The 57,671-nt window shown below is 60.5% G+C and carries 44 protein-coding genes and 1 pseudogene (1 of these 45 running past the window's edge); 22 read left to right on the top strand and 23 right to left on the bottom strand.

Going from position 1 to position 57,671, the window contains the following annotated elements; all coding sequences use genetic code 11:
• The 5 genes from M3P21_RS17235 to M3P21_RS17215 form a co-directional block, all read left to right on the top strand.
• Positions 1-496: the 3' end of a hypothetical protein gene (locus M3P21_RS17235; protein WP_249711897.1), read on the top strand. The gene continues 584 nt to the left of window position 1, outside the view; 496 of the gene's 1,080 nt are visible here — the last part of the coding sequence; its start codon lies off the left edge, out of view; its stop codon occupies positions 494-496.
• The gene (locus M3P21_RS17230) at positions 490-1,644 is read left to right on the top strand and encodes an NAD(P)/FAD-dependent oxidoreductase (RefSeq protein ID WP_249711895.1); all 1,155 of its coding nucleotides are present in this window, start codon (positions 490-492) and stop codon (positions 1,642-1,644) included. Before M3P21_RS17235 ends, M3P21_RS17230 begins: the two co-directional genes overlap by 7 nt.
• A 1-nt stretch (position 1,645) precedes the next feature.
• Positions 1,646-2,038: a GtrA family protein gene (locus tag M3P21_RS17225; protein WP_249711894.1), complete on the top strand. Its 393-nt coding sequence runs from the start codon at positions 1,646-1,648 to the stop codon at positions 2,036-2,038.
• Between the two features lie 242 nt (positions 2,039-2,280).
• Entirely contained in the window at positions 2,281-3,294 is a 1,014-nt protein-coding gene (locus M3P21_RS17220) for an NAD-dependent epimerase/dehydratase family protein (protein WP_249711892.1), read from the top strand.
• A gap of 218 nt (positions 3,295-3,512) precedes the next feature.
• On the top strand, positions 3,513-4,979 hold the full coding sequence (locus M3P21_RS17215; RefSeq protein ID WP_249711891.1) for a hypothetical protein: 1,467 nt from the start codon (positions 3,513-3,515) through the stop codon (positions 4,977-4,979).
• A gap of 86 nt (positions 4,980-5,065) precedes the next feature.
• Here M3P21_RS17215 and M3P21_RS17210 read toward each other — a convergent pair whose 3' ends face one another.
• Entirely contained in the window at positions 5,066-5,914 is an 849-nt protein-coding gene (locus tag M3P21_RS17210; protein ID WP_249711889.1) for a TylF/MycF/NovP-related O-methyltransferase, read from the bottom strand.
• A 267-nt stretch (positions 5,915-6,181) separates the two neighbouring features.
• Between M3P21_RS17210 and M3P21_RS17205 the strand changes: the two genes are divergently transcribed.
• Positions 6,182-6,922, top strand: coding sequence for an acyltransferase (locus M3P21_RS17205; RefSeq protein ID WP_249711888.1), 741 nt, complete (start codon positions 6,182-6,184; stop codon positions 6,920-6,922).
• Positions 6,915-7,952: a lysylphosphatidylglycerol synthase transmembrane domain-containing protein gene (locus M3P21_RS17200; RefSeq protein ID WP_249711886.1), complete on the top strand. Its 1,038-nt coding sequence runs from the start codon at positions 6,915-6,917 to the stop codon at positions 7,950-7,952. Before M3P21_RS17205 ends, M3P21_RS17200 begins: the two co-directional genes overlap by 8 nt.
• 52 nt (positions 7,953-8,004) lie before the next feature.
• On the opposite strand, the gene M3P21_RS17195 is transcribed toward M3P21_RS17200, so the two are convergent.
• The 4 genes from M3P21_RS17195 to M3P21_RS17180 all read right to left on the bottom strand — a co-directional run bounded on the left by M3P21_RS17195 (position 8,005) and on the right by M3P21_RS17180 (position 13,034).
• Positions 8,005-9,663, bottom strand: a complete 1,659-nt coding sequence (locus tag M3P21_RS17195) for a hypothetical protein (protein WP_249711884.1) — start codon at positions 9,661-9,663, stop codon at positions 8,005-8,007.
• Positions 9,664-9,691: 28 nt separating this feature from the next.
• A complete protein-coding gene (locus tag M3P21_RS17190) occupies positions 9,692-10,591 on the bottom strand; it encodes a D-alanine--D-alanine ligase (RefSeq protein ID WP_283781025.1) in 900 nt (299 codons plus the stop codon).
• 120 nt (positions 10,592-10,711) lie between these two features.
• Positions 10,712-11,881 carry a GSCFA domain-containing protein gene (locus M3P21_RS17185; RefSeq protein WP_249711880.1) on the bottom strand — a complete coding sequence of 390 codons (1,170 nt, stop codon included), beginning with the start codon at positions 11,879-11,881 and terminating at the stop codon, positions 10,712-10,714.
• 124 nt (positions 11,882-12,005) lie between these two features.
• Complete coding sequence (locus M3P21_RS17180) at positions 12,006-13,034, bottom strand: replication initiator protein A (protein WP_249711878.1); 1,029 nt, start codon at positions 13,032-13,034, stop codon at positions 12,006-12,008.
• A gap of 425 nt (positions 13,035-13,459) precedes the next feature.
• Here M3P21_RS17180 and M3P21_RS17175 point away from each other — a divergent pair, with 425 nt between their 5' ends.
• The 3 genes from M3P21_RS17175 (at position 13,460) to M3P21_RS17165 (ending at position 17,181) form a co-directional block, all read left to right on the top strand.
• The gene (locus M3P21_RS17175; RefSeq protein WP_249711876.1) at positions 13,460-14,848 is read left to right on the top strand and encodes an AAA family ATPase; all 1,389 of its coding nucleotides are present in this window, start codon (positions 13,460-13,462) and stop codon (positions 14,846-14,848) included.
• A gap of 25 nt (positions 14,849-14,873) precedes the next feature.
• Positions 14,874-15,932, top strand: coding sequence for a ParB/RepB/Spo0J family partition protein (locus M3P21_RS17170; protein WP_249711874.1), 1,059 nt, complete (start codon positions 14,874-14,876; stop codon positions 15,930-15,932).
• Between the two features lie 199 nt (positions 15,933-16,131).
• Positions 16,132-17,181, top strand: coding sequence for a glycosyltransferase (locus M3P21_RS17165; protein ID WP_249711872.1), 1,050 nt, complete (start codon positions 16,132-16,134; stop codon positions 17,179-17,181).
• Here the strand turns inward: M3P21_RS17165 and M3P21_RS17160 are convergent.
• Entirely contained in the window at positions 17,111-17,932 is an 822-nt protein-coding gene (locus M3P21_RS17160; RefSeq protein WP_249711870.1) for an ABC transporter permease, read from the bottom strand. The genes M3P21_RS17165 and M3P21_RS17160 overlap by 71 nt on opposite strands.
• A 91-nt stretch (positions 17,933-18,023) precedes the next feature.
• On the opposite strand from M3P21_RS17160, the gene M3P21_RS17155 reads away from it, so the two are divergent.
• From M3P21_RS17155 to M3P21_RS17130, 6 genes are all read left to right on the top strand, one after another.
• On the top strand, positions 18,024-19,349 hold the full coding sequence (locus M3P21_RS17155; protein ID WP_249711868.1) for a KpsE/RkpR family capsule polysaccharide export protein: 1,326 nt from the start codon (positions 18,024-18,026) through the stop codon (positions 19,347-19,349).
• 23 nt (positions 19,350-19,372) lie between these two features.
• Positions 19,373-20,026: an ABC transporter ATP-binding protein gene (locus tag M3P21_RS17150; RefSeq protein WP_249711867.1), complete on the top strand. Its 654-nt coding sequence runs from the start codon at positions 19,373-19,375 to the stop codon at positions 20,024-20,026.
• 294 nt (positions 20,027-20,320) lie between these two features.
• On the top strand, positions 20,321-22,438 hold the full coding sequence (locus M3P21_RS17145; protein WP_249711865.1) for a hypothetical protein: 2,118 nt from the start codon (positions 20,321-20,323) through the stop codon (positions 22,436-22,438).
• Entirely contained in the window at positions 22,438-24,018 is a 1,581-nt protein-coding gene (locus tag M3P21_RS17140) for a glycosyltransferase family 4 protein (protein ID WP_249711863.1), read from the top strand. Before M3P21_RS17145 ends, M3P21_RS17140 begins: the two co-directional genes overlap by 1 nt.
• A 59-nt stretch (positions 24,019-24,077) precedes the next feature.
• Positions 24,078-24,956, top strand: a complete 879-nt coding sequence (locus M3P21_RS17135) for a sulfotransferase domain-containing protein (RefSeq protein WP_249711861.1) — start codon at positions 24,078-24,080, stop codon at positions 24,954-24,956.
• A gap of 32 nt (positions 24,957-24,988) precedes the next feature.
• Positions 24,989-25,858 carry a hypothetical protein gene (locus tag M3P21_RS17130; RefSeq protein WP_249711859.1) on the top strand — a complete coding sequence of 290 codons (870 nt, stop codon included), beginning with the start codon at positions 24,989-24,991 and terminating at the stop codon, positions 25,856-25,858.
• A 181-nt stretch (positions 25,859-26,039) separates the two neighbouring features.
• On the opposite strand, the gene M3P21_RS17125 is transcribed toward M3P21_RS17130, so the two are convergent.
• The 4 genes and pseudogenes from M3P21_RS17125 to M3P21_RS22685 all read right to left on the bottom strand — a co-directional run.
• Positions 26,040-26,480 carry a hypothetical protein gene (locus M3P21_RS17125; protein ID WP_249711858.1) on the bottom strand — a complete coding sequence of 147 codons (441 nt, stop codon included), beginning with the start codon at positions 26,478-26,480 and terminating at the stop codon, positions 26,040-26,042.
• On the bottom strand, positions 26,477-26,806 hold the full coding sequence (locus M3P21_RS17120; RefSeq protein WP_249711856.1) for a hypothetical protein: 330 nt from the start codon (positions 26,804-26,806) through the stop codon (positions 26,477-26,479). Before M3P21_RS17120 ends, M3P21_RS17125 begins: the two co-directional genes overlap by 4 nt.
• A 12-nt stretch (positions 26,807-26,818) precedes the next feature.
• Positions 26,819-27,898: a pyocin knob domain-containing protein gene (locus M3P21_RS17115; protein WP_249711929.1), complete on the bottom strand. Its 1,080-nt coding sequence runs from the start codon at positions 27,896-27,898 to the stop codon at positions 26,819-26,821.
• 33 nt (positions 27,899-27,931) lie between these two features.
• A pseudogene (locus M3P21_RS22685) lies at positions 27,932-28,084 on the bottom strand (DUF2793 domain-containing protein); the annotation flags it as partial.
• Here M3P21_RS22685 and M3P21_RS17105 point away from each other — a divergent pair.
• From M3P21_RS17105 to M3P21_RS17095, 3 genes are read left to right on the top strand one after another with little or no spacing between them, the layout of a single operon-like run.
• The gene (locus M3P21_RS17105; RefSeq protein ID WP_249711854.1) at positions 28,078-28,464 is read left to right on the top strand and encodes a hypothetical protein; all 387 of its coding nucleotides are present in this window, start codon (positions 28,078-28,080) and stop codon (positions 28,462-28,464) included. The pseudogene M3P21_RS22685 and the gene M3P21_RS17105 sit on opposite strands and share 7 nt — an antisense overlap.
• On the top strand, positions 28,461-30,197 hold the full coding sequence (locus M3P21_RS17100) for a calcium-binding protein (protein WP_249711853.1): 1,737 nt from the start codon (positions 28,461-28,463) through the stop codon (positions 30,195-30,197). The genes M3P21_RS17105 and M3P21_RS17100 overlap by 4 nt, the downstream gene beginning before the upstream one ends.
• A 1-nt stretch (position 30,198) precedes the next feature.
• The gene (locus M3P21_RS17095; protein ID WP_249711850.1) at positions 30,199-30,693 is read left to right on the top strand and encodes a calcium-binding protein; all 495 of its coding nucleotides are present in this window, start codon (positions 30,199-30,201) and stop codon (positions 30,691-30,693) included.
• Between the two features lie 89 nt (positions 30,694-30,782).
• On the opposite strand, the gene M3P21_RS17090 is transcribed toward M3P21_RS17095, so the two are convergent.
• The 7 genes from M3P21_RS17090 to M3P21_RS17060 all read right to left on the bottom strand — a co-directional run bounded on the left by M3P21_RS17090 (position 30,783) and on the right by M3P21_RS17060 (position 39,931).
• Positions 30,783-32,243 (bottom strand): mannose-1-phosphate guanylyltransferase/mannose-6-phosphate isomerase, encoded by a 1,461-nt coding sequence (locus tag M3P21_RS17090; RefSeq protein ID WP_249711849.1) that lies wholly within the window; start codon positions 32,241-32,243, stop codon positions 30,783-30,785.
• 31 nt (positions 32,244-32,274) lie between these two features.
• Positions 32,275-33,243: a GDP-L-fucose synthase gene (gene fcl / locus M3P21_RS17085; RefSeq protein ID WP_249711847.1), complete on the bottom strand. Its 969-nt coding sequence runs from the start codon at positions 33,241-33,243 to the stop codon at positions 32,275-32,277.
• A gap of 4 nt (positions 33,244-33,247) precedes the next feature.
• Positions 33,248-34,369, bottom strand: coding sequence for a GDP-mannose 4,6-dehydratase (gene gmd / locus M3P21_RS17080; RefSeq protein WP_249711845.1), 1,122 nt, complete (start codon positions 34,367-34,369; stop codon positions 33,248-33,250).
• A gap of 116 nt (positions 34,370-34,485) precedes the next feature.
• Positions 34,486-35,631 carry a UDP-galactopyranose mutase gene (gene glf, locus M3P21_RS17075; RefSeq protein ID WP_249711844.1) on the bottom strand — a complete coding sequence of 382 codons (1,146 nt, stop codon included), beginning with the start codon at positions 35,629-35,631 and terminating at the stop codon, positions 34,486-34,488.
• A gap of 258 nt (positions 35,632-35,889) precedes the next feature.
• The gene (locus tag M3P21_RS17070) at positions 35,890-37,077 is read right to left on the bottom strand and encodes a CAP domain-containing protein (protein WP_249711842.1); all 1,188 of its coding nucleotides are present in this window, start codon (positions 37,075-37,077) and stop codon (positions 35,890-35,892) included.
• Positions 37,078-37,288: 211 nt separating this feature from the next.
• The gene (locus M3P21_RS17065; protein ID WP_249711926.1) at positions 37,289-38,455 is read right to left on the bottom strand and encodes a nucleotide sugar dehydrogenase; all 1,167 of its coding nucleotides are present in this window, start codon (positions 38,453-38,455) and stop codon (positions 37,289-37,291) included.
• Positions 38,456-38,602: 147 nt separating this feature from the next.
• A complete protein-coding gene (locus tag M3P21_RS17060; RefSeq protein ID WP_249711840.1) occupies positions 38,603-39,931 on the bottom strand; it encodes a capsule assembly Wzi family protein in 1,329 nt (442 codons plus the stop codon).
• A gap of 440 nt (positions 39,932-40,371) precedes the next feature.
• On the opposite strand from M3P21_RS17060, the gene M3P21_RS17055 reads away from it, so the two are divergent.
• Positions 40,372-41,337, top strand: a complete 966-nt coding sequence (locus M3P21_RS17055; RefSeq protein ID WP_249711838.1) for a helix-turn-helix transcriptional regulator — start codon at positions 40,372-40,374, stop codon at positions 41,335-41,337.
• A gap of 11 nt (positions 41,338-41,348) precedes the next feature.
• Here M3P21_RS17055 and M3P21_RS17050 read toward each other — a convergent pair whose 3' ends face one another.
• Positions 41,349-43,994: a Mur ligase family protein gene (locus M3P21_RS17050; protein WP_249711837.1), complete on the bottom strand. Its 2,646-nt coding sequence runs from the start codon at positions 43,992-43,994 to the stop codon at positions 41,349-41,351.
• 618 nt (positions 43,995-44,612) lie between these two features.
• Between M3P21_RS17050 and M3P21_RS17045 the strand changes: the two genes are divergently transcribed.
• Together M3P21_RS17045 and M3P21_RS17040 are read left to right on the top strand one after the other, a co-directional pair.
• Complete coding sequence (locus M3P21_RS17045) at positions 44,613-47,207, top strand: SdrD B-like domain-containing protein (protein WP_249711835.1); 2,595 nt, start codon at positions 44,613-44,615, stop codon at positions 47,205-47,207.
• Positions 47,208-47,348: 141 nt separating this feature from the next.
• Positions 47,349-47,543 carry a hypothetical protein gene (locus tag M3P21_RS17040; protein ID WP_249711833.1) on the top strand — a complete coding sequence of 65 codons (195 nt, stop codon included), beginning with the start codon at positions 47,349-47,351 and terminating at the stop codon, positions 47,541-47,543.
• 57 nt (positions 47,544-47,600) lie between these two features.
• Here M3P21_RS17040 and xrtE read toward each other — a convergent pair whose 3' ends face one another.
• From xrtE to M3P21_RS17015, 5 genes are all read right to left on the bottom strand, one after another.
• Positions 47,601-49,235, bottom strand: a complete 1,635-nt coding sequence (gene xrtE / locus M3P21_RS17035; protein ID WP_283781024.1) for an exosortase E/protease, VPEID-CTERM system — start codon at positions 49,233-49,235, stop codon at positions 47,601-47,603.
• A 427-nt stretch (positions 49,236-49,662) separates the two neighbouring features.
• On the bottom strand, positions 49,663-51,843 hold the full coding sequence (locus M3P21_RS17030) for a calcium-binding protein (protein ID WP_249711831.1): 2,181 nt from the start codon (positions 51,841-51,843) through the stop codon (positions 49,663-49,665).
• Positions 51,844-52,226: 383 nt separating this feature from the next.
• Positions 52,227-53,537, bottom strand: coding sequence for an HlyD family type I secretion periplasmic adaptor subunit (locus M3P21_RS17025; RefSeq protein ID WP_249711829.1), 1,311 nt, complete (start codon positions 53,535-53,537; stop codon positions 52,227-52,229).
• Positions 53,534-55,273, bottom strand: a complete 1,740-nt coding sequence (locus tag M3P21_RS17020) for a type I secretion system permease/ATPase (protein WP_249711827.1) — start codon at positions 55,271-55,273, stop codon at positions 53,534-53,536. Before M3P21_RS17020 ends, M3P21_RS17025 begins: the two co-directional genes overlap by 4 nt.
• Positions 55,274-55,581: 308 nt before the next feature.
• Positions 55,582-57,456, bottom strand: coding sequence for a polysaccharide biosynthesis protein (locus M3P21_RS17015; RefSeq protein ID WP_249711824.1), 1,875 nt, complete (start codon positions 57,454-57,456; stop codon positions 55,582-55,584).
• Positions 57,457-57,671 lie beyond the last annotated feature (215 nt).

The raw sequence follows: 57,671 nt of genomic DNA, 5'->3' as shown, positions 1-57,671 counted from the left end.
CGCTCAGCAGCGTGATGTTCGGCAGATGGGGCGGCGGGCCGGCCTGATCTACCGGCTTCTGGTCAATATTGCCCCCAAGCTGTTGCCGGTGATCGCGGCAATTTCGCTCATCGTCGCCCTGTTCGGGTTAACCTATCTCATCTATGCCGTTTTCATCCTGCTGACGCTCGAGAACATCGCCGCAGGCTGGTTCTCGACTGCGGTCGCACAAAGTATCATTGCCTTCTTCCTCGGTGTTGTGCTGCTCGGCATTGTCATGGCATTGCAAAAGCTTCTCGACCTGCTGGAACCCGACATCGACACAACCGTGGTCGAAGAGATCAATAATGTCGATCTCTTCGACCAGGTCCTGCACGATCTGAATGTCGAGATCGAGCACGATGCGGCGACGCCAATCGACGCGCCGCTGGCGGAGGACGCTGATGATTACGACAGTCTGCCGGAGCAACCGGAACTCGAAACCCACCGCAAAGCGAAAGGGGCCGCACGGTGGTAGCGCGTGACATCGACGCCAGTTTCGTCGTGATCGGGGGCGGTTTCTATGGGTGCTGCCTTGCTCTGTTTTTGCGCTCGATCAGCGAAGATGTCGTTTTGATCGAAAGCGAAACCGAACTTCTTACGCGCTCGTCCCGGGTCAATCAGGCCAGGGTTCATTCGGGATATCACTATCCCAGAAGCTTCGTGACGGCAGCGAAATCGGCATTCCTGCAGCGCCGCTTCGTGACCGATTTTCCCAATGCGATCATCGACGATTTCGACATGCTCTATGCCGTCTCCCGCCGAAGATCGAAGGTGTCGGGGCAGCGCTTTCTACGGATGTTTCAGGACATGGGCGCGCCAATCCGCGAGGCGCGCCGCGAGCGGGCCGCGCTGTTTGAGCCCGACATGGTCGAGGCCGTGTTCGAATGCCGCGAATTTGCCTTCGATTACCGGCAGCTGCGCGACCTGCTGTCCAGCCGACTGCGGCAATTCAATGTGGATGTCCGGCTTGGGCAGACGGTGACGGAAATCCGGCAGGATCCAGCGCGCGATGTTGCCGAAGCGCAGCTTTCGGACGGTTCCACGATACGGGCAAAGTGGGTTTTCAATATAACCTATGCCCAGATCAATGGGCTCCTGAAGCAAAGCGGCCTGCCCCTGGCGCCGCTAAAGCACGAATTTGCCGAGATCGCCCTGGTCAAACCACCCGAAGCCTTTGACGGGCTCGCTGTGACGGTCATGGACGGGCCGTTCTTTTCGCTGATGCCCTATCCGGCGGAGAATCTCTATTCGCTGACCCATGTGCGGTATACGCCGCATACGAGCTGGACCGACGAGACCACCGAGGAAAGCGCCTATCAGGTGGGCGCGCGCCTGCCGCAGGACAGCCGGTACCTTCACATGGTTCTCGATGCTGCCCGTTACATGCCCAGCATAGCCGAGGCACAGTGGCAGCGTTCGATTTTCGACGTGAAATCGGTACTCATCAAGAACGAGCACGACGATGGCCGCCCGATCCTGTTCCACCGCTCACACCCCGACTCCCGGGTGATTTCAGTGCTCGGTGGCAAGCTCGACAACATCTACGATCTCTATGATTGCCTGAAGCGCATGGGCGGCATCTGGCGCAACGCCCATGACAGATACGTCTGGAAGGCAGCCTGACATGAGCGACAGGAGTTGGGGAGAACTCGCCAGGTTCGCTACGGTGGTTTGTCTTGGCTTTGCGGTGGATATCGGCGTGTCGCTGTGGCTGGCGGTGGGGTTTGACCTGCCTCTGGTGCTGGCCGCAGCAGTTGGATTTCTCACGGCGGCCTGCTTCAACTACGTGCTGCACGAGTTGTGGTCCTTCCATAGCAAGACCTCCAGACTGTCGTTGCGACGCCTCGGAATGTATCTGCTGTCGACGGGATTTGCCCTGGCCGTACGGCTTGTGCTCGTCGGAGTGGCAAGCCTGTTTCTGTCATCGGAGTTGCACGCGCTGGCCGTCGGCGCGGCGGTGTCACTGCTGGTGAATTACATCCTGAGCAGGCGGATCGTCTTCAGACGGGCAGATTGAGGCAAGAGCCCGGCTCTCCTCCGCATGCGGGCTGATATCGCAGCCCAAGTTTGCCAAAGCTTGTCAGATGTATCACGCCGCGAGAAGCAAAAACGGCTTTCCATGTGAACTTGAATGCCGACCGGAAAGCAGCCTACCTATTGGACCGATAACGCTCCGGAAAACCCGGGGGTGGTTCAAACCGCAGAACATGGCTAGTAGAAAACGGACCATACCTGAGGGTACCAGGAGAGCAAACCCAGATGAAACGTGTCCTGATCACCGGCAGCGCCGGGTTCATCGGTTATTACCTTGCCGAATTGCTTCTGTCCGAGGGGTTTGTTGTCCACGGCTATGACGGCATGACGGACTATTACGATGTCGCTTTGAAACGCCGCCGCCATGCCATGCTGTTGCAGAAACCGAATTTCGCGGCAACCGAGGGCATGCTGGAAGACCAGGAACTGCTAGACCGGGTCGCCGACGCGTTCCAGCCCGAGATCGTGGTTCACCTCGCAGCGCAGGCCGGGGTGCGCTACAGCCTGGAAAATCCGCGCTCCTATATCGACTCGAACGTGATCGGCACGTTCAATGTGATGGAGGCCGCCCGCCGGCTGGGCGTGCAGCATCTGTTGATGGCCTCGACCTCGTCGGTCTATGGCGCCAACGAGGACATGCCCTTCAGCGAGACCGAAAAGGCCGACACCCAGCTGACCATCTATGCCGCCACCAAGAAGGCCAACGAGGCGATGGCGCATTCCTATGCGCATCTGTGGGACCTTCCGACGACGATGTTCCGGTTTTTCACGGTCTATGGCCCGTGGGGAAGGCCCGACCTTGCGCTGTTCAAATTTGTCGATGCCATCCTCGATGACCGCCCGATCGATATTTACAACCACGGCGACATGTATCGCGACTTCACCTATGTGACCGATCTCGTGCGCGCCATCCGCCTGCTGGTGGATGCGGTTCCCGAGCGGCCGCAGACAGCCGAAGACATCCCTCCCGGCGACAGCCTGTCGCCGGTGGCCCCGTTCCGGGTCGTCAATATCGGAAACTCGACCAAGGTGCGGCTGCTGGATTTCGTCGAGGCCATCGAAGAGAGCCTGTCGAAGAAGGCGATCCGCAACTACATGCCGATGCAGATGGGCGATGTCCCGGCGACCTGGGCCGATGCGTCGCTGCTGCAGACGCTGACCGGCTATCAACCGCAGACCGACATTCGCGACGGCATCGACCTGTTCGTTGCCTGGTTCAGAGAGTATTACAGAAAGTAAGCCCAATGTCGGGCAACACCCAACCGATTATGGGCAGCGGACCGGAATGTGTCAGCTTGCCGCTGGTGATCGCACCCGGCGGGAAACGCCCGGTCATCGGCGCAAAGTTAGGTACATCTATGCGAAGATAGAGGGATATCCGCGAGAAACATCTCGCATCTGGCTGCAAATATGCCATTAATGTATCAAGCTTTTTTTGTCTTTGCCGCGAGTTTCTAGTGTCAGGCCGATTTCGTAACTTTGCACCTCTCGCCGCGATTGTGTTTTTTGCCCTGCTACAATGTATACCAGCGGCGCTGAACGGATTTCCCTTCGTCTTTTTCGACACCCACGGCTACTACGATGCGGGAGAAGCGGTTACCGGCGTGGTGGTGAAATCCGAACGCGCCGACCCTTTGAGCAACGACGCTCCGAGCAACATTTCGGTCACCACGACCGAGGCCGGCGACCCACCCGACGAAAATGCCGGCAACGACGGGGGCAAGAAGTTAATCCAGATGTCCCGTTCACCCTATTACGGGGTGATCTTGTTCAATCTCTGGCAAGTCAGCCCGTTTCTGATCGTTTTATTCCAATCCCTCATCATAGCCCTGGTGGTCTGGCTGGTGTGTCGCGAGGTCTGTCCGAAACGACCTGTTTCAGCCTTTCTGGCAGCAGGAGTTGTGTGTGCCGCACTTACTCCGCTGCCTTACTTCACAAGCTACAGCATGCCCGATGTGTTTTCAGGCCTGATCCCTCTCATCATATTTTTGCTTTGCTACCGCACTGGCACACTGTCACGAAGCGCGTTTGTTTTCCTGTGGGGCCTTCTTGTGGCCGTCATACTGTTCCACAGCAGTCATATTCTGGTCTCTCTTGGCTTGATCCTATTCGTTACCCTGTTGGCGGTTTCGCGCAAATACCGGCCTCGCATTTCCGGATGGATCGGCGTTACATCTGCCTTCGCAACCGGAATTCTTGGGGTCTTTCTGTTCGCCTTCGTCGCCTATACCGTTTTCGGAAGCTGGCCGGTCAACCCTCCGTTCCTGACGGCGCGCGGGATCGAGGATGGGCCCGTGGCGCGGATGATCGAGCAGGGGTGCGATCCGGACGAATTTGCGATCTGCGCCGCGCGGCCGCTCCCCAATACCGATTCAACGCTGTTTCTCTGGCAGGGAGACAGTTTTTACCAGCAAGCAGACCCAGAGATGAAAACCCGGCTCGCCCGGGAAGACGCCGCCGTCTTCCTGACCGCCGCCGGAAAATGGCCCGGCCTTCAGTTCACCGCCTCCGCCAGAAATTTTCTGACCCAGATCCGCAAGTTCGGCCTGTTCGAATTCAAGACGGCCAAACGGGTGTTCCGGGAAGCCGCACCATCGTTCATGACGCAAAGCGAACTCGCGGCTTATGGCGACTCCCGGGCCGTGAGCGGGCGCTACCCGTTCGAGGCGCTTTCGATTGTCGTGTATCTCTCCGCCTTGGCCGGATTGGCGATGGTCCTGTATCTGGTATCACGCGCAGACACAGACCGGTCGCTGCGCATTCTCGTCGTTCTGGTGCTCGTGACCATGGTGGGCAACGCGCTCGTCACCGGTGTGCTGTCCGATCCGCATCACCGGTATCAGGCCCGGATCATATGGCTGTTGCCATTGCTTGCGACATTGCTGGTTTTTCGCACCGGCGCGACCGGTCGCAAACCCGGATAAAGGCGGACCCCATTTCCCGAAACGTTTCGGTGTGCTCCACCCGGGCGGCAGGGTCCATGCACGGCGCCGACCGATCTGGCCGGAGATCAGGGAAAAGGTGAATCGTCGGCACGGAACCGGATGCCGTCGGTCCGGGTCTTCCTGAGCACATGCTTGGTCTTGGCGTCCATGTTGATCATGCGATAGAGCCGGTTGGAATCCCACGACAGCGCCGTATCGGGCACCAGTTCCACATTCTCACCGAACTTGCCGCTGTTGATCTCGTGCACGGCGCGCATCTCGCCGGTGAAGCGCGAACTGTAATTGTAGTAGATGTCGTCGAAATAGATCACGCAGCCGGTGGGGATATAGGGCAGCAGCCGCTCGAAAATCGATTTGGTGCTGGAATAGAGATCGCAATCGATCCAGATCAACGCCGGTTTGTATTCTTCCAGCGTGTCCAGAAACTCCTGCGTCAGCGTGTCCTCGAACAGCCCCTTGTGCAGTTCGAAATTGTCGTATCTTTCGGCGCAATGGGCCTGCAGTTCTTCCTGGCGGCCCTTGTATGTCCCCTCTTCCCAGCTGTCGCCCGCCACCAGGCTGCTGTCGACATCGTCATCGATCTCGGGCAGGCCTTCGAACGTGTCGAAGCCGTGGAACCGGAACCGGTCGGACACGCCCAGATATTCAGCGGCATACAGCTTCTTGGTGAAGGCATAGCCATCGGCGACGCCGAACTCGATGACCGAGAACTTGCCCTCGAACTGGTTCGAGAATTCTTTCATCACGTCATAGATGTGATCGATCCGGTAAAAACCCGACGTGTAGGTGCGGAAGAACTTCCGCGGGCCATAGATCAGCTTGAGATAAATGGTGGTCTTCAGCCGCAGGCCGGGAATCAGACGGCCTACGATCGAGAGTATCTTCTGAAACCCGCCACCCTTTAATTTGTCCATACTCTTTCCCCCCGGACCTGATTGTCCGAAATACCTAAACAATGACTAAAAAGGCACCTCCCTTTGGTGCCCGCCCGGAAGCGCCGGGTCGAGGCCGACTATAGGGTCGCGGCATCTGCGCTGTCCAGCGATCCGCGCGGGGGTTTCGCGCCACTCTCCCCCCTGCCCCGCCGCCCAACGGTGCGCAACGGCGATATCATTTCCCGATGGCTGTGCTAGACAGGGCGAGCCGCTGCGCGCGGCAGGTATTCGACAACAGGAATTTTCATGGGCCGGCATATCGACGGACAGCATCTGACCCAATCCCGGGACGGCGCCTTGAAAAGCTACATGGCCCGGATCGTTGGCGGCGCGCGCCTGCGGGATCTGGTAAAATACGAGTTGATCACCATGTTGCTGAGCAATTTCCCCGGTGCCGCCGGATTGCTGCTACGGCAGAAGATCTACCCCGCCCTGCTGGGGCAATACGGCAAGGGCGCGGCGATCTCGCGCGGTGTCACTCTGCGCTGCCCGCGACGCCTGTCGATCGGGGCAGGCACGTTGATCGACGAAGCCGTGTCTTTCGATATCAAAAGCGTGGATGCCACGGTCACACTGGGCGCGCACAACCAGATCATCCAAGGCGCGCGGTTCGAAACCGGCTATGACGGGCATGTCACGCTGGGCGACAATTGCTTCGTGGGCGCCTATACCATCCTGAACGGTCAGGGCGGGCTGACGATCGGCGACAATGCCCTGATCGGCGGGCATTGCCATATCGTGGCGGGCAACCACAAATTCGGCGACCTCACGCGACCGATGAATGCCCAGGGTTTCGAGAGCCAGGGCATCGTGATCGAGGATGACGTCTGGCTGGGCGGTGGCGTGACGGTTCTGGACGGGGTACGGATCGGGCGTGGCAGCATTATCTCGGCAGGCGCCGTGGTGACCCGAGACGTGGCCCCCCTGAGCATCATGGGCGGGGTGCCCGCCAAGCTGTTCCGCAAACGGGTGCAAGAAGATGAGTGACACGCCCCCCCCAGAGGTGGCCAAACCTGCCAAGAGCCGCAGACGTGCGGTGATTTCACTGGCCATCAAGGCGATGATCAGCGCCGGGCTGCTGGGTTGGCTGCTTTATACCCAGATCGACAATATGGACGAGATCTGGAGCGCGATCGGGCGCGCCGATCCCTGGCTGCTGATCCTGTCCTTCTCGCTCAACGTGGCGGGCTACCTGCTGTGTTCCTGGCGTTGGCAGATCCTGCTGGCCGCGCAGGGCTTTGCCGTGCCGCTGATCGAGCTGCTGCGCGCCTATTCGATCGGGGTGTTCTTCAACGCCTTCCTGCCCGGTCTGATGAGCGGCGATTTCATGCGCGCCTATGACATTTCCGACCGGGTCAGATCGTATACACGCTCCTTCCTGATCCTCTTCGTTGAGCGGCTGACGGGCATGTTCGGCCTGCTGGTGCTGGCCGGTCTGGCGCTGCCCCTTGTGGGTAGAGAAATCGTCGGCAAAACCGGCATCCACTGGATTCTGGCGGCGGTTGCGGCGCTGCTGGTGCTGGCCGGGCTGGCGCTGATGCTGATGCGACGTCAGAGCAGCGAAGCCCGGATCTGGCGCCTGCCCGGCTTTTCCAAGCTGCGCGCAATCGCCGCCAATATCTCGGAAACCGCGCGGGTCTTCGGCACCCGCATGGATGCGGTCTATCGCTGCATGGCCATCTCGATCGTGTTCCAGGCCAATGTGGTGCTGCACTACTACCTGATCGGTCTGTCGCTGGGGATCGAGCTGCCGATCATCATCTATTTCGGGATCATCCCGGTCTCGCTTTTTGTGATGATGATCCCGGCTTCGGTGAACGGCATCGGCATCCGCGAGCAGATCTTCGTCTATCTGTTCGGTGCCTTTGGGGTTGGCGCCGCCGAGGCCATTTCGCTGGCCTGGATCGCGCTGTCGATGGTGCTGCTGCAGGCCGCCGCCGGTGGGGTTTTGTTCGCGCTGCGCAAGCGTCACCACCCCCCGGCAGAGGCCTGGCCCGAGGCCCGTGAAGGGGGCTGACGCCCGGAACGCAGGCTTTAACGGCACAGGCTGCCGCAGTGGTGTTATCAGATCAGGCGCGGCGAGCGGCCATCGCAAGCCTGAGTATATTCCTGGGCCGTTCCACACCAACCGCCCCGAAAGTGCTGAAGCGGCGGAGCTGAACCGGGGGTGCCGGTTCTCCGACACGTTCGGCATAGGACTCGGAATACTGGTTTATCAGGTTGTACCTGTGGACAATCCCGCCGTCCTCTTCCCATCCCTTGACCTGCTTGACCTGCCCTGCGGTCGCGATCCCGCAGGTGCGTGCGTCGGCCCGCATCAGAAGATGGTGAAAGGTGGACAGGTTGGCGCGATGAGACGTGTCGAACCCGGCAAATAATTGAATCAGACGACGGCTGTTGAACGGCGAGGTATAAAAGGCATGCGAAAACCCGGTGAACATCTCGGTCAGTTCCGGCCCGTTGATGGCCTCCATCAGCAGCAGGTCGACAATTCTGGCGCGCGCGGCGGTCGGAAAACCCGCCTGCAGATCCAGGGTGGCGCGGGCGACCGCCTGCCTGGTGTCCTCCGGCGCGGCGCCACATCTGAGCAAGGTCGCGACCCGGCCGACCAGAAACTCCGGCGTCCAGGCTTTCGGGTCGCGCTCCCGGACAAAGAGCGCCTTGAGGATCGGGATCTGCTGGCCCCGCATGACGATCCCGTTGTCGCGAATCTTGGCCCAGCTCCCCAGTTGCGTTTCAATGGGGGGGATACCGGTTTTGCCGCTGGCAACCGAAAAGGAAATGGTGTCCTTGTCCAGTTGTTCGGCGGTTGAGAACCGTCTGGGGCGCGCGGTCTGATGTATTTCCAGACCCAACCCATCCAGACCGCATACGGAGGATGCGACCATCGCATCATACCACCCAATCCTGTTGTGAACGGCCGCGAATATCTGCGCGAACCTTCCGCGGGTCTCCAGATCCGAGATCGCATAGATGGCCCGGCTGTCATACCCTCCGCTCAGGCTCAGGACCACGGGATGGTCCATGGTCATGCGTCTGGTGACGGCACGCACAGAGTCGATGATCTCATCGAGCGCTTGCGCATAATTTTCGGCGGGATGTTCAAACAGATCACCCTCGCGGGGCCAGAACCGGTCCCCCTGCCACGCGGTCAGGTCGAACCGGTAGGAGGGGTTGATGCGGGCAACCGCGGCATCTTCGGTGAAAGACAACCCGCAGACACAATGGCGGGTATCGGTGTCGGCATCGACGAACAGCGGTGATTTTTCGACCGGACGATCCAGACACAGGTTCAAAGACGACGCGATCCGCCCAAGGTCCGCGTTCTCCACCGCCCCGATGACACCGCTGGCATCCTGATAGAGGCCGGGGCCACCGCCGAGATCCGCGAGAATGCCAAACCGGCCGACCGTATGGACGATCAGGTCCTCGAACCGGTCCCGCGCATCTTCGGCCTGCGCATCTATGAGCTGCGCCACAGCCTGCGCAAAGGGAACCCCGGCATGGGTGACGGCCTGTCCGAAGACATAGCCGATGCTCCGTCCCTGCATGTCCACCAGCGTGTGACAGGGCAGATCCTGCCCGGTCTGCAGAACAAACCCACCCATTTGAACCGCTGAGAACCCCGGCAGGGCCAGGTCGGTTCTGGCGAGGACGTATTGATAGCGAAACAGCCGATTGAACGGCAGGTCATGCGTCGTGCACAGACGGACAGCTTCGGTTGCCATCAGAATAATTTCCTTCTCTCTGCCGAGGTCAGCGGTTCAGTGACGCATCCTGAATGAGCCAGTCGCATAGCTGCGGAAAGCTGTAGCCCCTATAGGCGGCCTGTTCTCCGGCATTCGAATTTCGCCGCAAACCAGGCAAGGTATTGAGTTCGAGGATGCAGACACCGTCTACGCCCTTGCTCTCGTCCCAGCGAAAATCCGTCCGGCTCAACCCGCGGCACCCCAAAACCCGGTGCGCCTGTTCGGCCAGATCAAGCAGGCGGTGCTCGATCTCAGGCGGAACCGGGGCTGGCAGAATGTGATTGCTGTCCAGGTGATGGTACTTCTGGTCATAGTCATACAATCCGTCGATATCGAATTGATGGACCGCAAGCGCCTTGTCGCCCATCACGCCAACGGTCAGTTCGCGTCCGGGAATATATTCTTCGACCAGCCACACATCGCGCGATGTCCCGCTCAGATCCGGGGTCGGCCCCGTCAGGTCATCGACCATGAACAAGCCGCCAAGGCTGGACCCGTCATCGTTGGGTTTGACGATATAAGGCGCGTCCATGGCGTGGCTTTTCTGAATCTCGTCTTTCTGCATCAACCCGCCCTTGGGGACCGGCAAGCCCGCATCGCGAAAGATCGCCTTGCTCATTTCCTTGTTCATGGCGGTCGCTGACGCGGCAACGCCGGAATGGGTGTACGGGATCTGCATGACTTCCATCATGCCCTGAATCGAGCCGTTCTCACCGGTGCCACCAAGCAGGCCCATAAAGGCGACGTCCGGCGCAAATTCCAGCAGGTCGTTGTAGAAAGGCTGCGCGATATCGAGCTCGACAAACCCGTAGCCAAGTTGTTCCATCGCCCAGGCAACCTCGCGCCCTGTCGCGAAAGACATCTCGCGTTCAGAGGAGGGGCCTCCAGTCAAAATTGCTATCCGCATTGAAACCTGCCTGTTTATTTGCTCGCTCACCCGGTCCCGAATGTAAGCAGTGCGGGTGGCGGGGTGGATTTGTGAACATTATCCTGTTCGGGCCATACGACATTTGCGCCGCAATTTGACCTACTTTTCTGGCGACCCGGCCTCTGCATCTTTCAGGAAACTCTTCAGGAACCGCCGTATCGACCGTTCCGATTTAGGCTCGTCCATGATCTGATCGCGCGCCAGCAGCCGGTTGATGGCGTAGTCGTTGTCCTTGGCGATGACCCGGGTGATCACGCCGGGCACCAGCCGCGACGCCACCAGCGCCCTGGCAAAGCCCACCTTGATATCGGGACGGTCCGCCGCGTCGTTGTCATGGGGGATGCACCACGTCTTCTCGAACAGCATCATGATGTAATCCAGCACCTCTTCGTAAGGGTGGCGACGGTCGGGCTTGTAGGGCTGGCGGAACACATCGGTGATGATCTCGTAGGAGGGCCAGTAATGCAGCACGCCCTCGTCCTGCTTTTCGCGGATCACCTCGTCGATGGCCACCCGAAGCACGCTTTTGGAGACGGAATTCGAGGTGATGCAGGAATTGTTGCGGAAGGTGGCCAGCAGCGGGATCGGCGACAGCGTGTAGATGATCCTGGCATCCGGGCGGTGCTTGCGGATCAGATCGTAGATGGCGCGCAGATTGTCCTTGTTCTCTTCGACGGTGCTGACGCGGAACTTGTGGCGCTCGGGGTCATAGCTTTCCTTGGGGATGGTGCGCCAGAACACGTTGCCGGTGGGCTCGTCATACCAGATCTCGGAGAGGCCGAAGGTCAGGATGAAGACATCGGTGTTGTCGAAGATCTCTTTGGTGGTGGCCTGCACCTCGTCGTCATAGCCGTATTCCTCGGCCTTGTAGCCATGCCAGAGCGGCTGGTCGAAGACCTTGCCCTCCCAGGCCCATTCAAACTGCTGGCGGATCACGAAGGAATTGACCATCCCCTCGCCGCAGCCCACCACATAAGCGCGCTTGGCGTTCTTGTCCTTGTTGAGGACATTGTAATTCCGCTGCGAAAGATAGTTCGAGATATTGGCGGCAAAGCAACTGCCGAAGGCGGTGATCTGGGTGTCGGGCGTGATGATGGGGGCCTCGGGGGTCCAGCCATGCAGCACGTATTTATCCATCGCATCCTCGCTCAGAAGATGCGCCAGATGCGGGTTGCCATTGGTGTATTCGCCGCGGAACCAGGTGCGGAATTCCGCAGAATCCTTGGTGGTCACCTGAAACTTGAGAGCGGATGCCCTGCGCGTGCTCATTGCCTGCCCTTCCCTTCCTGCGCGTCTTGCCTGACGCTGTTTCTGGCCGCCGCGTCCGATCGCAACCGGGTCGCCGCACACCGCTTCGGGTTGCCGCGAAGCCTAGCCGCAGGCCCGGGCGGTTTCAACTGCGCGCACCCCCTGCCCGCTTCTTCACCCAGCCCAGAAAGGCTGCGTCCGGTTTGCGCAGCCGCGGCGCGCCCGAGCGCACCCAGACGCCGCGCCAGTCCGCCTCAAGCGCGTAGACATCCGCCCCCGGCATCAGCGCGCGCGCCTGGGCATAGGTGTCCTCGGACAGAACCGGCGGGCGGGCTTGCGGCTCGATCAGCCCGCCGCGCGGGGCAAAGCGCATCAGGTCGCCCGGCTCTTCGCGGATCTCGTAATCGGGCAGGTGGTCGGCTTCGATCATGTCGCGCAGCATCTTGCGGAAGACCCGGCGCGGCGAGGCGGAGCCGGATTTCTTCAGCAGCGTGTCCACCGAGACGGTCCAGGCCGGTTGGCGTCCGCAATGTTTGCGCGCCAGCTCATAGATTCGCCGCTCCAGCGGTTTGCGCAGGCGGAAGTAATCGCGGCTGAGCGTCAGCACCGATTTGCTGAGCACCGCACGGTAGAGCCAGTCACTGAGTGTCACCGCCACGCTGACCATCCGCCCGCCGCGTGTCTTTCGCACGATCTCCCAGCGCTCGATCAGGCCGAAGCCGGTGGTGACCTCCTGCTCGCCGGTGACGATATTGGTGGTGATGCGGGTACCGGCCAGCCGCTCGAAGGCCTCGCGCAGCCGCCGGTAGGCATCGCCGGAGGTTTCGCGATTGGTCGCCATCAGCAGATCATGCGCCTTCAGATGCACCGTCCGGCTGACCGCGCGGCCCGCGTTGAGCGCCCCCATCAGCTGGCTGATGCAGAAGATCAGGATGTCCTTGTCATGGATCGTGGCCAGCCCCTTGACGGAGGGGGTCACTGTGATCTCGGTCCCGTTATGGGCATAGTTCAGGATCCGCCGGTCGGGCCGTGTCGCCAGCGAGAACAGCGGATGTTCCATGCTGGCGATATCGTCCTTGGGGATCGCATCGAAAATGTCGCAGAGAAAGAAATCGCCCTGCCGTGTCCGGTCAGGGAGTAACCCCCCTGCCCCGCCTGTTGCTGACCTGCTCATCGTCGCCTCAATATCGCGGCCCTCTTGTCGGGGCCTGTCTCCAGCCGGTTTTCCGGTCCGGGAATCTTTCGTGGTTTTAGTGACACCGAGCCTAGAGTTATCCACAGGACCTCGCAACGGGGGTTCGGAATCGCCTGCTCGGGGGTTCGGAGTCACTTTATCGGGGTTTCAGAGTCGGATAGCCTCTCGAAACGATGCTTACCTATCTGAATTAAAAGAGAAAATACATGTGAGTCTGAGCGCGTAACATTAAATAACACGAATCTAACACTCTAAAAAAAACAAAACCCTTTGGAATCTGCGCTATAAACGCATCAGCATCCCCTTCTTTTCCTGAGAAAAATCGCCGCTTGTGATGGTTTTCCTTCCATGTGCCGCCTTTTTCGGTATCATGCAGAAAACACAACACATCGAGCAGAAAACCCATGGCCAAGGACAACACGTTCCTTCCCCCCTATTTCAACATCGACCCCGACGCCGCGCTGGCCGAACTGGACTTACCCACAGAGACAGGCGGCTTTGCCGAGATCGCCCGCGCCTGTGCCCAGGGTCGCGCCGATCTGGCCAGCCGGGGCCTCAACGAGGCCGGGCGCAAGGACCTGCGTTTGTTTTCGACATGGGAAATCACCCGCTATCTGATCCCGGTCGCCCAGGCCCATTTCCGCCGCGTGCTGAAACAGAACCCCGATCTGCCGCAAGGCCGGAGCGAGACCGAGGGCGGCGCCAAATGGTTCACCCTCGACGAGGTTCTGCGGCTGCGGGCCTTCTTTGGGGCGCAAGGTTCAAAAGCCAAGAACTACCTGCCCTACCGTCCCGCCGGTCAGCCCGCCAAGATGGTGGCCGTGGCCAATTTCAAGGGCGGCGTGGGCAAGACCTCCACCGCGGCGCATCTGGCCATGTCAGCGGCGCTGGACGGCTACCGGGTGCTGGTGATCGATCTGGACAGCCAGGGATCAATGACTTCGATCTTTGGTGGTGTGGTCGAGGATGAATGGCAGACCGCCTTCCCGCTTCTGGCGCGCCATTACGGAGAATATCTGCGCACCGAGAACCAGCGCCGCCTTGACCGGGGCGACCCGCCCCAGCCGCTGGACGAGGCTTTGACGGCGGCGATGGATGTCACCGCGCAGGATCTGATCCAGAGCACCCACTGGCCCAACATTGATCTCATCGGCGCGCAACTGAACCTCTATTGGGCCGAGTTTCAGGTGCCCGTCTGGCGCATGCAGGCGCGCGGCTGGAAGCTGTGGGATGCGCTCACCGACCGGCTTGAGGCGGATGGGGTGCTGAACGATTATGATCTGGTGTTCATCGATACCCCCCCTGCCCTCGGCTATCTGACCATCAACGGGCTGGCGGCGGCGGATATCCTGCTGGTGCCCTTGGGGGCGTCTTTCTTGGAGTTCGATTCTACGGGTCGGTTCTTTGACATGCTGCATTCCACTTTTGCCAGCATCGAAGAGGGCGAAAATGTTGCCGCCCGCGCCCTGGGCCGTCCCGAGATCGGCTTTGAATGGGATGCGGTGCGGGCTGTGATCACCCGCTATGACGGCGCCCAGCAGGGCGAGCTGTCGGGCTTGATGCAGGCCTATCTGGGCAAGGTCATGAGCCCGCACAAACAGGATTTCACCGCGCTGATCGGTCAGGCGGGTGAACAGGTGAACGGCATCTATGAGGCCGATTACCGCGATTTCAACCGCGAGACTTACGCGCGCGGGCGCGAGACTTTTGATGCCACCTATGCCGCCTTCAAACGGCTGTTGCTGGGCGTGTGGCGGCGCGGTGAGTTGGATGCGCAGCAGGCGGCAGAATAACAGGCTCTAACAAGGGGATTTCATAATGGCAAAACGCAAGCGGCTGACCCCGGCACAACCCGGCTATCTGGGCACGCCCATGGCAGCGCCCGAGACCAAGATGATGCCCGCGGTGTCGACGGCCCCGATTGCGCAGGTGGCGGGCGAGGCCTCGGCCACGGCAGCGCTGGAAGAGGTGACCCAGGTTCTGCAGGAGGCCCGCTCCGAGGGGCGGATGATCGAGCTGTTGCCGCTTGAGGTGATAGATGAGCGTCACCTGGTGCGCGACCGTCTGGTGCAGGACGAGGAGGAGATGAAAGCGCTGACCGACAGCCTGCGCGCGCGCGGTCAACAGATGCCCATCGAGGTGGTGTTGCTGCCTGAACCCCTTGGCGGGCGCACCCATGGTCTGATCTCGGGTTGGCGCCGTCTGACGGCACTGCGCAGGCTCTATCGCGAAACATCCGATCCGAAATTTGCCACCGTGCGGGCGATGGTGATCCGGCCTGAGAGCGCGCAGGCCTCCTATGTGGCGATGGTCGAGGAAAACGAGATCCGGGTGAACCTCAGCCATTACGAACGCGCCCGCATCGCGGTGCGCGCCATGAAAGAGGGGGTCTATCCCAACCAGCGCTTGGCTCTGCAGGGGCTTTACGCCAATGCGGCACGGTCGAAGCGGTCGAAGATCGGGACGTTCATCACGCTGGTTGATGCCTTTGACGACAGCCTCTATTTCCCTTCGGCGATTAGCGAGAAGCTGGGGCTGGCCCTGGCGCGGGAACTGGTGCGCGATCCCGGCTTTGGGGACGTGCTGAAGGAACAGTTGCGCAACACTCCGCGCGACAGCGCCGGTGCCGAGATGCGGATATTGGCGGATGCGGTGGCCGAGCGGCAGCCCTCCCCTGCCCCTCAGGCAGCGCCGGAGCCTTCGACCCCGCCCACTCGCCCGCGCGTGCGCATCGCTGGAGGAGAACACATCGTGACGCAGGTGTCGGAAGGGTTGGAGATGCGATTTTCCCCGAATCAGAGTCGCATAGAGTTAGTGGGTGACGACGTTTCAGAGGCGCTTGCGGATGCGTTGCAAGGCTGGCTGCAATCCCGCTGATGGTTGCCAAAACGTTTCGCGTGCGAAACATTGACGGTTGATCAAGCCCCTGCCCCATCGTGTTGCCGGAGATGAATCCACCTTTCTTGGCCAGGCGTCCGCCAGATGGCGGGAAGCGTTTGACATCTTGACGGCTTTGTGAGTTCAGAGGCAAAAGCAATAAAGGGTTTTCCACTTCGTGACCACTGAAGCTGTTCAAATGCAAGGCGCCCCACGCCAGCTAGTGGCGTTGGTGGTGACCTATAATCGGCTGGACAAGCTGAAAGTCACTCTTGCCCGCCTGCTTGCCTCCGACGTGGATGCGTTGAGCGCGCTGGTGGTGGTCGACAATGCCTCAACTGATGGCACCATGGCATGGTTGGACGGGCAGACCGATCCGCGGCTTGACGTGTTGCGCAGCCAGATCAACCGAGGCGGCGCCGGAGGGTTCGAGTGGGGCATGCGCCATGCGATGGAACGTTATGATCCCGACTGGCTGATGATCACGGATGATGATGGACGCCCCGAACCCGATGCATTGACCACGTTTCACAGGCTGGACCTGAGTAGATGGGATGCTCTGGCTGCGGCGGTCTATTTTCCCAGTGGTGAAATCTGCGAGATGAACCGCCCTTCGCGCAATCCGTTCTGGCACTGGCGTGAGTTTCTCGGTGCTGCCCGGCGCGGCCGCAACGGGTTTCATATCCCGCATTCCGCCTATGAGGGCGACCTGCGCCCGATCGACGTGACCTCTTTTGTGGGGTTCTTCGTCTCGCGCGCGGCCATTGCCCGGGTCGGCTATCCCGATGGGCGCCTGTTCATCTATGGCGATGACGGGATCTATACGCTGGGGTTAAGCAAGGCGGGAGGGCGTATAGCCTTTGCGCCGCAGATCCGGTTCGAGCATGATTTTACCACGTTCGCAGGCAGTGGGCTGGCCAAGGGTCAGCGGTTCAACCCGCTCTGGAAGGTTTATTACCACCACCGCAACCTGTTGTTGCTGTACCGACTGGCTGCGGGGTGGCTGTTTGCTCCGGCCTGCCTGGCGATCCTGCCCAAATGGCTGCTCAAGGCCCGTTACCATGGCGGCCAGCGCCGCGCTTTTCTGCGTCTGATGGGACGGGCGATCCTGGATGGGTTGCGAGGGCGTGTGGATGTCTCCCATGCGCAGGTGCTGGCCTGGGCCGAAACGCCCTCTTTCAGCGATTCAGAATATCCCGGTGAAAGCGGTGCAGCAGCAGAAGCCCGAAAAACAGTGAAACAAGACTGAAAATCGTCACGTAGGTCACGCTGATATATTGCGGGGCGTACATCGGATAAAATCCTTCGCGCATAAGCCCGGTGAGGTGCAAAAGCGGATTGTACCAGAGGATATCCTGCACCGTAGGCGGCATGTCCTCATAGGTGAAGAAAATGCCCGAGGCCAGAAACAATGGCCGGGTGATGATCGACCAAACTGTATCCCAGATCGTGATCAGTCCAAACAGGGCGCAGTTCAGGACCCCAATCCCAAAACCCAAAAGAATGGTCAGGAACAGGGTTTCAATCAATGGCCCGTATTCGACCACGGTTCGGGTGTCGTTCAGAAACAGGATGCCGGTCAGCACGATATAGGTGACCAAGATGCCGGTCAGGCTGTTCAGCAGCAGCCGGGCGAGGATCGCGTCGGCCCAGGTCACCGCCGGGTAGCGCAGCAGAGGTTTGGAGAAATTGATCGACCGGGCAACCGTGGTGGACAAGTTCTGATACAGGGAAAACGGCAGAAAACCGGTTGCGTAGAACAGAATAAAGCTGTTGCCCAGAGATGGGTTGCGCAACAACAGCGAAAAGCCGAACCCCAGAAGGATGATGGCACCCAGCGGTTCAAGAACCGCCCAGACATAGCCGCCCGGCGAGCGTCCGTAGCGGGTCGACATCTCGCGCAGCATCAGCGCCAGAACTGTGCGCCCGGCCGCGAACCGGCGGGTTCTGCGCCCGTTGGCCCTGGGATTCGACGACGGAAGGTTCGGGGCTGCGGACATCGAAGAGGGGTGCCTTGTGCTGGTAAAGGTCGGGTGAATATGCAAAAACGCAACACGGAATACAAACGGCTTCATGCCGAGGCAGGCATTTATGACGGACAGGATCAAACCCTTTCCGGAAGGTGGCGCGCAGCCATCCGGAGCAGCCGGAAAACAGGGTAAACCTGATGTCGGCGCGCGCGCGGAAAAAGGCGCAGGGCAGGGGGGACGTGGTGGCCCCAAGCCCGGATCGGGCGGGCCGAAAAAAGACCCACGACCCGGTGCAGGCCCCGCCGTGATGCACCCTGTGGCCGCCCCGGCCCAGATGCGCTCCCGGCATCGCGGGGTGATTCTTAGTTTCGTGCTGATGGTGTTGGTGCCCCTTGCGGTGCTGATCTTCTATCTCTGGAATGTGGCCGAGGATCAATACAGCTCTACCGCCGGGTTTACCGTCCGTTCGGAAGAGGCGAGCCCGGCAACGGATATGCTGGGCGGGTTGGTGCAACTGACCGGCGGCAGCGTCGCCTCGGATGGCGACATCCTTTATGAATACATCCAGAGTCAGGATCTGGTGCGCGAAATCGACCGCCGCGTCGATCTGCGGGCGCATTACGGACAATACTGGCCGCAGGACTTCCTGTTCTCGATCCGGCCGGATGCCTCGCTTGAGGATCTGATCCGGTACTGGCAGCGGATGGTGCGGATCTCCTACGATCAGTCCAGCGGGCTTGTCGAGGTGCGGGTTCTGGCCTTTGACCGGGAAACGGCACAGCGGATTGCCCAGGAAATCGTCGATCTCAGTCAGTCTCTGGTCAACGATCTCAGCACCCAGGCGCGCGCGGATGCGATGGGTTATGCCATGGAAGATGTGGCCGAGGCGGAGGAGCGCCTGAAATCGGCGCGTGAGGCGCTGACCCAGTTCCGCACCCGCACGCAGATCGTCGATCCCGCTGCCGATATCCAAAGTCGGCTGGGCGTGATGGCGAACCTGCAGCAGCAATTGGCCGAATCCCTGATCGAATATGATCTGTTGCGCGAAACGGTCAGCTCCAGCGATCCACGTGTCACCACCGCCGAACGGCGGATCGCGGTGATCCGCGAGCGTATCGCCATCGAACGGCAGACCTTTGCCTCGGACAGTACCGAAACCGGTGCGGTGGGCGAGGACTATCCCTCGCTGATCGCGGAATATGAAAGCCTCAGCGTGGACCGGGAATTTGCCGAGGAAACCTATCGCGTTGCGCTGGCGGCACTGGATCTGGCCCGTGACAACGCGGCGCGAAAAAGCCGGTATCTGGCCACCTATATCCGGCCGACCCTGGCCGAGGATTCCGAATTTCCGCAACGCTTCGTCCTGACTGGCCTGGCCGCGCTGCTGCTGCTTTTGTTCTGGTCGATCCTGGCCCTGATCTATTACAGCATCCGTGATCGTGGCTAGCCCCGGAATGTGAGCACCAGACGATGATCCGTTTTGAGCATTTGACCAAGGGGTTCTGGGTTCAGAACGAACGCCGGATCGTCATCGACGATCTGACGCTGACCTTGCCCGCAGGCAAGTCGCTGGCGCTTCTGGGGCGCAACGGCGCGGGCAAAAGCACGTTGCTGCAGATTGTGGCGGGCAACATGCGCCCCGACAGCGGTCAGGTGATCAGTACCGGTACGCTGTCATGGCCCGTGGGCTTCGGCGGGTCGTTCCATGGTGAAATGACCGGGGCGCAAAACGTGCGCTTTCTGGCCCGGATTTACGGGGTTGATACCCATGAACTTCTTGCTTTCGTTCAGGATTTTTCCGAACTGGGCAAGCATTTTCACATGCCGGTGCGCAGCTATTCGCAGGGCATGCGCTCGCGGCTGACCTTCGGGGCGTCCATGGGGATTCCGTTCGACACCTATCTGGTGGACGAGGTGACAGCCGTGGGAGACGCCGCCTTCAAGCGCAAGAGCCGGGCGGTGTTCGCCGAACGGATGCAGAATTCGGGGGCAATCATGGTCAGCCATTCGATGGGCGAGCTGCGCGCCTTCTGCGATGCCGGGATCGTTCTTGCGGATGGTCACCTGACCTATTTCGATGATCTGGAAGAGGCGATCGACCGCCATCTCTGGCTGATGCAATAGGAGGAAATAGTGGCCGCAATGTCCGTCCGCTGCGCCGGGCTGGGCGATCAGGGACAGCTGCGGTGAGGGCGAGCTGCGCAGAATTTCGCCACCCGCTGGTCTCCTGCCCGACCATTGCCTGTATCTGGACGGAATGCTGGCGAAAGGGTCTATCATGAGGTCTTGAACACCGTTTCCGATAAATCTATGAAACCTGTGGTGAAGCTGTAGTCGTCGAGATTCAGCCTGACAGGAATTTTGCAGGAGCTTGGGATCACTTTGCCCGCGAGACACCTACAGCGATGGGCAAGCATTGTGGCACCGGAACGTGCTGCGCGAACCGTCGCCCGTCGCCAGACAGCCCTGATCCAGTCCGATGACAACAATTTTTCGGCGCCGCGTGAACTGAATACGCTTCTGATGTCGTATGAGGTCGTCAGTTTCGATCTGTTCGACACTCTGGTGTGGCGGACCGTTGCGCTTGCCGATGTCCACCGTAAAACGTCTGAATTCGCCGATCGCTTTCTCAGTGGGGATGATGGCCCGCTTCCGCGCGAGCTGCTGCTGCATGCGCGCGGCCGTTTTCAGCAGATGGTCAAGCAGCGCGGCATGGCGCAGGCCCCGACGCCGCGCAACGAGGTCGACCTGCGAGATGTCTTTGACGGGGCGCTTGCGCCCTACATCCGTCGCCCGGATCGGCGTGCACGCGCGGTGCAGGCTCTGCTGGATTACGAGATTGAAACCGAGCGCCAGGTACTTGTGGTCGACCCGGAGATGCGCGATTTTCTGGTGATGCTGCGGAACCAGGGCAAGACGCTGATCCTGGCGTCGGACATGTACCTGTCCGAAGATCTGTTGCGCCGGCTTCTGATCGATCTCGGCCTTTGGGATCTTTTCGACCATGTCTTCGTGTCCGCCAGTGTCGGCGTCACGAAACACAGCGGCCTGTTGTTTGCCCATATGGATGAAACTCTTGGGCTCAGCGACAAGCGCCGTTTCCATCTGGGCGACAACTGGACCAACGACGTCGAGCGCCCCCGGGCCTTTGGCTGGGACGCCCTGCATTACTTCAACCCCGAAAACGAACGCCGCAAGCTGGAGCTCGAGAAATCAGAGCAGTTCGGGGCGCACCTGCAGGCCCGTGCGGCACGCGAGCTGCTTGGCCAGATGAAGATCGACAGCGCGCGGCACGGGATGCTCCGGCTGGTGGCGGCAACCTTTTCCCTGTTCTCCCGGCAAGTCCTGGAGACGGCGGTGGCCGGGGGCTACGACCGGGTTTTCTTTTTGACCCGCGACGGAACCCTGTTTCACGAGCTTGCCAGACAGTTCCTGGCCGGTTGCGGGGCGGGTGGCAAACTGCCCCTTCCCAAGATGGCGGAGCTTGCCTTCAGCCGACGGGTCGGTCTGCTTCTGAACTATCCGGAAATCGATCAGCCGCATTGGGCGAACTATTTGCGCGACAATGCGCAATTCCTGTCCCGCCATCCGGCCTCGTTGCGGGGGATCATGAAAAGCTTCGGTCTCGGGGTGAAGGACCTGAGGGTGCCGGATGCCCTTCGGGCCGAAGTCGAGGACTGCCTTGCCAGCGACGACCCTGAAACCGATATCGGTTTTGACATTCTCAGGAAAACGCGCCCTGACATCATGAAGCCTTTGCATGCGGCCCTGATTGCCCGCCGCGATCGCATTCGATGCTATGTCGATGAAATGGGGCTTTTGAACCGGGAAGAGAAGATATTGCTTGTCGATATCGGCTACTCGGGAACCGCGGTAAAGTCTTTGTCGGAATATATCAACCTGCAGGAACGCAGCGGTCAGACCGTGCGATCGCGCCTGTCGCTGATGATGTTGGCGGCCAACCGGTTCCTGCCGGGCAATCTGAGCCGTCTGCACCCCCGTATCAACATTATCGAACCGGCGATCATAGGCCGCAAAGACGAGCTGCAGCGGGCTGTGGCCATCAGTTTCGCCTGGTTAGAGCCTTTTACGGTCGACCGGACCCGGGGCAGCCTGCGGGATTTCATTCCGGGACCCTATGGGGAATTGATCCCGTATTTTGCTTTGCCGACGCCAACTGGCGATGGCGGCGTGGACCGGACTACTCTTTTGGCTGCCGCAGGGGAGTTCGAGCGCATGTTGCGATGTTCTCCTTTGCCCGCCGGTTGCATCGATCAGTCCATCATTCAGATGTTCACGGCGCGCTTTGCACGCCCTCGGCGTAGCACGATCCGCTCCATGCAGAGCGTAACGCACCACGCCGGTGCCACCGAGGTTCGCGAGAATTCCGTGATCCTGCCGATCAGGCCACTGCATCTGCGCTGCGACATCCGGACATGCGTGAGTGAGGATCACTGGGTGCAAGGCAGTCTCAAGGCCAGCGGTTTTGGCTGGCTTGTTCCTTTCTTCAACAAATATATTGCTCGTATAACCTGATGAAAATTCTCCTTTATAACTGGGCGCAATTCGATAGCGCGGTCATGGCTGGCGGCGGCGTGACATTGTATCTGCGCAACGTGATCGAAGAGCTTTTGAAGCGTGACGATGTCGAGGTGTATTTTCTCTCGTCTGGCGCGCGCTACGGCCTGTTTCGGCGTCGGCCGGCTATCCATCAAACAGCCAGTGCCTACAAGCATCCACGCCTCAAGACCTTCACCCTGGTCAACTCGCCCATAAAAGCACCTGCTCATGACTCATTTTATTCCATTTCGACATGGCTGCGGGACACGACAACGTCGGACCTGATCAGGGATTTCATCAATCAGAATGGCCCGTTCGACGCATTCCATATTCATAACCTGGAGGGCGTCAGCGCCAATGTCCTGTCCCTGGAAAAGGGGCCGAACCTGAAGCGGTTGTTCTATACGTTTCACAACTACATGCCGGTCTGCCCGCAGATTGAGCTGCTCTACAACGAAAAAAGCCTGTGCACCGATTATCATGACGGCACGCGCTGCGTAGGGTGCCTGGGCCATCAAAACAACATGCATGACCTGATCGCGATGGAACGGATCGGCGGTTTCATCAAGGGGCGTGGTCTGGCTGGCCATCCCGTGGGGGGCCTCCTGTTCGATGTTTTTTCGGGAACCCGGTCCTATATTCGAGCGGCTCGGAACATGGCGCGCGATTTGGCTCACGGGCTTCGGACCAGGTTCCGCTACTGGCATTTGCGGCCCCGGCATGAACCGGGGCACCGCCAAAGCTGGCGGCCCGATGCAGAAACGCCGCCGCTTCATGTCATGCCCTTGTCGCCCCCAGCCGTTTCGGGCGATGCCTATCGCCAATGGCGCGAGGCCAATGGCGAAGCTCTGCACCGGCATGCGGACGGGATATTCGCGGTATCGGATCTCTGCCGGGAGACTGCCCTGCGGTTTTTGCCTGCACAGACCCGCATTGAGACCTTGCCGCTGCCGATGGATATCGAGGTTTCGCCACAAGAGCGTAACACCCTGCGCGCCAAACGGCCTGAAAGCGATGGGATCACGCTGTCCTTTATCGGATATGCCATCCCCTCAAAGGGGCTGCCGTTCCTGATCGACGCGCTGATGCAGATTGACGATCCATTCTACAAAGAGAATGTCGATTTGCTGGTCGTTGCCCGCATCGACCCGCGTCTCAACCGCCAGTTGCAGCAGTTGCGCACCAAATTCCGATCGGTTCAAATCCTGCCCGGATATGCGCGCAACCAACTCAGTGCGCTGTCGCAGAAGGTGGACCTGAACATCGTGCCTTCGATCTGGTGGGAGACCTTCAATCAGGTCACGGTGGAGATGGGGCTGCTCGGCGTGCCGTCGCTGGTGTCCGACAGGGTGGGCGCCAAGCAGACGATTAGCACACCGGAGCATTTTGTGTTTGAGGCCGAAAATATCGCAGACTTCATGTCCAAGCTAACACCGCTGGTTAAGAATCCCGGGTTGCGGGCGCGTTTCTTCGACAAGCCGCTGCAGATCCCGACCATGCGCGATCACGTCAATCTACTGATAGAGCACTATGCAGGCGAGGAGACGAAATCATGAAGGCCAATGACCGGATGATTTCGCGTTTTGTTTGCCTGCTGCGTGGGGAGGAATAAAAAATGCGTGGATATTGTTTGTGTATCGGGGCGGCCAAATCCGGCACCACTTGGCTGTATGAACAACTGCTGCAGGCGCCGGAGATTTATATGGCGCCTGAAAAGGAGCTGCATTATTTTTTCTCGCGCTTCGGAGACTTCAACCGACTTCGGACGTCTGCGCGGTACAAGCTGCTGAGAGAGTTTGTCGAAAGAGACAGCGCAAATTTCGAAAAACCGTTGCCGGAACCGGTATTTTCCCGAGAGTTCGGGCGCTTCCAAAAGAAGCTGGATTGGTACCAGATGTTTGCGCAAGGCCCTGTCACCCAATCCTGGTACCGTAGGTTGTTTCTGGAGGCGGGCAAGAAACAATTAGCCTGCGACTTCAGCCCGTCAACGAGCAAAATCAGCGTTGAAGGGGTGCATGCCATTCGCGAACTCTCCGAGAATGTGAAGATCATCTATATTTTGCGCGACCCGGTGGAGCGCCTCTGGTCTCATATCAAGTATCACGCGGAATACATTGGTTGCTTTGATGAGGTGAAAAATTATTCTCCTGAACAACTGGTCCAATTTGCCCGGGCTGACAGGTTGAATGAGGATGGGTGTTACGGCACATACCTGACGCGGTTCCTGGAGGTATTTGACCGCGAGGATGTGCTTGTTCTGGACTTCGGAGAGCTCAAATCCAACCCGGTGGTCTTCATGGAGCGGGTAAGCGGTTTTCTTGGTATCGACAGTATCGAGCTTCAGCCGACGGCAGCGAACCCGGTAAATGTCAGTGCGAAGATGGAGATGCCCGACGGGCTTCTGGACGAGTTCAAACCTGAAATGATCGAGCAGATCGGGATACTCGAGGATCTCGGATACCCGTTTGCTTCAAAGTGGAACACTATCTGCTGACAATATTACACTTTCACCAAATTGAGGCACCTATGACCAGACTGATTATCCATCCAGGGTCACCAAAAACGGCGACATCGACCATTCAGCATATTCTTTCATCGAACCGCGAGGCACTTAGTCGGGCCGGGATCGGCCTTATCCTTCCTCAGGATTTTCGCGGGAGTCAGTACTTTGGTGAGTACATGAAAATGTACCGTGCCGGTAGCGTATCCGGGTTTGAGCAGGCAACGGCTGACTTCTTCGGGCCGTACTTCAAAAAATACAAGACGGTTGTCTGCAGTTCTGAAACATTTTGTCACGATTTTATGCCGTCAAGAAAATATGGTTTTGGCGGCATTGACCGGAGCGAAATTTCGGCGGAAGTACTCACTTATACGGGGGCTGCTTCCACAAAGATAATTCTGACTGTCCGCCCTCAGCGTGACTTTCTCATCTCCACATATACGCACTTCGTTCACAGGCAGAAAGAATTCAGAACGTACCAGGACTGGCTTGAGGCCGAAGTTGATTTGCCGCGGGTGCTTTGGAGCCCAGTGGTCAAGTCTTTCCGTGACCGCTTTAATGAGGTCGAAGTTGTTCCCATGAGGGGTGACTACCTGAATACTGTTCTCAGCACGCTTACTCCCCGGAAATTGAAACTGTCTATTGATACCGACGTACAAAACCCCTCTCTGTCCGGTCGTGCCATTCAACTTGCGAGAATCATGAACAAAGAAATTCAGAGACAGGACAAAGCCGAGCGCGTGAACAATGCGATCTTGCACAACTTCCCCGTTTCAGAGTTCGGGAAATTCAAGCCAGCGATGGAGCTTCCGGCTGAGATAACGCAACTCCATGACGAAGACTTGGCGGCAGCAATATCAACAGATGCGGTACGTCCAGTGGGGCACTCGGCGTAGCTCCCAAACCCAGCACACAGAACATGCTGTTAAAAAAGGATATCTGGACCTGTCACATTCTGATGCCGTTCCAAGTTCTCGTTTACGCAGCTTGAGTTTCGAAGGCCAAGGGGCTTTTCCAGCCGAGGGTTGAGTGTCTGCGATGCGGATCAGAAAAGCCGCATCGCAGTGGTTTTGCTCCCTACGGTTCCGCACAATACCCTGCGATATCCGTTTGCAATGCCCGCAGCGCCGCAGCGATTTCGGGACAGGTGTCAGCCTTGTTGATTACGGCCCTGTATTTGCTCCGCAATCCCGCGATGAACGAGGCCGCCATGTGGTAGCGCCGGGCGTTGCCGAGAATGCGCGCCGAGAGCTCCTCGACCGCTTCTCCGGTCTGCTCCGCTTCCAGCGCCAGCATCTGCAGTTGATCCGGGCGGGCGGCGTCGTCTAGAACGGCCTGCGCGGCGCTTTCCTTCAGGCTCCAAGACAGTTGTTCGGCCAGGGGAACGGCGCCGGTCAGGTCGTCGGTGAAGCCAGTCAAGATCGCGTGCAGGCGATCATGGGCTGTGGTGCGGGCGGCGTCCAGCGCAAGCCGGGCTTTATCTTCAGGGCCGCGCATCCGGCTCAGGTCGATATTCATGCACTTTCCTCCTCTATTTCAGGTGAGGTTGTGCCGTGAGGGGGCAGGGGTACCTGCCCGTCTCCCGTCATGCGGACCGGTACGGGAAACAGGGTTTCGCTCGGAGCAGACGGCCCATGCGGCAAACAGAGCGTCAGATGAATATGGCCGTCGTGTCGTTCCACATCCGAGGCCAGCCAGTCGCAGGTGACGGCAGTGCGGGGCAAGGTCGCGCCCTCGGGGATTGGAGAGAAATCGAAATCCTCGCCATTGATGGTCAGGACATCGCCGGATTTTTCAATGGTAAGCCTGTCGTGTCGGCGAACCGGGGTAAATGTGATGTACATGGGAGACCTCCTTCAGAACCAGCGCCCGATCGCCGTCATGACGACATTCGGGCTGATATCATTTGCCGACCCGCCAACACGGATGCAGCGGATACCGTGCAGTCGAGTGGTGGTGTTGTTGCCCGCCGTCGCGATCAAGATGCGGTCGGTCAACAGAGTTCCGCTGATAAACGGTGCAACGGAATAGGCTGGAGCAGCTGCAAACGAGGCAGGGTAGATCCAGTTCTTGAGGTCGCTGAAATAGGGTGCTGTATGGGTGCCCGCGCCATTTGCGATGATCGATCCGACAGTGATCGTGTTGGTGCAGATCTGCGTTCCGTCCGCGAAGCGTACATAGTCTCCGTTGGCGTTGCCACCGCGCTCGATGACCCGGCCCGTTGGAAGGCCGCCGGACTGTGAGACCGGGCCGAGCAATGTGCCCTGATGGAATGTTTCGACCCAGGGGGACCAGCCATTTGTCCCGAAACTGCGGGTGAAGCTGCGCAGTCCCTCTGCTCCGGATGTCCCGGCATGAGAGGTGAACATCTGCACCCGGTTCGTAGCGGATCGTCGAAGATTGAGGAGCGCGCCGGCAGACGTGATGGGATAGTTGTTTCCGGTCACGTTGCCGGATGCGGGGTTGTAGTAGAATCCGGTTGCCTCCAATGCGTTCAGATCGTCGGCAGCGGTCAGGGGAATGGCAGTTCCGCCCAACCCGAAGGCACCGGTGGTCATCAGCCGCCCGCCCGTGCCGTCCGTCGCCCCGGACTGAACCGCCGTACCCTGGGGCAGGCCGGTGGCGGGATCGAAGCGCAGGGCCGTCCTCCATGTCGCACCATCATCCGAGACCTTGATCGAAAACGCGCTATCCCCTGCCAGTCCCATCTCGGCATGGCCGGTCCAGTCGGACTGGAACAGAACGGAGGCCGTCTCGGACATACCCGCCTTGTTCACCTTGAGCTGATGTCCGGCGCCGTCATGGCTGAACAGGCTGGCGGGGCTTCGCAGTGATAGCCGGTTGGTGCTGTCTGATACTGCGCCAATTCCGACCCCATCCAGATTCTGGGTCCCTGCAGGGGGCTCGATCCAGCCACTGCCGTTCCATATGCGCAATCGGTTCGAACCCTGATCCCAGACCCGCCAGCCCGGACGTGGATCGAGGAAATGCCATGCGCCGTCCAGCCAGGCCGCAACCTTACCTGCTTGCCCGGCCCAGGCAGCACTGGGGGCTGCACTCAGGGCGTATTCAACATGTCCTGCCGGTCGGTTCGGGGGCGGTGGACGGGCTGGCCATGGCACGGCTGAGCGACGACAGGTTGGCCTATTATGTTCTTGATGCCGAAAAGGGTCGGCTCGGGGCCTTTGTCGAGAACGGGAATGGGATTTCACGGATTTCGTCCCCCACCCAGTTCGAAACGAAAGGCGGGAGCAGCCTTCAGCAGGTGACAGTGGATGGGACCAGTTTCGTCATTCTGGCGGGCGGTAGCGGGACTGCACCGGGACAGGTGGCCAGCTACAGCGTCGATCCGGTCACCGGAGCGCTGGTGGTATGCAATACCCTCGGCGCACAGGACGGCCTGGGGCTCAACACCCCCACCGAGATGGCGGCCATCTCGGTCAGCGGGGGGGGGGCTGGGTGGTGGTGGGCGATGCGGCTGCCAATTCGCTCAGTGTCATGAAATTGGGTTCGGACGGCGAACTGGTCGCGACCGATTACGTGATCGACACGCTGCACAGCCGCTTCGGTGGCGTTCAGGCGGTGGCCATGCTGGAGACCGGAGGGCATGTCTTTGTGGTTGCCGGCGGGAGTGATGACGGGTTCAGCCTGTTTTCGCTTCTGCCCAATGGCCGGCTTGTCCACGCCGCGACCCTGGTTCATTGCATTGGGCTGGGGCTCGAAGATGTGACCGCGCTTGAAATTGTGCGGGTGGGTGACGAGCTGCAGATTTTCGCCGCCAGCGAGGGGGCAGACGGTCTGTCACAATTCACCGTACCGCTCGACACGTTGGGGCAGGTGATCAGAGATACCGATCCCGCCGGACAGATCCTTGCGGGCACTGCTGGCGACGACGTGATCCTTGCCTCCCCCGGCGGGCTGCGCGACTGGATCAGGGGCGCAGGGGGCGACGATACCCTGGTCGCCGGGTCCGGCGGCAGTGATCTGACCGGTGGGGCAGGGCGGGATGTCTTTGTGATCGGCGTTGGCGAAAGCGGGCATCATATCCGCGACTTCGAACCGGGCAGGGACCGGCTCGACCTCGGAAGCCTGCCCTTTCTGCGCAGTTCCATGCAACTCGACTACCAACGGCTGGCCGACGGGGCGCTGTTGCAATACGCCGATACCGACATTCGGGTGACCTCGGCAAGCGGCAGGTCGCTCGCCCTTTCTGAATTGTGGCCGGGTAGGATATTTGCCCATGTCGATCACTATCCTGTGGGGGAACAGACCCCTGGCAGAACCAAAGTCAAGACCGGCAGTGCCGGCGCAGACCGGATCAAGAGCACCGCTGACAACGAAGAGGTGACGCTTGGCGCAGGTGCGGATGTCTTCGCATTGACGTGGAATATGGGGGCCGACACAGTCACCGATTTTGACCCGTCTGAGGACCTCCTGGATTTTTCGGTCTTCACAGCCGCAGAACGGGCCGTGATCCTGTCATCCCAGTCCGGAGCGGATCGGATTCTGCGCATGCCGGACGCGTCGCTTCTGACGCTTCAGGGTGTTGGCGTGAATGCTGCCCCGACCGGTGATGTGTCATGGCACGGCTGGGTCGGCCAAGGGAAGATTCTGAGAGCTGACATCAGCACGCTTCATGATGCGGACGGGGTAACCAGTGTCACGTATCAATGGTACCGCGACGGGCAAAAAATCCCCGGGGCGACGGGAAATGCTTACAAGCTGATTTACGCGGATGTCGGGCATGGCATCACGGTACTGGTCTCCTATCTGGACCGGCTTGGCACCTATGAGACGGTGAGAAGCGCGTCGACCGGCCCTGTTGTCAAACCACGCATTACAAACCAAACCGGTGAAAACATTTCCGGCAGCGCCGGACGCGACTTCATCATCTCAGGGGATGGCCGGGACACAGTGGCGGGTTTTTCGGGGAACGATACGCTATGGGGCGGTGCCCATGCCGACAGTCTTTTGGGGGGATTGGGGCATGACATCATTCGTGGTGGGGTTGACAATGATACGGTTTTTGGCGGCATCGGCGACGATATGCTGGAGGGCAACGGGGGGCTGGACCAGCTGTTTGGAGGGGACGGCCAGGATTGGATTTCGGGAGGTTCGAGCCGGGACACGCTTATAGGAGGGGGTGGTCGCGATACCTTGAAGGGCGAAGACCATGCAGACAGCCTTTCTGGTGGTGCGGGCGCGGACGAGCTCTGGGGGGGGCAGGGGCGATGACATGATCTTGGCGGGAGAGGGCAATGACGTGGCACATGGCGGCCCGGGCAAAGATACGCTGCGCGGTTCAGAGGGGCATGACAGGCTTGTCGGAGATGGGGGGCATGACCTCATTCGTGGTGGGGCTGACAATGATACGGTTTTTGGCGGCATCGGCGACGATATGCTGGAGGGCAACGGGGGGCTGGACCAGCTGTTTGGAGGGGACGGCCAGGATACATTGAATGGGGGTACGGACAACGATCTGCTTTATCCTGGACCCGGAGCAGATGTGCTGGTCTTTTCGTCCGGGCAGGATACGGTGATGTCATTTGCCGTCGCCGAGGACAGGCTGGACCTTATCGGCGCTGCCGGAATCGCGAATTTCGCGGATTTGCGGGACAATCATCTGCAAGATGTTGGTGACGGTGTGCTGATTACCGATGACGCAGGCAATACGCTGCTTCTCAGCGGCCTGCCGTCGATGGATCTGACGGCAGATATATTCATTTTCTGAAGCAGCTGCACTGTGACGCAGGAACCTGGGATGGATGGCCGCTGACCTCCGGCCGATTTGCAGGTGGGATGGTGGTTTGGCTGTCAGGGTTACCCTTTTGCGCCTTGACCGCGTGCATAGACGTCTTCGTAGCGGATGATGTCATCCTCGCCGAGATAGGCGCCGGTCTGCACCTCGATCAGTACCATCGGCACCTTGCCGGGGTTTTCCATCCGGTGCACCGCGCCCAGCGGGATATAGACCGATTGGTTCTCGGTCACCAGTTGCACAGTCTCATCCACGGTGACCTTTGCGGTGCCCTCGACCACGATCCAGTGTTCGGAGCGGTGATGGTGGCTTTGCAGGCTCAGCGCCGCGCCGGGGGTCACATGGATGCGTTTGACCTGGAACCGCTCGCCCACCACCAGGCTTTCATACCAGCCCCAGGGGCGGTAATCGCGCGGCAGGGTCTCGGCCTGGGGCACGCCTTTGGCCTTGAGGGCTGCGACCGCCTGTTTGACATCTTGCGCGCGATCCTTATGGGCGACCAGCACCGCATCGGGCATGGCCACGGCGATCACATCGCTCAGCCCGATCCCGACCAGTTCCTGCGCCTCGGATTCGGCTCTAAGCAGGGTGTTTTCGCAATCCAGCGCCGTGGACGGCCCGGCGGTCACCACCCCGGCCGTATCCGGCCCGCTGTCGCGCCAGACTGCATCCCAGCCGCCCAGATCGGACCAGGCCCCGCCATAAGGCACCACGGTCAGATTGTCGGATTTCTCCATCACCGCATAATCGATCGAGATATCGTCCAGCGCCGCCCAGGGATCGGGTGCCAGCCGGGTGAAGCCCAGATCGCGCTCGGCCCCGTCAACGGCGGCGCGTGTGCCTGCCAGCATTTCGGGCGCGTGGGTTTCAAACGCGGCAATCAGCGTGGCGGAGGACATCAGGAAGATGCCCGCATTCCACAGATGCTGCCCGCCCTCCAGCATGGCGCGGGCGGTCGCGTCATCGGGTTTTTCGACAAAACCCTTGAGGTCCTGCGGGACCGGAGAGAAGTCGGCATCCGGCGCGTCAGTCAGTTCCAGCCAGCCGTAACCGGTTTCGGCCCGGTCGGGGCGGATGCCGAAGGTGACGATGCGACCGGCGTGCGCGGCAGGGGCTGCCGCCTGCACCACATCGCGGAACCGGGCGGCGTCTGGGATGACGTGATCGGCGGGGGCCACCAGCATCAGCGCGCCGGGCGCACGCGCCTCAAGCGCCAGGGCCGCGGCCAGGATCGCGGGGGCGGTGTTGCGTCCCTCGGGCTCGATCAGAATGGCGGCCGGGGCGATTTCCACCGCCGCCAGTTGTTCGGTGACGATGAAGCGGAAATCGGACCCGGTGATTGCCATCGGCGCGGCGAAACCCGGCCCTGAAAGCCTGCGCGCCGACGCCTGGAACAGGCTTTCCTCGCCGGTGAGGCGGGCAAATTGCTTGGGATAGCTCTTGCGCGAGAGCGGCCAGAGCCGGGTGCCCGACCCGCCGCACAGTAGCAAGGGATGAATCTCCGGGGTCAGATCGTCGGTCATAGGCTCAATTCCCAAATACGTCCTGCGGGCATTACCGCCGGAATACGTCCTGATTTGCAAGGAACCAGCGATAGGTTTCGGTGATCCCCTGCTCCAGCGGCATCTGCGCGCGCCAACCCATCGCACCCAGCCGCGAGACATCCATCAACTTGCGCGGGGTGCCGTCAGGTTTGGAGGGGTCAGTGGTGATCCGCCCCTGAAACCCGGTCACCTGGGCCACCATCTGCGCCAGTTCCAGAATGCTGATGTCGCTGCCGGTGCCCACGTTGATATGGCTCAACATAGGCTCTGTATTGGCGTCATAGGCCGCTTTCGGCAGGTCGAGCACAAACAGCGAGGCCTCGGCCATGTCATCCACATGCAGAAACTCGCGGCGCGGCGTGCCGCTGCCCCAGATCTGCACCTCCCGCGTGCCGCTCTCTCGCGCCTCATGGAAACGGCGGATCAAGGCGGGCAGCACATGGGAGTTCTCGGGGTGGAAATTGTCGCCCGGCCCGTAAAGATTGGTGGGCATGACCGAACGGTAATCGCGGCCATATTGCCGGTTGTAGCTTTCGCACAGCTTGATCCCGGCGATCTTGGCGATGGCATAGGGCTCGTTGGTGGGCTCCAGCGTGCCGGTCAGCAGCGCGTCCTCACCCATCGGCTGCGGCGCCAGCCGGGGATAGATGCAGCTTGATCCCAGTTGCAGCAGGTGCTGCACCCCGGCCTCATGGGCGGCGTGGATCACGTTGCACTGGATCATCAGATTGTCGTGGATGAATTCCGCCGGGTAGCTGTTGTTGGCGACGATCCCACCCACCTTGGCAGCGGCCAGAATGACCCGGTCGGGGCGCTCAGCCTGAAAGAAGTCGCGCACCTGTGCCTGATCGGTCAGGTCCAGTTCCGCGTGGCTGCGGGTGATCAGCTCCAGCGCTTCGCCCGCCTCGCGGCGCGCCTGCAACCGGCGCAGGATGGCACCGCCCACCATGCCGCGATGACCGGCCACATAGATCTTCATGGCGCTACCCCTCGACCGAGACCGGAACATCCATCCCGTGTTCCTTCAGCAGCGCGTGGCGGCGGGCGGTCTTGAGGTCCTCGCGCACCATCTCGGCGCACATTTCCTGCACGGTGATCTCGGGCTCCCAGCCCAGCTTCTGTTTGGCTTTCGACGGGTCGCCCAGCAGCGTTTCCACCTCCGCCGGGCGGAAATAGCGCGGATCGATGCGCATGATCACGTCGCCCACATTGAGCGCCGGGGCCTCGTCGCCCTCGATCGCGGTGACGGTGGCGACCTCGTCAAGACCGTCACCGGAGAACGCCAGCGTGACCCCCAGTTCCGCCGCCGACCAAGCGATGAACTGGCGCACCGAATATTGCTTGCCGGTGGCGATGACGAAATCCTCGGGCGTGTCCTGCTGCAGCATCATCCACTGCATGCGCACATAATCCTTGGCATGGCCCCAGTCGCGCAAACTGTCGATATTGCCCATATAGAGACACTCTTCGAGCCCCTGCGCGATATTGGCCAGCCCGCGGGTGATCTTGCGGGTCACGAAGGTCTCGCCGCGGCGCGGGCTCTCGTGGTTGAACAGGATCCCGTTGCAGGCATACATGCCATAGGCCTCGCGGTAATTGACCGCGATCCAGTAGCTGTAAAGCTTGGCCACCGCGTAAGGGGAACGCGGGTGGAACGGTGTGGTCTCGCGCTGGGGGGTTTCCTGCACCAGACCATACAGTTCCGATGTCGAGGCCTGATAGAAGCGGCTCTTCTGTTCCAGCCCCAGAAAGCGGATCGCTTCCAGCAGGCGCAACGTGCCCATTGCGTCGACATCGGCGGTGTATTCGGGGGCCTCGAAACTGACCGCCACATGGGATTGCGCGCCCAGGTTATAGACCTCGTCGGGTTCCACCTCGCGCATGATGCGGGTCAGGTTGGAACTGTCGCTCAGATCGCCGTAATGCAGCCGGAAGCGGGCGTGATCGGTCTGTGGGTCCTCATAGATGTGATCGACCCGCTGGGTGTTGAACAGCGAGGCCCGGCGCTTGATGCCATGTACCTCATAACCCTTGTCCAACAGGAATTCCGCCAGATAAGACCCGTCCTGCCCGGTGACGCCGGTAATCAGTGCCTTTTTGGTCATTCAAATCGTCCTTTGCTACGGCCAGACCGTGGGGCAGGGGGCTGCCCGCTTGAGCAGGATCTACCCTGTCGGGTCTGGTCTTGCAACGGGCCTGCCCGGAAGGCGGTGGTTGCGACTCAGAGCGGTGAAATGGCAAAGGCGGGCATCGCGCTGCCCTCGGTCGCATGGGTCAGGAACATCCGCGCGGTATCCAGTGCCTCGCGGATCGTCACATCCATGTCGAGATAGCGGTAGGTGCCCAACCGGCCCACAAAGGTGATGCGAGGCGTTGCTTCGGCAAGCGCCACGTAATCGGCCAGCAGCGCTTTTTCCTTGACCAGCCGGATCGGGTAATAGGGGATGTCGGCAGGCCCGCATTCCCGCGAATACTCGCGGTAGCAGACGGTGCCCTCATGGCTTTCCCAGGGGCTGAAATGCTTGTGCTCGGTGATCCGGGTATAAGGCGTGTCGCGGTCGCCGTAATTCATCACCGCGCAGCCCTGGTAATCGCCTTGATCGGTGAAGCGTTCGAAATCCAGCGTCCGGTAGCCCAGCCGCCCCAGCCGGTAATCGAAATAGCCATCCAGCGGCCCGGAATAGAACACATGATCATAGTCCGAGATCGCAGCCGGGTCGAACATCGTGTCCAGATGTACGGTGATGCCCGGATGGTCCAGAATAGCCTCTATCATGGGCGTATAGCCCTGTTCCGGCATGCCCTGGAAGCGGTGAAAGAAGTAGTTGTCGTCGTAGTTGAACCGCACCGGTAGGCGTTTGAGGATCGCGGCGGGCAGGTCTGTGGGCGAACAGCCCCATTGCTTTTCGGTATAGCCCTTGAAGAAGGCCTCGTAGAAGGCAGGGCCGACAAAGCGCAGCGCCTGTTCCTCGAAACTCTGGGGATCGGTGATCGAGGTGTCGGCCTGGGTTTCCAGAAACGCCCGCGCCTCGTCCGGCCGGAGCGTCTTGCCATAGAATTGATTGATCGTATGCAGGTTGATCGGCAGCGAATAGACGGCCTCCTGCGAGGTGGTCATGACCCGGTGCTTGTAGGGCTGGAACCGGGCAAAGGAAGTGACGTAATTCCAAACTTCTTCGTCATCGGTATGGAAGATATGCGGTCCGTAGACATGAACCATAACCCCGGTTTTATCATCGCGTTGGGTATGGCAATTCCCGCCGATATGGGGCCGCCCGTCCACGATGGTGATCTTGTGCCCCTGTTCGGCGAGGCAGCGCCCGATCACCGCACCTGAGAGGCCAGCTCCGACGAGAAGTACGTGCATGGAAATACCGTTTTCTGGCTAAGAAAGGGGAGATACCCGAGTTCTTGCAGACGCGCTGCGGGATTTCAATATGGTAGTTTCGTGTGATGTCACTATCCGTGATAGCGATTATCCGTCATCAAATGCCTCGGAACATGACCACGTGAGAGGTTCCGAAGGACCACCGGACGGGGTGTGACGGCTGTTCGATTGCCTGGAGCCGCCGTTCGAATTTCGGAAATTCCGAACGGCGCTCTGACAGAGATATGCCAGCGGGGCTCAGAAGATGAAATCGCCCGCGTCCAACGTGGCTACATTCACGCTGACCAGTGTCAGAGTATTGCCCAAGCCATCATTGATCACCGCATTTGCCCCGCCCGATAGGTGGTTGGCCTGCAGGTCGGCAAAGTTTTTGATTGTAGCCACATTACTCAGATCGACCACGTCAGCGCCGCCGAACCCGAATGCTCGGTCATCGCCAGTCGAGAATATCAGCCTGTCGGCACCCGCGCCGCCGCGCAGCTTGTCATCGCCGGTGCCGCCGTTGAGTGTGTCATTGCCGTTTCCGCCGCCCAGGTCGTCATTGTCAGCGCCTCCTCCTATGCTGTCATTGTCATTACCAGCATAGATTGTGTCATTGCCGTTTCCGCCATGGATCGTGTCGTTGCCATTGCCGCCCCAGAGCCTATCACTGCCGTTTCCGCCCCAGAACTTGTCGTTACCGCTGCGACCCAGGAGATTGTCGCTGCCGTTTCCTCCCCAGAGTTTGTCATTGCCCGTGCCGCCATCGGCTTCGTCGTTTCCGCTGCCGCCGCGAAGCTGATCGCTGCCGCTGCCCGCCTTCAGCGTGTCTGCGCCTTCGTTGCCGGTCAGCGTATCGTTGCCGCCCTGGCCGAACAGCCGGTCGTCGCCGGTTCTGCCAGTGAGGGTGTTCGCGCCGCCATTCCCATAGAGCACCAGATCCTGCGGGGGTAGGGGGGTCGGGTCACCGCCGCCACCACCATTGCCGTTGTCGAGCTGCAGCGGTGCGCCGGTGCGGGCGAAGTTCTGGGTCACCATCACCGCGTCCCAGCCATTGTAATTGCCGCGCTCGATGCCGATGCCGATCACTTCGAAATTCGGGTTCAGGATATTGGCGCGATGGCCCGGACTGTTCATCAGCCCCTGATGCAGGTTGGCGACGTCATCTGCGATGCCGGTGGCGCCGCGCTCGCTCTGCCAGGCGATGTTTTCGCCCCAGGTCCAGCTGCCGGAAAACTGAAACCCAGCCTCGCGCATCCGGTCGCCGGGATCGGACCCGTCCTGCCCGGTATGCGAAAAGAAATCCTGCTCCAGCATGTCCTCGCTGTAATCTTCCGCAGAATCGTTGAGACGCAGTTCCAGTTTCAGCGGGTCCACACCCGCTTTTGCGCGTTCCTGATTGATCAGGTCCAGCATCAACCGTTCGAATGAGTCTGCCTGTGACATTTCAATGCTCCTCTGCCTGCCGCGGGGATGGCATGGGGGAGACGGTCGGCGCAATCGGGCCGGAATTTACGGGAAATATCCCGCTCATATCAGGCGCGGACTTGGCGGGAATTTGCCGCAAATACGGCCTGGGGCGGTCCGAAATCCGGGCCGTTCAGAGCAGAAAGAAAGTCATTTCAGAGGGATGGGGCGCGCGCGCCGCCCGAATGGGTCAGTCCGCGCTGAACAGGTCGCGGGTAAAGACCTTCTGCACCACATTGGTCAATTCCGGGGCGTGGCGGTTGGCGATGATCAGATCGGCCTCGGCCTTGAAGTGATTCAGATCGCGGATGACGGTCGAGCCGAAGAAGTCGCGCTCTTTCAGCGCCGGCTCATAGACGATCACCTCGATCCCCTTGGCCTTGATCCGTTTCATGATCCCCTGCACCGAGCTTTGCCGGAAATTGTCCGAGCCGGTTTTCATCACCAGCCGGTAGATGCCGACCGTGCGCGGCGCGCGGGCGATGATCCGGTCGGCGATGAAATCCTTGCGGGTGCGGTTGGCGGCGACGATGGCCTGCATCAGGTTCTGCGGCACGTTGGCGTAATTGGCCAACAGCTGCTTGCTGTCCTTGGGCAGGCAATAGCCGCCATAGCCGAAGGAGGGGTTGTTGTAATGGGTGCCGATGCGCGGATCCAACCCGACCCCCTCGATGATCTGGCGCGGGTCCAGGTCATGGGCCAGCGCGTAGCTGTCGAGCTCGTTGAAATAGGCCACCCGCATGGCGAGATAGGTATTGGCGAAAAGCTTGACCGCCTCGGCCTCGGACGGCCCGGTGAGCAGGATTGGCACGTTCTCGTCCAGCGCGCAATCGGCCAGCAGATCGGCAAAACACTGACCCCGCGCCGAGGGCTCGCCCACCACGATGCGCGACGGGTGCAGGTTGTCGTAAAGCGCGCGGCCCTCGCGCAGGAACTCGGGGCTGAACAGGATCCGGTCGGTGCCCAGCCGTTCGCACAGATCGCGGGTGAAGCCCACCGGGATGGTCGATTTGATCACGATCACTGCATCCGCGTTCAGCTTCAGCGCCTGTTCGATCACCGTCTCGACCGTGGAGGTGTCGAAGAAATTGGTTTCCGGGTCATAATTGGTGGGGGTGGCCACGATGATGTAATCGGCCCCGTCAAAGGCTTTGGCCGGATCGGTGGTGGCGCGCAGGTCCAGCTCTTCCTCGGCCAGGTACTGTTCCAGTTCCGGGTCGATGATCGGATTCTGGCGGGCATTGAGCATCGCCACCCGCTCGGTGCTGACATCCAGCGCCGTGACAGAATGTTTGCGCGACAGCAAAACCGCGTTCGACAGCCCTACATAACCGATCCCGACAACGGCAATCTTCAACTTACCCATATCTACCCCTCACACCCTTTCGGCAGCCACTCGCGGCGAGTCAAAGCACAGACCGGGCCTGTCAACAAGAACCATTGCCCCAACGGGTGGGCACTGTTGCGGTCTGTTCCACGATAGGGCAGAGGCGGGACCTCTATCTCAGAAAGCGACTGAAAGCCCGAGTCCGGCGCGCAGCCCTTCTTTCATGTCGGCCGTGTCCAGGTCGAAACCCTGATAGGCGACGATCCCGTCCACCCGCAGCCGGTCGAATTGCTTGCCGACCCCGATCGTGGCCAGCGTACCGCTCTGGCGGTCGGTGCTGAGTCGGTGATCAGGGGCCGAGTCCGCGTTGACCAGGTAATGCCCGACGCTCCAGTTGAGGTCGAAATCAGCAAAGTCGTGGCTGACATACAGATTGGTGGATTGCCCTTCGGTATCGACAGCGGCGCCCAGCACCACGCCCTTGTTGGCGTAGGAATAGGTATTGTTGTTATAGGCCGAGTTCGGCCCGCAGAACCCCGAGCTGGAGGTGTCGGTGCGGGTGTCCACGGTTTCCAGCGTGGCGGTGGTGGGTACGCCGAACAGGCGCGTGTTCAACTCGGCACCGGCCATGTAGAAGGTGCAGGAGGGCAGGCCCCCGGCCTCGTCCTCGCCAGCGATCTGGCCATAAAAGCGCAGATTGCTGTCCTGGATATCGAACCCGTAGGACAGGCCCAGCCCGGCCAGCTGGTTGGCTTCTGCCGAGGAGCCCGAATTGGTTTCACCGCGCAGCACGTCCCAGAAGGTGCCCAGACTTTGCGAATTCCCCTCGCCGCCCCATTGCGCGGTGCGGATGAACTCGATCTCCAGCCCTTTCACGGGGCGGATGGCCAGGCGCATTCCCATGAACAGCGCATCATCGGGCTGCCCGGAATCATCGGTGGTGCCGATCAGGAACTCGCCATCCCAGGGCCCCAGCCATTTCAGCACCGGCACGTCCAGCGCGGTGGGTTTGGTCTTGGCGATAGAGACCGCATGCATCGCCGGGGCATTGCGCGACAGAAACAGCGAACTGTAGCGTGACGGCCCCCAGTTGCGCAGTTTCTTGGCGACACTGATTTCGGCGGTGTCCCCGGCAAAGCTGTAGGCCAGCTCATAGCGCGGGATGGTGCTGTCGCGGCCATGCTGCAGATGGGCGGCGGTGATGTCGAAATGGAGTTGCCCGAAATCGCGCTGATAGCGGATCGCAGCGGAATTGAACGCCAGATCGCCATAACGCTCGCTCAGCCCGAGGAAGGGATCGGTGATGGCGCCGCCATAAAAGCTGAGCCCGGGCCCCTCTGGCCCCATTTCCTGCTGTGCCCGCGCCGGGTCTGCCGCAGCCCCCAGAACCGCCAGCGCCGCGGCGACCCCCGCCAGCCAGCGGCGGGCCAGTTCGGTTTGCAAAAGGGACGGTGCGGTGGCGCTTTCGCGGCGCGACCGGGTGCTCAACACGCACGGCGTCATCATGGAATATGGCCTGTTTAGGTTGCTGCCTGGGGTTATGGAAACGTTAGATCATAGCCATCACGGAGAATCAATTCAGCGCGAGAGTGGGGTCGGTTCAGGGCGGTAAAAGGCGAACAATCGCTAAAGTGGTCCGGGGTTCGAAAGTACAACCTGCAAATCAAAACAGTCATGGGTGTTTTCTGCCCATTATCCACGTATTGGAAATTATGGCAAAAGTTCCACTTTGAAAGGGAACCGCTTGCTTGTTCGGTTCCCGACGCCTTGTTAGGCTCATGGGACGTTTTTAAGACAAGTTTTTTGTAGTGTGATTGGTTTAGGGGTGCTCGGGGGACATGTGTGCGGTTCATACCGATGTGGAGCTATATGACTGTCGTGTAAAAATGGCGGAGCGGCTGGCCTGCACCGCCAATGTCAGTGCGGCGTGTCTGGGGATAGTGGATTTGTCCAGTCGACGTCTGGTCGATGTCTGGGTCGGGCAGGGAAAGACCGGTTCGGCTCTGCCCCTCAGTGACACGGCGGATCTGGTTTCCAGTAAGGTGAAGACATTCCTGTCCCAAAGACAGGATCGCCCCGTGCGCCGGGCCGCAAAGGGCGAAAGCGAAACCTGGCTGCGCTCGCACCGCTATCTGATCGGCATTGGCGCGCAGGTGGGAAATTTTGCGCCGATGGCCGCCTTCGTGAACGGTGCGGTCGGATCAGCGAGCCGGCCCGAACTGCAATCTCTGGCGCGGATCGGGCTGACCTTTGCCGAGCAATTGCGCAACGAGCGGGCCGAGGCTGACCCGGCAGAGGGTCTGAACGGCCTGCAAGCCCAGATCCCCGATATCATCCTGCGCAGCCTGTCCTTTGGTGTTGCCGTGTCGGATGCAGCGGGCGATCTGCGCTACATGACCAGCCTGGCCGAGACATGGCTGGTCGAGAATGACGAGTTGCATGTGGCACATGACCGGCTGGCCGCCGGATTGCCGCAGAACCAGAAGGCGCTGCAGGCTGCTTTGAGCGCGGCAACCGTGACACCGGGACAGGTCTCGGTGGTGCAGCTTGGCGGTACGGAAAACCTGCCCAAGACGGTTATCGTAATGCCGGTCAGCCAGTCGCCCGGCCTGGCGATGATCGTGTTCGGCCATGCCCAGGGGGACCGGGCGCTGCGCGATCTGATGCTTGAGACGCTGGGACTGACCGTGGCCGAGCGGCAATTGGCCAAACAGCTTCTGGCGGGCAAATCCCTGGCGGCGGCGGCCGAGGAAAACAACCTCACGATCTCTACCGCGCGCAGCTATTTGAAACGGATCTTCGCCAAGACCGGAAGCCATCGGCAGAGCCAGTTCATCACGCTCTATCACCAGCTTATGCCGCCGCTGCGGGTTGCGGCGCATCCCCAGCCCGGTCCCGAGCGACAGCAGTGACCCTGCCGGGGTCACCCCCTGGCGCCGTCCCGTATCCGCAGCCGGTCCACATGGCCAAAGGCGGCCTGCGGCGCCATCATCAGCACCACCAGATCGTCGGGCCGGACCGCGTGCATCATTTGGTCGACCAGCGCGTCGCTGTCCGGCCCGGTCAGGATCTGGCCATCTGACGCGCCCCGCGCGATCAGCGTGGCTCGTGACAGCTGCCGCATCTCTTCTTCCGGGTCGTCGCCGGTGAAATAACCGTATTTCCGGATCACCCTGAGATCGGGCAGCACCGCGATCCGGTCAAAACTCTCCAGCAGATGCGCGGCGCTGCTTTCGAGCTTGTGCGGGCCGCTATTGCCCAGGATCTGCAGCGCCAGCAGGCGCCGACCCGTTACCGGCAAGGCCCGGACCACCCGGCACAGCTCGGCGACGGCGGTGTCGTTATGGGCATAGTCGATCAGCATCGGGCAGGCGAAACCGTCGAGCATGTTGTAGCGACCGGGGCTTTTCTCGCGCGTGTTGGCAAAACCTGCCAGCGCCGTTCGGATAGCGTCGCCGGGCAGGCTCTGGGCATCGGCCAGCGCAATGGCGAACATGGCGTTCATCACGTTGAACCGCAGCAACCCGCCCATCGTGGCCGGAATGTCTGCCACTTTCATCACCGGGACATGATGCCTCCCGCGTGCCATCACGATCCAGTCGGCACCGTCCCGTGTGGCCACGAAAACACCATCGCCACCACCCTCCAGATGGGCGGCCAGCGCCGGGGTTGCGACGTCCATCGCCACCAGGATGCGGCGCGGCGCGGTGGTGGTTTCAACCGCCTGCAGGCAGAGCGGGTCCTCGGCATTGACCACCACCGCCGTGCTTGCGTGCCGGATCACGCCGGATTTCAGCCGCGCCATCTCTTCCAGCGTCTCGATCCCGTTCTGGCCCAGATGATCGTTCTGCACATTCAGCAATGCCGCCACATCATAGCGGTCGCAGGCCTGGCCAAAGCGGATCAGCCCCAGCCGTGGCATTTCCAGCACTGCCGCCTCGACCGCCGGATCACCCAGCAGCAGCTCCGCCCCCGGTAACCCGCTGAGGTTCTGGCTGTCTACCTTGTCCTTACCGATCCAGGTGCCCACCGTGGTGCAGACCCCGGCGGTCTTGCCGGTGCCCTGCCAGATATGGTGCAGCATCATGGCGGTGGTGCTCTTGCCATTGGTGCCGGTGATGGCGGCGGTCGGAATGCGGGCGGGCTGGCCGGCAAAGAGCGCGTCCAGCACCTCGCCATTGATGTCGCGGTCCGGCGCGCTCAGCCAGTGCGGGCGGAACCCGGGCTGCCCGTTCACCTCGCAGATCGCGCCGCCGCCCGTGCGGTAGCTGACCGAGATATCGGGGCAGAGGAAATCCACCCCGGCAACATCCAGCCCCACCAGCCGCACCGCGCGGATCGCCGCCACCCGGTTATCGGGATGCACAAGGTCCGTCACATCCACGGCAGTGCCGCCGGTGCTGACATTGGCGGTGCGGCGCAGCGGTACGAAACGGCCCGCCTCGGGGACGCTGTCCGGCGTCAGCCCGGCCTCTTGCAGACAGGACAGCGCCTCGTCATCGCGGCGGATCTCGATCAGCAGGCTGCGCGGCGCGCTGCTGCGGCGCGGGTCGGCATTGACCTGGTCGAGCAGCGCATCTACGGTTTGCTTCCCGTCCCCGGTGACCCCGCCGGGGATGCGCCGGGCGGCCATCATCATCCGCCCGTTGACCACCAGCAGCCGGTGATCGTCACCGGGCACGAAGGCCTCGACCAGAACGCCCTGATCCTGCAGATCGCTGGCTGCGTGAAAGGCCCGGATAAGCACCTCATCCGAGGTGAGACCCACATGCACGCCGCGCCCCTGATCCAGCGCCACCGGTTTCAGCACCACCGGCCAGCCAAGGGCGGCGGCGGCCTCGCGGGCCTGTTCCGGCGTACGCACAAAACGTTGCTCGGGCACCGGCAGGGCGGCCTGTTTCAGGCGCTGGAGGCTGAAATACTTGTCGCGGGCCAGCTTTTCGGCCAGCGATCCGGTCCGGTCGGTGAAGCTGCTGCGCAGGCGCCGCGCCCGCGCACCCCAGCCGATCTGCAGCGTCTGCTGGTTCAGCACCGTCACCGGCATGTCCCGGTCCATGGCGGCGCGTGCGAACCGCATCGAATTGGGGGCCAGCCCGCCGCGCCGTTCCTGTTCAAGGAATCGGGTCAGGTGTTGCGAAATCTCTGCCTCGGCTGTGTCCGGTGTCAGCAATGCGATCATCAGATCGGTGGCGTTGCGAAAAAGCTGCTGGCGCTGCCAGGGCAGGGCGAGGCGGATCCGGGCGGGGCTTGCTTCCAGCACCTGGCCCTTGTGGACCGGCACCCGCGCCCGGAGCTGCAGCAGCACGACCAGGGCCGCCGACAGATCGGCCAGCGCCGCGCGCCCGCGCCCACCGACCAGCAGCGGCGCCACCCAGTCGCGCCCCGCGATATCGGGCATCTCTTCGGCGGGGGCCAGGCCGGGCAGCCCGTCGGGTTGCGACAGGCGCGCCAGCACCGGTTCGGAAACCGGAGCGGTGACCTCCAGGTCGAGCAGGGCGGTCCTGCCCGCGATGTCATGTTTGCAGCCGTGGAAGAACTGCAGTGACCGGACCTGAAGACATGCCTGCATGTGTCTGCTTTCCGTTACAGGGGTAAGAAGTATGCTCAGGTTATTTCCCAGGATGCGCGGCATCAATGTCGAAGCTGTTACGCGGTTCGAAAGGCACCTGTTTTAAAGTGCCGTGATGCCCCACATCCGCACAGGTTCAGTGGGGCAAGGTCATCTCGGTTATCAAGCTGACTTCAAGACATGAGACCCGCCAACGGTTCTCACAATAGAAGAGCTGCCGGATTCAACCGGAAACGGTATTTAAAGTTCACGCTTATTGTTTCCAACAGCGAGGGAATTTGACCGAATTGCGATCAAGGTGCACTAAATTTTGGCAAAATTTTGGCAAGAATGTTGACGAGCAGTGCCACTCTACTCCTAAATGGCTGCGATGCCTGACGAAGGGGTTTTGAATCGGGCAGAGCGATTGGGGGACCAGTAGTTATCTGTGAGTGACGGGTGAATTTTGCCTGTCATTAAGAGTGTTGAGTGTGTGGGTTGAAAAATTTGAGAACTTTCGACTGCCTATATTTTTGCTCATGCAGTCTTATCCAGGATTGTCTTTTGGCCCCCGATGCCGAACCCGCAATGCGCGGGTCGCGTTTGTAATTGATGGTGCACACCTAGGGGGAAGCAACAGTGACGTACTATTATCAGGAATACGAGTGGACCGCTATCACTGAGGCCGATCTTCTGGATCAGGGCGGCAATGGTTCGAGCATTGGATGCGGCGATACATTCACCATGCCCGGAAGCGCCAGCGTCTGCCTTTCCACCACGGACAACGACTATTTTCTGTCGGGCGACACTTGCCAGAACGAAAATGCCAATGATTGGAGCGGACAGCAGGCCTATGTCGATGGCGAAGCCGTCGGCGGCCAGATGTACGCCGAAAGCTACCATGTTCTGCAAGGTTCGGATGGTCAGATCTATTACATGATCGAGATCGAGATCGAAGGCCATGATGCCCCGGGCGCGGGCGATGATTATTTTTCGTTTTACGGCAAGGTGCCTCCGGCGGGAACCGAACTGACCGTGATCAACACCTGCAATGTCAGAGGCAACTGGGTCGACTACAAATGCCTCGGCGCCGGGGACAAGATCGAAACCGGCTCGATCTCGGGCACTGTGTTTTGCGATCAGGATTGCGACGGCATCAATGGTGAAGTGACCGTGATCCCGGGCTGCGACTATACGATCGAAGCCGAGGATATGTATAGCAGCGGGTTCAAGGTGGTCTCCGGTGCGCAGGCCTCGGGCGGCGAGCTCGTGAAGCTTTACTGCCCCGGTGACTACGCGGCGCTCTGCACCACATTTGATGGCAAATCCGGTGTCTATGACGTCAAAATCCGTGTGCAGGATGAAAATGACGGGCAGAGCATCATCAAGCTGAAGGTCGGCGGGCAGTTCGTCGAGGCGGTGCGCCTGAATGCTGATAGCGATGGGGCCGGGTCCAATGATGGCGGCTTCTCGACCTATGTCATCAAGGATGTCGCGATCGAGCCCGGCGATGATGTGACGCTCAAGGTGCGCGGCGATGGCGGTGAGTATGTCCGCATCGACAAGATCACCCTCGAAGGCCAGGACACGCAGGAAGTGGTGTCGGAGCCGACCAAGGCCGGTGTCACCATCAAGCTGGTCGATCTGGACGGCAATGTCGTTGCCACGACCGAAACCGATGCGGACGGCAATTACCGGTTCGATGACGTTGTTGCCGGTGATTACAAGATCATGGGTGTGGCGCCGGATGGCACCGAATTCACCATTCAGGACGCGGGTTCGGATGACACGATCGATTCCGATGTCGATGAGAACGGCATGTCGGGTGTCATCACCGTGACTGGCGACAGCGAAAATGATGTCGATCTGGGCGTCTGCGAAAAGCCCGAACCGGGGTCGCTGTCGGGTCGCTATTTCTGCGACACCGATGATGACAATCAGGACAACAACAACGGTGCCGAACCGGGCATTGCCGGCGTCGTCGTCATGCTGCTGGGTGCCAATGGTGTTCCAACCGGTGCGACCACGGTGACGGGTCCAGACGGGTATTACTCCTTCACGGATCTTGAGCCGGGGACCTACGGGGTCAAATTCACCGATCCCGATGGCGTCCTGGACGGCAAGACCCTGATCGATGCCAATGTCGGGGATGATGCCTCGGACAGCGATGCGATCGGCGATGCGACGATGTCGACGATCATGAATATCCCCGTCGAGGCTGGCCAGAATACGCCGGACAATGATGCGGGTGTCGAAAAGGCCAATGACGATCCGACGCCGAACGATGATCAGGCCAAAACCTGCGCTGACGAAACGGTGACGGTCGATGTTCTGGCCAATGATGCGGACCCCAATGGCGATATTCTGACGATCACCGAGGTTGACGGTCAGGCGATTGCCGAGGGCGAAACCATCACGACGGGCTCTGGTGTCAACGTCACGCTTTCCGGCGGGAATCTGGTCTTTGACGGCGAAGATGCGTTCGAATTCCTGGATATCGGCGAGGAAGCGAGCGACACCGTGTCCTACACCGTGTCGGACGGCAATGGCGGCAGTGCGTCGGCCAATGTGGACGTGACCTATTGCGGTGATGCGAATTCCGTCGACTCTCTGCTGGCCAGTTTCCCGACCTCGGGCAGCTATCAACTCATCACGGATGGGATCGAACTGCCCGTGGAGGGCACAGCCTTCGCCATCAAACTCGACGATACCGGCGATGCGCGGTTCGACGGGGTTGTGTTCGAGAAAGCCTACTGCCTCAGCCTGTTTGATCCCGCAGAGGGTGCCGAGGACTTTGCCGATGCACCGGTTCATACTGCCAATATTCTCGCGGGGACCGATGTGTCGGTTTTCAATGCAGATCAGATCAGTTTCGCCAATGGGCAATCCGCAGGCGACAATCTGGACCTGATCAATTGGCTGATCAATCAGGACCTTGAGGGAGCAAATGCCAACGCCGTGGACGGCGCGTTCAGCGGCTGGGAAGTGCAGCGCGCGATCTGGGAACTGACCGACGAGCTTGATACCGATTATCAGTCCGACATCGACCCGGGCTTCGGCAATGATCTGGACGTGGATTATCTGGTCGACCTGGCGCTGAACAATGGCGAGGGCTTCGTGGCCGGCACTGGTGATCTGGTCAGCTTTATCGTCGATCCCAATCCGACAACAGTCGAAAACTCTCAGCCGTTTATCGCGGCGGTTCCGTTCGAAGATTATGACTGCATCTGCTGAGAGACGTGATCGCTACCCGCCCGTTCTCTGACCGGGCGGGTCAGAAATTGCGGAGGATCCCGCAATGAACCGGTCAAACGATCCGTTTGGTATTCTGATTGTTTGGCTTTTTAGAGGACCACATAGGAGGCCAAAGTCAAAATGAAGAAAATTCTTATTGGTGCATCAGCCACGATGGCGACACTTGCGGCGCTGCCCGCATACGCTTGTACCGGTCTGGGTTGTCCGCCGCCGCGTCAGGTGCCGGAAATCAGCGCATTGGAAGGCGGGGCAGCCATCGCAGCTCTTGCTGCGGTCGTTCTGATTGCCTGGGAACGTCGCCGTCGCGCGGCTTAAGTCTACCCAAGATCAAAATCGTTCAAACGGCCCTGCTCAGACGGGGCCGTTTCTTTTTTAAAGCAGCCCCCAATTTCCTTCAATGATCGCTGCGGCGGCAATCAGGGCGTTTGCCACCATATGGCACAGAATTGCGTCCGTGAGCCGCCCGTCCCTGCGCAGGGCCAGCCAGGCGAATACCAAACCCGCCAGAGCCGCAGCAAGCCAGCGATCATGCAAGACTGCAAAGGCCGCCGTGCTGATTGCCACGGCCAGTATGGTTCGGCCGATGGATTGCTGGGCCCCGAGCAAATCCAGCAGATAGGATCGGAAGAAAAGTTCCTCGATCACCGGAACCGCCAGAGATGTACCGATTGATCGGGCAATGATCCAGAGAATGAAGACGCCGCTACCGAGACCAGTCAGAGCCGGAGCGAGGTCAGCCCCGGCATCCGACGGGGCTGTCACCAGCCAGATGGCACCAATTCCGGCTCCCATTGCCATGGCCTGGAAATCCAGCCGCCAGGGCAAGGCGAGCAAATGCGTGCGAAAGACCCACAAGATCGCCAACATCAACAGGAGACGGATAGGGTAGGCCAGTACCGGATGCTGAAAGAAAGTCGATGCCACCAATGCGGAAAACATGAAAACGGCGAAGGGAAGAATACGCGCAACGTTCCAATCCTGAACAAGTGGCGGTAATGGCGCGTCCGCTGATGCGCGATCCATATGCGAAGACGTTTTGATGCGTTCGGAGCGAAACCAGGGGATCGTATGAACCACTCCAATCATCAAAAGGGCCAGGCCTGAAAACAAGAGCCAGCCAGCATGAGAGTGGAAACCTTCCACGGCAAGCGTTGGCGATACATTGACACCAATCCAAATCAGCAACGAGATCCGAAAGACGTTCAAGAGCCACGACAGCGCAAGCGCAAGGGGCAGAATGGAAAGCACCCGCCAAAGCGACAGTTGGCGCCAGAAAAGCGTAGCGTAACCACCCAGGAACACCGAAGTCAGCACGAAGCCTTCTACGCCCGAGCAGCTTTGACCGACTTCGACAGCAAAGCTACCATCCCGCAGGACATATCCGGCCTCATGGACCAGTTGCAGGCCCATCTGCCCGGACATCCAGACGACCGCCGAGAAAGTAAAATCCCGGATGATGTCGAGGTGCCAAAGGGGAAACAGAAGATCGCCCAGTTCAGGCAACGCCAATGCAACGATGACAAGGATCGGCAAGAGTAACCGGCCCGACTGAAACGTTCGGAGCCAGACGGGCCAAGGGGCCAACAGTCGCAGTGCCGCGCCGGATGCCAGGACAACGCCGCTGGCCCAGGCAACAAGTGCGGCCAGCAAGGCTGACCCTTCCGCATCGGGACCAACGACTACAGCAGGGATGACGGCCAGCAACAACCCGCCCGCGGCAGCGATCATCGGAGCGCCCAGCGGTCCGGGTGCCTGAATGGCATGAAATAACTCGGTCAGGTGGTTGCGGCGCGCGACGGCGTAGATCGTTGACAGGACAAGCACAGCCAGCACGCGTTCTCCGAAGTGGCTCGAGAATTTGCAGAACTTCCAGGACGCGACCGTGGCGCAATTGTCCAGGTGGAAATGCTGGAACGTCATGGTCAACACGGCCAAAGCCAGGGCTGTGAATAGTCCAAAAGTAAAAATGCGGCGGTGGCTAGATTGCCATAGGACTGCAAGCGACAATTTGGTTACTCGATATCCAACTGATGTTCACTGACTACAAAAAAGCATGCATGCTCTCCAAGAGTATAAATGAATCAGCTCGGTAAACACCAAAAACATAACCTATGTTTGTAGCAGGAACCCAACTCTTCCGGATTCGTAAACAATTTCTCCTGGGCGCGGTGTCTGTTGAATTGATCGGCGGTTGAGGCACCGCCAGACGCCCTTGCAATGCGGGAAGGGCCGCCAGAGATTTTCGGTGCCAGCAATCGCGCCCTGAGGCCCCGGCTGAACTCAGGGTGGCCACAGCATCATCACCACATCGGCGCAAATGCATCACCTGAAAGAGAACACCGCCCCTGAAAAATCAGGGGCGGTGCCGGGGGACGAGTTCCAGGTCTGTTCGAAAACGGACCGGGTACTCGGTCCTTTCTCGCAAGCCGAATAATTATTCGGCCAACAGGTCCCAATTCAGCGAATTGTCCGCATACCAAACATTCTGGTCGTCATCGAGATAGCGGTCGACAAAGTCCGGAACGGTGGTGTTCGGCAGGGTGTCGCCAGCGAAGCCGTCCAGAGGTTTCTCACCGCGCGGATCTCTTTGCCGGGTGAATTCCCAATCAATGATCGGATCTCTTGGATCGCATTTTTCGATGTCGACGCACTTGTTTTCAAAGTAGATGACACCTTTGCCTTCGCCGAAGTCGGTCTTCTCGAGATACTCCAGAAGTGCCGCATTGTAATCGGCCTCATTGCCAGGCACATCTTCCGGTGGCAGCAGATTCAGACCCAGCTCGGACCACAGATCCTCGACCACAACCGTATCGCCGGTCAGGTCCGACCGGATCTCGATGTCGTCGCCGTTGACAACCCGGGCTTCCAGCTCGCCTTCATGCGCTTTGTGGAACACCAGGCGGTCATTGTTGATATAGCTGAAGTCCGTTACCACGTTGTCCTGGCCGAAGCTTGCATAGGCTGCAAGGACTTCGGGACCGTCGCAGACCTGATAGCCGAAGACGAAGTCGTCGCCGTCATCACCACCGGTCAGGGTATCGGCGCCCTGGTCAGCGATCAGGCAGTCGTCGCCCTTTTCACCGAAGAGTGCGTCGTTCCCATCACCGCCCAGCAGGGTGTCGTTGCCCAGACCGCCATAGAGGCCGCCGAACGGGGCGTTTGCCGGTACTTCGGTGCCGCGATAGCCGTCGTCGCCCTGACGATAGCCTGCTGCGCCTGCGGTTGTGGCCGCATCGTCGCCGCCGCCACCGAACAGGATATCGTTGCCGAGACCACCGCGCAGTTCATCGGTAGAGCCGACCTGCTGTCCGACCGAGAAGAAGACGTTGTCATCATCACCGAACAGGACGTCATCGCCCATTTGACCGGCAACCAGATCTTCGTCTTCGCCGCCGCATAGCGTGTCGTTGTCGCCGCCACCGCGGAGATGGTCATCCCCGGCGCCGCCATCGGCTATGTCTCTGCCGTTGCCGCCATCGATGTTGTCGTCGCCAGCATCGCCTTGAATCTGGTCGTTGCCATTGCCGCCGTTGATCTTGTCATCGCCGTCATTGCCGCGCAGCCGGTCATTGCCGTTCTGGCCATAGATGTCGTCATCACCGGTCCCGCCATCGACGTGGTCGTTGTCATTGCCAGCCCAGATCGAGTCGTTGCCGCTGCCGCCGAGAATCTGGTCGGAGGCCAGGCTGACCGCACCTTTGCCATTGGCATTGTCGCCCCAGATCTTGTCATTGCCGGCGCCGCCGTCGATGCAATCCTGGTTATCGTTACCCTGGATGTTGTCGTTGCCACTGCCACCGAGCAGAGTGTCGTCACCACTATTGCCGCGGAGAGCATCATCACCGCTATCGCCATGGATTTCGTCATGACCGCGCTGACCGGCCAGGAAATCGTCATCCTCACCACCGGACATCCAGTCGTCACCGTCACCGCCACGAAGCGCGTCATGGCCGGAGCCACCCCACATCGTGTCTTTGCCAGCTCCGCCGTTCAGGGCGTCCATGCCAGCATTGCCGGCCATCTTGTCGTTGCCATCCTCACCATACATGACGTCATGGCCTTCGCCGCCAGACATGGTGTCATCGCCCACGCCGCCGAACATGGTGTCGTCGTCGCCCTGACCGAACATCAGGTCATTGCCTGATCCGCCGAACATCTTGTCTTTGTCGTCACCACCTATCAGGCAGTCATCGCCAGTAGCGCCAACGATTTTGTCTCTGCCAGCATTGCCCATCAGCAGGTCGTCGCCACTTCCGCCATTGAGCGTGTCGTTGCCGCCGTTGCCGGCTCCTACGTCATTGCCGGCAGCGCCGATCAGGCAGTCATCACCGGCAATGGCGTCAGATACCGCGCCGTCGCCCAGCATCACGTCATTGCCCCGGCCGCCGCCGATGGCATCGTCGCCAAGCTCGCCACGGATATAGTCGTCGCCTTTGTTACCCAGCAGTGCGTTGTCGTTGCTGTTGCCCAGAATATAGTCGTTGTCAGCCAGACCTTTGGCCTTGTTGAGGCCGGCATTGTCAGGATTCTTCAGATTAAGATTGTCCGATTGGGGCGTGCCAATAAGGGCGGCGCCAGCAATCGAATTCCATGCTTTGGTTAGTTTCTCAGACATGTTTTACCCCCGGTAAAAAATGAACACTATTGCAATGAACAGGCCGGGCTTATCGGCCCGAATGCAAAACAAGCGTCGGCATAATTTCGCCGAACACCATCCCACTGAGCCATTGATGGGGGAATTGCCGCTACCCCCATTTGGGGGCAATCGGAGATCTCAATCTGGAAACAACGGGGGCAAATTGTCTTTGTCGCAAGAACTGTTGCCCTTGCGCATCACGTGGTGGCGCGGCCCGGGTCAGAGCCGCCCGACATCATGAACATGTATATCGATCATGCGGATTCTAGGGGAGAAATAAGGCAAATTCCGGGCGTGCCGTGCCGGCGGACCGCAGCAAAGACCGCTGCGGGGCTTTTCGGGCGCAATTTCCGGGGCAGGGGTTACCCGTCCCGGAAGGCTTTGCTGAAATAGCTTGTCAACGGGTTTGCCAGATAAGCCAGCGGCGAGCGATCCTGGGTCCGGATGAAGGCGTCGACGGGCATGCCGGGGATCAGGATCTGATCCTCGCCCAGCTTGCTCAACTCCTCTTCGGGCAGTTCCAGTTCGACACGATACCAGGAGGCCCCGGTCTGTTCGTCGACAAAGGAGTCGGGCGAGACCAGGGTCACCGATCCGAACAGATCCGGCGAGTTGCGCTGGTCGAAGGCGGCCACGCGCATCACCACTTCCTGTCCCGGATAGACCTGATCCACATGGATCGGATCGATCCGTGCCTCGATGATCAGCGGCCGGTCCTGCGAGACCAGGAACAGCGTCGGATCGGCGGGCCGGATCACCGATCTGCGGCCGAAGACCTGCAGATCATAGACCACGCCCGAGATCGGCGCCCGTATGTCCAGACGGCTGAGACGCTCGATGAGCGAGCGGCGCTGCTCTGCCAGTTCCAGCTCGTTGAACTGCAGGTCGCGCAGGCGGGTGATGGCTTGCTCGCGGCGGGCGGAATAAAGCTGCAGCTCTTCGATCTCCAGCTCCGAGATACGTTCCAGGGTCTGGGCCCGCTGCGCCACCAGATTGCCCACCGTACCGGCCAGCTGCGCCTCTTCGCGCTGCAGGGCCAGAACCCGCGAGGCCTGCGCCAGCCCCTTGTCCAGCAGCGTCTGCTGGCTGCCCAATTCGCTTTCGATCAGCTCCTGCTGGCGCTTGAGCGCGTCCATCTGGGCATCGACGCCCTCGATCTGGTTGTTCAGCTGTGTCCGTTGGGCGCGCAGCTGTTCGATTTCCTTGGCCTGGGCCTCGCGGCGGGCTTCGAACAGGCGCACCTGCCCGGCGGCCACTGCCGCGATCTCGGGGCGGCGCTCGACATTTTCCAGCAGCATCCGGTCGAACCGGACCTCATCGGTGATATCGCGCTCGGCTTCGAGCCGCCCGCGCCGCGCCATCAATTCGAACAGCTGGCCTTCGACGATGGTCAGTTCCGATTGCAGCAGCGTCGGGTCGAGTTTGACCAGAATGTCATCCTCGGCGACCAAATCGCCCTCTTCGACCAGCACCGCTTCGACCACGCCGCCATCGGGATGCTGGACGACCTGCCGGTTCTTGTCGACGACAACCCGGCCCGAGGCCACCACCGCGCCCGAGATATTGGCCAGCACCCCCCAGGCGCCGAAGCCACCGATCAGGATGACCAGAGTCAGCACGCCCACCATCAGAGGGCCGGTCGAGGGAAAAAGCTTGGGTTTCTTGTTAATCATGTCACACCGGTCGGTTTGTTGGCGGCCTGCTGGATCTGGGCGTGGTTCTTGACCACCTCGGCCAGAACACGCTCGCGCGGGCCCCAGGCCTTGCGCACGCCGTCCTCCAGCATCAGCAGCATGTCGCATTCCTGAATGGCGGCGGGGCGGTGGGCCATGATCAGCACCGCGTGGCCGGCCTCTTTCATCTGCCGGATCGCGGTGTTGAGCGCATTGGAGCCTTCATTGTCGAGATTGGAGTTGGGCTCGTCCAGCACCAGGATCGCCGGGTCGCCATACATGGCGCGTGCCAGACCGATGCGCTGGATCTGGCCGCCGCTCAGCTGGCCGCCGGTGGTGCTGACCTGGGTGTCATAACCGTCAGGCAGTTTCAGGATCATCTCATGGGCGGCGGCCTTCTTGGCTGCGGCCACGATCTTGGCGTCGTCCGGGTTGGTGCTCAGCCGGGCGATGTTTTCGGCAATTGAACCGTCGAACAGCTGCACGCGCTGCGGCAGGTAGCCGATATACTGTGCCAGTCTTTCGGGATCGTATTGCTCCAGCGAGGCGCCATCGAGGCGGATCTTGCCACCCGCCGGGGCCCAGACCCCGGTCAGCGCGCGTGCCAGTGTCGATTTGCCCGAGCCGCTGGGCCCGATCACGCCAACGGCCTGGCCCGGGGCGACGTCGAAATTCACCAATCGCAGCGAGGCCTGCCGGGCATTTGGCGGCACCACGGTCAATTGCTGCACCGAAAGCTTGGCCTTGGGTTTGGGCAGTTCGACGCGGGCGATCTCGGGCGGAATATCCGACAGCAGTTCGGTCAGGTTCTCCCAGCCGCGCTTGGCGCGCTGCACCATGGTCCACTGACCCACCACCAGATCGACCGGGGCCAGCGCGCGACCCAGCAGAATCGACCCGGCGATCATCGCGCCCGGGGTCATCTCTCCTTGCAGGACCAGATAAGCGCCAAGCGCCAGCATCGCCGATTGCAGAAACAGCCGGAAGGTCTTGGTGGTCACCGAAAAGGTGCCGCCCATATCGCTGGCATGCAGCCCCTGTTCCAGCGCCCTGCCGCGGGCCTTGTGCCAGCGCTCGAAGGCGCTGCGCTGCATGCCCAGACTGCGGATATGCTCGGCCTCGCCATGCAGGTGCTCGGCCATCCGGTCCGAGGTGTAGCTGGCTGCGGTCGATTGCAGCACCGCGCCCTTGGTGGTCAGCTGGTTCAGCACCGTGATCAGGATCAGCAGCGTGCCGCCACCGATGGCAAGCGTGCCCAGCAGCGGGTGGAACAGCGTGATCCCAAGCAGAAAGATCGGCGTCCAGGGAATGTCAAAGAGGGCGGCAAAGGTCGGCGAGGCATAGAAACGCTGCACCGACTCGAGATCCTTGAGCTGGTTCTCGGATTTCTTTTCATCCCGGTGCAGCGATGCTTTCATCAGCATGGCGCTGAACACCCGCCGGTCGAGCCCGGCCTGGAACCGCGCGCCCATCCGCGCCAGCAGCCGTCCGCGCGACCAGTCCAGCAGCCCCATCGCGAGGAACAGGAAGGCCATCAACGAAAAGAGCGCCACCAATGTTTCTTCGGATCGGCTGCCCAGCACCCGGTCATAGATCTGCAGCATGAACAGCGGGCCGGTCAGCATCAGCAGGTTCACGAAGATGCTGAAGATCCCGGCGGTCCAGAGCAATCCGCGATTTTCGCGCCGCACATCACGCAGTTCGGCCTGCCCTGCCGCGCGATCAGAATTCCGCATCCGTTTTCTCCATTCCCCAATGCCGTCGGCGCACCGACCGCCCAGCCAAAAATATCATGTTTCGTTATGACAAATAAACTTTGTGAATCGTCTCAGAATGGTAGCGATCAGAGCCCTTGTCGTCACCATCAGATTGAGTCGTGCCGGACGGTTGCGTCGGCGGGATCAGTATATAGAGGGCGCGCAGGCGCAAGGCCACTTCATATGGCGGCGTATTTCGGGCGGAGATTTGCCCCTGTACAGCCATTGTTGCGGTTTTTCGCACAATTGGCGCATAAGCGCGCCATTGTGGCACGGGTCGTGGCGGATCAGGAGGTTTTCGCTGCGGGTTCGGGGGCCTGGTAGCCCTCGACCCAGTGCCGGATCAGGGCGCGCGCCCCGATCTCGTCGCCGCTGGCCAGGGCCTCACGCAGCCCGTGCAGCACGCTGGCGATCTCGATTTCCGACAGGGTTTTTTCGCGGGCGCAGAAAATCTTGGGGTTCCGGGTTCCGGTCAGGTCGCCCGACAGGGTCAGCTCTTCTTCGATCTTTTCGCCCGGGCGCAATCCGATCACCTCGATCTCGATATCGCCATCGGGGGTCGTGGTGTCGCGCACCGTGTATCCGGCGCTTTCGATCACCTGCCGGGCCAGTTGCATGATCGGCACCGGCTTGCCCATGTCGAGCACGAAGACTTCGCCGCCCTGGGCATCGGCCCCGGCCTGCAGCACCAGTTGCACCGCCTCGGCGATGGTCATGAAATAGCGCTTCACGTTGCGGTCGGTCACGGTGACCGGCCCGCCGCGGCTGACCTGTTCCTGAAACAGCGGCACGACCGAGCCGCTGGAGCCCAGCACATTGCCGAACCGCACCATGGTAAAGACGGTCTGCCCGTGCCGTGTGGCCAGATCCTGTACCACCAGTTCGGCCAGCCGTTTCGAGGCCCCCATCACATTGGTCGGGCGCACCGCCTTGTCGGACGAGATCAGGATGAAGCGTTCGATCCCCGCATCCGCCGCCGCCCGCGCCAGGGTCTGGGTGCCCAGCACGTTGTTGGCCAGCCCCGGCAGCGGGTTGGCCTCGACCAGCGGCACGTGTTTATAGGCCGCTGCATGCAGCACCACCTGCACCCCGTGGTCGTCCAGCACCCGGCTGACCTGGCGCGGGTCGGTCACCGAGCCCAGAACCGGCACGATCTCGACCTCGCCATCCTCGCAGAGCTGGGTCAGTTCCTGATGTACATTGTAAAGCGCCAGTTCGCTCAGCTCATAGAGCACCAGCCGCGTCGGGCGGCAGGACAGCAGCTGGCGGCACAGTTCCGAGCCGATCGAACCACCGGCCCCCGACACCAGCACCGACCGTCCGGCATAGCTGTTGCAGGCTTCGGCCAGCGTCATGTCCCGGGCCTCGCGCCCCAGAAAGGCCTGCGGGGCGATCGGGGTCAGCTTGTCGACCAGTTCCTCTTCACCGATCAGCTGCGCGAAAGAGGGCAGGGCCTGCACCTCAAGCCCCATTTTCTGCAGTTGCCGGGCGATCTGGGCCTGTTTCGGCTGGCTCAGCGACGGCATCGCCAGCAGCACGCGGTGAATGTTGCGCCGCTCCACAAGCTCACCGATCCGGGCCGGGGAAAACACCGGCAGCCCCGCCAATAACACGCCCTGCAGCGAGGCCTTGTCGTCGATGAAGGCGACCGGAGTGATGCTTTCATGGGCGCGCAGGGCCTGCACCAGCTGGGTTCCGGTGGTGCCGGCACCATAGATCAGCACCCGGCAGCTGTGTTCGCCATGGCGGTAGATCGCGCTGACCACCTGAAACAGGATGGCACGGGTCGCCATCATGATCAGGAAATAGATCAGGCCGAAAATGACATGGGTGCCCATCGGTACATGCACCGCCACCACCCGGGTCAGCAGGGCGCTGAGGCCAACCATCGCCACCGCATGCAGCGCAGTCAGCCCAACGGCGTTCTGCTCATAGGCTTTGAGCTTGATGTTGGGCAGCCCCAGCCCGAGCGACAGCAATGCTGCGCCCGCGATCATATAGGGCAGGATGGGCAGGAACCGGACCAGCGTTTCGAGCGGTGTGCCCGGCAAAGGCTGTACGGCGAAAGTCAGCAGCAGTGCGACCGGGATCAGCAGCAGATCAATGGTCAGGAAAATCCTGGCTTTCTGCTTGCGGGTCAGGGAATTGACGAAATCCAGCACTTCAGCCTTCCCGAGACCGCTCCGGGCCCCATGAAAATGCTATCGGTTGTTGGTGTGGTCTACAACGCATGGTTGCTGTTAATCTTTTGATTTCTACTCGCCAGCCTTCGCACAATATCGCAAGGACCGCCAGCCCCCAAATTAATTTCTGTTAAGCCGTGAGCGCAGCAGAAAACCGCTCACGAAAAAAATGCGCAGGCCCGTATTTGCCTTAT

The sequence above is a fragment of the Ruegeria spongiae genome (genome assembly GCF_023502395.1).
Taxonomy (GTDB): Bacteria; Pseudomonadota; Alphaproteobacteria; order Rhodobacterales; family Rhodobacteraceae; genus Ruegeria_C; species Ruegeria_C spongiae.
This window is presented reverse-complemented; position numbering and strand designations above follow the sequence as displayed.

Excerpts from the sequence above, each read along its gene's own strand:
- M3P21_RS17020 (WP_249711827.1), bottom strand. The coding sequence starts at position 55,273 with ATGCGGAATTCTGATCGCGCGGCAGGGCAGGCCGAACTGCGTGATGTG.
- M3P21_RS17150 (WP_249711867.1), top strand. The coding sequence starts at position 19,373 with ATGATCCGTTTTGAGCATTTGACCAAGGGGTTCTGGGTTCAGAACGAA.
- M3P21_RS17175 (WP_249711876.1), top strand. The coding sequence starts at position 13,460 with ATGGCCAAGGACAACACGTTCCTTCCCCCCTATTTCAACATCGACCCC.
- gmd (WP_249711845.1), bottom strand. The coding sequence starts at position 34,369 with ATGACCAAAAAGGCACTGATTACCGGCGTCACCGGGCAGGACGGGTCT.
- M3P21_RS17105 (WP_249711854.1), top strand. The coding sequence starts at position 28,078 with ATGGCACGGCTGAGCGACGACAGGTTGGCCTATTATGTTCTTGATGCC.
- M3P21_RS17170 (WP_249711874.1), top strand. The coding sequence starts at position 14,874 with ATGGCAAAACGCAAGCGGCTGACCCCGGCACAACCCGGCTATCTGGGC.
- M3P21_RS17155 (WP_249711868.1), top strand. The coding sequence starts at position 18,024 with ATGACGGACAGGATCAAACCCTTTCCGGAAGGTGGCGCGCAGCCATCC.
- M3P21_RS17060 (WP_249711840.1), bottom strand. The coding sequence starts at position 39,931 with ATGATGACGCCGTGCGTGTTGAGCACCCGGTCGCGCCGCGAAAGCGCC.
- M3P21_RS17165 (WP_249711872.1), top strand. The coding sequence starts at position 16,132 with ATGCAAGGCGCCCCACGCCAGCTAGTGGCGTTGGTGGTGACCTATAAT.
- M3P21_RS17040 (WP_249711833.1), top strand. The coding sequence starts at position 47,349 with ATGAAGAAAATTCTTATTGGTGCATCAGCCACGATGGCGACACTTGCG.
- M3P21_RS17185 (WP_249711880.1), bottom strand. The coding sequence starts at position 11,881 with ATGAGCACGCGCAGGGCATCCGCTCTCAAGTTTCAGGTGACCACCAAG.
- M3P21_RS17210 (WP_249711889.1), bottom strand. The coding sequence starts at position 5,914 with ATGGACAAATTAAAGGGTGGCGGGTTTCAGAAGATACTCTCGATCGTA.
- M3P21_RS17030 (WP_249711831.1), bottom strand. The coding sequence starts at position 51,843 with ATGTCTGAGAAACTAACCAAAGCATGGAATTCGATTGCTGGCGCCGCC.
- M3P21_RS17025 (WP_249711829.1), bottom strand. The coding sequence starts at position 53,537 with ATGATTAACAAGAAACCCAAGCTTTTTCCCTCGACCGGCCCTCTGATG.
- M3P21_RS17135 (WP_249711861.1), top strand. The coding sequence starts at position 24,078 with ATGCGTGGATATTGTTTGTGTATCGGGGCGGCCAAATCCGGCACCACT.
- M3P21_RS17200 (WP_249711886.1), top strand. The coding sequence starts at position 6,915 with ATGAGTGACACGCCCCCCCCAGAGGTGGCCAAACCTGCCAAGAGCCGC.
- M3P21_RS17095 (WP_249711850.1), top strand. The coding sequence starts at position 30,199 with ATGATCTTGGCGGGAGAGGGCAATGACGTGGCACATGGCGGCCCGGGC.
- M3P21_RS17190 (WP_283781025.1), bottom strand. The coding sequence starts at position 10,591 with ATGCGGATAGCAATTTTGACTGGAGGCCCCTCCTCTGAACGCGAGATG.
- M3P21_RS17090 (WP_249711849.1), bottom strand. The coding sequence starts at position 32,243 with ATGACCGACGATCTGACCCCGGAGATTCATCCCTTGCTACTGTGCGGC.
- M3P21_RS17160 (WP_249711870.1), bottom strand. The coding sequence starts at position 17,932 with ATGTCCGCAGCCCCGAACCTTCCGTCGTCGAATCCCAGGGCCAACGGG.
- M3P21_RS17100 (WP_249711853.1), top strand. The coding sequence starts at position 28,461 with ATGAAATTGGGTTCGGACGGCGAACTGGTCGCGACCGATTACGTGATC.
- M3P21_RS17120 (WP_249711856.1), bottom strand. The coding sequence starts at position 26,806 with ATGTACATCACATTTACCCCGGTTCGCCGACACGACAGGCTTACCATT.
- M3P21_RS17125 (WP_249711858.1), bottom strand. The coding sequence starts at position 26,480 with ATGAATATCGACCTGAGCCGGATGCGCGGCCCTGAAGATAAAGCCCGG.
- M3P21_RS17225 (WP_249711894.1), top strand. The coding sequence starts at position 1,646 with ATGAGCGACAGGAGTTGGGGAGAACTCGCCAGGTTCGCTACGGTGGTT.
- glf (WP_249711844.1), bottom strand. The coding sequence starts at position 35,631 with ATGCACGTACTTCTCGTCGGAGCTGGCCTCTCAGGTGCGGTGATCGGG.
- M3P21_RS17130 (WP_249711859.1), top strand. The coding sequence starts at position 24,989 with ATGACCAGACTGATTATCCATCCAGGGTCACCAAAAACGGCGACATCG.
- M3P21_RS17220 (WP_249711892.1), top strand. The coding sequence starts at position 2,281 with ATGAAACGTGTCCTGATCACCGGCAGCGCCGGGTTCATCGGTTATTAC.
- M3P21_RS17205 (WP_249711888.1), top strand. The coding sequence starts at position 6,182 with ATGGGCCGGCATATCGACGGACAGCATCTGACCCAATCCCGGGACGGC.
- fcl (WP_249711847.1), bottom strand. The coding sequence starts at position 33,243 with ATGAAGATCTATGTGGCCGGTCATCGCGGCATGGTGGGCGGTGCCATC.
- M3P21_RS17140 (WP_249711863.1), top strand. The coding sequence starts at position 22,438 with ATGAAAATTCTCCTTTATAACTGGGCGCAATTCGATAGCGCGGTCATG.
- M3P21_RS17195 (WP_249711884.1), bottom strand. The coding sequence starts at position 9,663 with ATGGCAACCGAAGCTGTCCGTCTGTGCACGACGCATGACCTGCCGTTC.
- M3P21_RS17070 (WP_249711842.1), bottom strand. The coding sequence starts at position 37,077 with ATGTCACAGGCAGACTCATTCGAACGGTTGATGCTGGACCTGATCAAT.
- M3P21_RS17050 (WP_249711837.1), bottom strand. The coding sequence starts at position 43,994 with ATGCAGGCATGTCTTCAGGTCCGGTCACTGCAGTTCTTCCACGGCTGC.
- M3P21_RS17180 (WP_249711878.1), bottom strand. The coding sequence starts at position 13,034 with ATGAGCAGGTCAGCAACAGGCGGGGCAGGGGGGTTACTCCCTGACCGG.